The 56,840-nt window shown below is 63.4% G+C and carries 55 protein-coding genes (2 of these 55 cut by a window edge); 23 read left to right on the forward strand and 32 right to left on the reverse strand.

The genetic code is table 11. From position 1 onward, the window contains the following. The 5 genes from boxB to ACH79_RS08255 form a co-directional block, all read right to left on the reverse strand. Positions 1-1,042, reverse strand: the 5' portion of a protein-coding gene (boxB, locus tag ACH79_RS08235) for a benzoyl-CoA 2,3-epoxidase subunit BoxB (protein WP_161856271.1). 395 nt of this gene lie to the left of the window's left edge; 1,042 of the gene's 1,437 nt are visible here — the first part of the coding sequence; the start codon lies at positions 1,040-1,042; its stop codon lies beyond the left edge, outside the window. A 139-nt stretch (positions 1,043-1,181) separates the two neighbouring features. Further along, positions 1,182-2,870 carry a 2,3-epoxybenzoyl-CoA dihydrolase gene (gene boxC / locus ACH79_RS08240; RefSeq protein WP_161850569.1) on the reverse strand — a complete coding sequence of 563 codons (1,689 nt, stop codon included), beginning with the start codon at positions 2,868-2,870 and terminating at the stop codon, positions 1,182-1,184. A gap of 107 nt (positions 2,871-2,977) precedes the next feature. Further along, positions 2,978-3,490: a DUF309 domain-containing protein gene (locus ACH79_RS08245; protein WP_161850570.1), complete on the reverse strand. Its 513-nt coding sequence runs from the start codon at positions 3,488-3,490 to the stop codon at positions 2,978-2,980. A gap of 36 nt (positions 3,491-3,526) precedes the next feature. Further along, positions 3,527-4,345, reverse strand: a complete 819-nt coding sequence (locus ACH79_RS08250) for an alpha/beta fold hydrolase (protein WP_161850571.1) — start codon at positions 4,343-4,345, stop codon at positions 3,527-3,529. Between the two features lie 175 nt (positions 4,346-4,520). Then, positions 4,521-6,068, reverse strand: a complete 1,548-nt coding sequence (locus tag ACH79_RS08255; protein WP_161850572.1) for a benzoate-CoA ligase family protein — start codon at positions 6,066-6,068, stop codon at positions 4,521-4,523. A 126-nt stretch (positions 6,069-6,194) separates the two neighbouring features. Here ACH79_RS08255 and ACH79_RS08260 point away from each other — a divergent pair, with 126 nt between their 5' ends. The 3 genes from ACH79_RS08260 to ACH79_RS08270 all read left to right on the forward strand — a co-directional run bounded on the left by ACH79_RS08260 (position 6,195) and on the right by ACH79_RS08270 (position 7,872). Further along, positions 6,195-7,097: a helix-turn-helix transcriptional regulator gene (locus ACH79_RS08260; RefSeq protein ID WP_246738470.1), complete on the forward strand. Its 903-nt coding sequence runs from the start codon at positions 6,195-6,197 to the stop codon at positions 7,095-7,097. Positions 7,098-7,279: 182 nt separating this feature from the next. Continuing rightward, complete coding sequence (locus tag ACH79_RS08265; protein ID WP_161850573.1) at positions 7,280-7,639, forward strand: PilZ domain-containing protein; 360 nt, start codon at positions 7,280-7,282, stop codon at positions 7,637-7,639. Between the two features lie 5 nt (positions 7,640-7,644). Next, a complete protein-coding gene (locus ACH79_RS08270; protein ID WP_161850574.1) occupies positions 7,645-7,872 on the forward strand; it encodes a hypothetical protein in 228 nt (75 codons plus the stop codon). 100 nt (positions 7,873-7,972) lie between these two features. Here the strand turns inward: ACH79_RS08270 and ACH79_RS08275 are convergent, their stop codons facing one another. Beyond that, positions 7,973-8,461, reverse strand: a complete 489-nt coding sequence (locus ACH79_RS08275) for a GNAT family N-acetyltransferase (RefSeq protein WP_161856273.1) — start codon at positions 8,459-8,461, stop codon at positions 7,973-7,975. A 2-nt stretch (positions 8,462-8,463) separates the two neighbouring features. After that, a complete protein-coding gene (locus tag ACH79_RS08280; RefSeq protein ID WP_161850575.1) occupies positions 8,464-9,255 on the reverse strand; it encodes an IclR family transcriptional regulator C-terminal domain-containing protein in 792 nt (263 codons plus the stop codon). 97 nt (positions 9,256-9,352) lie between these two features. On the opposite strand from ACH79_RS08280, the gene ACH79_RS08285 reads away from it, so the two are divergent. Both ACH79_RS08285 and ACH79_RS08290 read left to right on the forward strand, forming a co-directional pair. Then, positions 9,353-10,711: an aromatic ring-hydroxylating dioxygenase subunit alpha gene (locus ACH79_RS08285; RefSeq protein ID WP_161850576.1), complete on the forward strand. Its 1,359-nt coding sequence runs from the start codon at positions 9,353-9,355 to the stop codon at positions 10,709-10,711. 113 nt (positions 10,712-10,824) lie between these two features. Further along, positions 10,825-12,261, forward strand: coding sequence for a glutamine synthetase family protein (locus ACH79_RS08290; protein ID WP_161850577.1), 1,437 nt, complete (start codon positions 10,825-10,827; stop codon positions 12,259-12,261). 264 nt (positions 12,262-12,525) lie between these two features. Here ACH79_RS08290 and ACH79_RS08295 read toward each other — a convergent pair whose 3' ends face one another. From ACH79_RS08295 to ACH79_RS08315, 5 genes are all read right to left on the reverse strand, one after another. Beyond that, a complete protein-coding gene (locus ACH79_RS08295) occupies positions 12,526-13,239 on the reverse strand; it encodes an ABC transporter ATP-binding protein (RefSeq protein ID WP_161850578.1) in 714 nt (237 codons plus the stop codon). Further along, positions 13,232-13,987, reverse strand: a complete 756-nt coding sequence (locus ACH79_RS08300; protein ID WP_161856274.1) for an ABC transporter ATP-binding protein — start codon at positions 13,985-13,987, stop codon at positions 13,232-13,234. Before ACH79_RS08300 ends, ACH79_RS08295 begins: the two co-directional genes overlap by 8 nt. Positions 13,988-14,015: 28 nt before the next feature. Continuing rightward, positions 14,016-14,963, reverse strand: coding sequence for a branched-chain amino acid ABC transporter permease (locus ACH79_RS08305; protein WP_161850579.1), 948 nt, complete (start codon positions 14,961-14,963; stop codon positions 14,016-14,018). Further along, a complete protein-coding gene (locus tag ACH79_RS08310) occupies positions 14,960-15,877 on the reverse strand; it encodes a branched-chain amino acid ABC transporter permease (protein WP_161850580.1) in 918 nt (305 codons plus the stop codon). The genes ACH79_RS08305 and ACH79_RS08310 overlap by 4 nt, the downstream gene beginning before the upstream one ends. A 144-nt stretch (positions 15,878-16,021) precedes the next feature. Further along, positions 16,022-17,194, reverse strand: a complete 1,173-nt coding sequence (locus tag ACH79_RS08315) for an ABC transporter substrate-binding protein (RefSeq protein WP_161850581.1) — start codon at positions 17,192-17,194, stop codon at positions 16,022-16,024. A 366-nt stretch (positions 17,195-17,560) separates the two neighbouring features. Here ACH79_RS08315 and ACH79_RS08320 point away from each other — a divergent pair, with 366 nt between their 5' ends. Continuing rightward, positions 17,561-18,097, forward strand: coding sequence for a DUF805 domain-containing protein (locus ACH79_RS08320; RefSeq protein ID WP_161850582.1), 537 nt, complete (start codon positions 17,561-17,563; stop codon positions 18,095-18,097). Positions 18,098-18,099: 2 nt separating this feature from the next. Here the strand turns inward: ACH79_RS08320 and ACH79_RS08325 are convergent, their stop codons facing one another. Together ACH79_RS08325 and ACH79_RS08330 are read right to left on the reverse strand one after the other, a co-directional pair. Then, the gene (locus ACH79_RS08325) at positions 18,100-18,984 is read right to left on the reverse strand and encodes a sigma-70 family RNA polymerase sigma factor (RefSeq protein WP_161850583.1); all 885 of its coding nucleotides are present in this window, start codon (positions 18,982-18,984) and stop codon (positions 18,100-18,102) included. Between the two features lie 20 nt (positions 18,985-19,004). Next, the gene (locus ACH79_RS08330; protein ID WP_161850584.1) at positions 19,005-19,313 is read right to left on the reverse strand and encodes a hypothetical protein; all 309 of its coding nucleotides are present in this window, start codon (positions 19,311-19,313) and stop codon (positions 19,005-19,007) included. Between the two features lie 278 nt (positions 19,314-19,591). Between ACH79_RS08330 and ACH79_RS08335 the strand changes: the two genes are divergently transcribed. Beyond that, positions 19,592-20,866: an NAD(P)/FAD-dependent oxidoreductase gene (locus tag ACH79_RS08335; protein WP_161850585.1), complete on the forward strand. Its 1,275-nt coding sequence runs from the start codon at positions 19,592-19,594 to the stop codon at positions 20,864-20,866. 5 nt (positions 20,867-20,871) lie between these two features. Here the strand turns inward: ACH79_RS08335 and ACH79_RS08340 are convergent, their stop codons facing one another. From ACH79_RS08340 to ACH79_RS08355, 4 genes are all read right to left on the reverse strand, one after another. Next, positions 20,872-22,452: a tannase/feruloyl esterase family alpha/beta hydrolase gene (locus ACH79_RS08340; protein WP_246738651.1), complete on the reverse strand. Its 1,581-nt coding sequence runs from the start codon at positions 22,450-22,452 to the stop codon at positions 20,872-20,874. A gap of 282 nt (positions 22,453-22,734) precedes the next feature. After that, positions 22,735-23,949: an ABC transporter substrate-binding protein gene (locus tag ACH79_RS08345; protein ID WP_161850586.1), complete on the reverse strand. Its 1,215-nt coding sequence runs from the start codon at positions 23,947-23,949 to the stop codon at positions 22,735-22,737. Positions 23,950-24,037: 88 nt separating this feature from the next. Further along, on the reverse strand, positions 24,038-24,322 hold the full coding sequence (locus ACH79_RS08350; RefSeq protein WP_161850587.1) for a 2Fe-2S iron-sulfur cluster-binding protein: 285 nt from the start codon (positions 24,320-24,322) through the stop codon (positions 24,038-24,040). 10 nt (positions 24,323-24,332) lie between these two features. Beyond that, a complete protein-coding gene (locus ACH79_RS08355) occupies positions 24,333-25,568 on the reverse strand; it encodes a cytochrome P450 (protein WP_161850588.1) in 1,236 nt (411 codons plus the stop codon). 80 nt (positions 25,569-25,648) lie between these two features. Between ACH79_RS08355 and ACH79_RS08360 the strand changes: the two genes are divergently transcribed. Beyond that, a complete protein-coding gene (locus ACH79_RS08360) occupies positions 25,649-26,179 on the forward strand; it encodes a MarR family winged helix-turn-helix transcriptional regulator (RefSeq protein WP_161850589.1) in 531 nt (176 codons plus the stop codon). Between the two features lie 241 nt (positions 26,180-26,420). Here ACH79_RS08360 and ACH79_RS08365 read toward each other — a convergent pair whose 3' ends face one another. Further along, a complete protein-coding gene (locus ACH79_RS08365; protein ID WP_161850590.1) occupies positions 26,421-27,632 on the reverse strand; it encodes an ABC transporter substrate-binding protein in 1,212 nt (403 codons plus the stop codon). A gap of 112 nt (positions 27,633-27,744) precedes the next feature. Here ACH79_RS08365 and ACH79_RS08370 point away from each other — a divergent pair, with 112 nt between their 5' ends. Continuing rightward, complete coding sequence (locus tag ACH79_RS08370; RefSeq protein WP_161850591.1) at positions 27,745-28,260, forward strand: MarR family winged helix-turn-helix transcriptional regulator; 516 nt, start codon at positions 27,745-27,747, stop codon at positions 28,258-28,260. Positions 28,261-28,275: 15 nt separating this feature from the next. Here ACH79_RS08370 and ACH79_RS08375 read toward each other — a convergent pair whose 3' ends face one another. Beyond that, positions 28,276-30,138, reverse strand: coding sequence for a feruloyl-CoA synthase (locus ACH79_RS08375; protein WP_161850592.1), 1,863 nt, complete (start codon positions 30,136-30,138; stop codon positions 28,276-28,278). A 233-nt stretch (positions 30,139-30,371) separates the two neighbouring features. Between ACH79_RS08375 and ACH79_RS08380 the strand changes: the two genes are divergently transcribed. Then, a complete protein-coding gene (locus tag ACH79_RS08380) occupies positions 30,372-30,800 on the forward strand; it encodes a MarR family winged helix-turn-helix transcriptional regulator (RefSeq protein ID WP_161850593.1) in 429 nt (142 codons plus the stop codon). Between the two features lie 209 nt (positions 30,801-31,009). After that, entirely contained in the window at positions 31,010-32,818 is a 1,809-nt protein-coding gene (atzF, locus tag ACH79_RS08385; protein WP_161850594.1) for an allophanate hydrolase, read from the forward strand. 91 nt (positions 32,819-32,909) lie between these two features. On the opposite strand, the gene ACH79_RS08390 is transcribed toward atzF, so the two are convergent. The 10 genes from ACH79_RS08390 to ugpB form a co-directional block, all read right to left on the reverse strand. Then, on the reverse strand, positions 32,910-33,644 hold the full coding sequence (locus ACH79_RS08390; RefSeq protein WP_161850595.1) for a GntR family transcriptional regulator: 735 nt from the start codon (positions 33,642-33,644) through the stop codon (positions 32,910-32,912). A gap of 2 nt (positions 33,645-33,646) precedes the next feature. Then, positions 33,647-34,039: an oxalurate catabolism protein HpxZ gene (gene hpxZ / locus ACH79_RS08395; RefSeq protein WP_161850596.1), complete on the reverse strand. Its 393-nt coding sequence runs from the start codon at positions 34,037-34,039 to the stop codon at positions 33,647-33,649. Positions 34,040-34,041: 2 nt separating this feature from the next. After that, positions 34,042-35,439 carry an AtzE family amidohydrolase gene (locus tag ACH79_RS08400; protein ID WP_161850597.1) on the reverse strand — a complete coding sequence of 466 codons (1,398 nt, stop codon included), beginning with the start codon at positions 35,437-35,439 and terminating at the stop codon, positions 34,042-34,044. A 7-nt stretch (positions 35,440-35,446) separates the two neighbouring features. Continuing rightward, positions 35,447-35,629, reverse strand: coding sequence for a DUF4089 domain-containing protein (locus ACH79_RS08405; protein WP_161850598.1), 183 nt, complete (start codon positions 35,627-35,629; stop codon positions 35,447-35,449). Positions 35,630-35,699: 70 nt separating this feature from the next. Further along, positions 35,700-37,535: an ABC transporter ATP-binding protein gene (locus ACH79_RS08410; RefSeq protein ID WP_161850599.1), complete on the reverse strand. Its 1,836-nt coding sequence runs from the start codon at positions 37,533-37,535 to the stop codon at positions 35,700-35,702. Between the two features lie 115 nt (positions 37,536-37,650). After that, positions 37,651-38,550 (reverse strand): ABC transporter permease, encoded by a 900-nt coding sequence (locus ACH79_RS08415; protein WP_161850600.1) that lies wholly within the window; start codon positions 38,548-38,550, stop codon positions 37,651-37,653. Positions 38,551-38,559: 9 nt separating this feature from the next. Further along, a complete protein-coding gene (locus ACH79_RS08420; protein ID WP_161850601.1) occupies positions 38,560-39,573 on the reverse strand; it encodes an ABC transporter permease in 1,014 nt (337 codons plus the stop codon). 114 nt (positions 39,574-39,687) lie between these two features. Continuing rightward, positions 39,688-41,310 carry an ABC transporter substrate-binding protein gene (locus tag ACH79_RS08425; protein ID WP_161850602.1) on the reverse strand — a complete coding sequence of 541 codons (1,623 nt, stop codon included), beginning with the start codon at positions 41,308-41,310 and terminating at the stop codon, positions 39,688-39,690. Positions 41,311-41,538: 228 nt separating this feature from the next. Further along, positions 41,539-42,492: a phosphotransferase gene (locus ACH79_RS08430; RefSeq protein WP_161850603.1), complete on the reverse strand. Its 954-nt coding sequence runs from the start codon at positions 42,490-42,492 to the stop codon at positions 41,539-41,541. A gap of 138 nt (positions 42,493-42,630) precedes the next feature. Further along, on the reverse strand, positions 42,631-43,947 hold the full coding sequence (gene ugpB / locus ACH79_RS08435; RefSeq protein WP_246738652.1) for a sn-glycerol-3-phosphate ABC transporter substrate-binding protein UgpB: 1,317 nt from the start codon (positions 43,945-43,947) through the stop codon (positions 42,631-42,633). Between the two features lie 258 nt (positions 43,948-44,205). Here ugpB and ACH79_RS08440 point away from each other — a divergent pair, with 258 nt between their 5' ends. The 4 genes from ACH79_RS08440 to ACH79_RS08455 all read left to right on the forward strand — a co-directional run bounded on the left by ACH79_RS08440 (position 44,206) and on the right by ACH79_RS08455 (position 49,023). Next, positions 44,206-44,487: a hypothetical protein gene (locus ACH79_RS08440; protein ID WP_161850605.1), complete on the forward strand. Its 282-nt coding sequence runs from the start codon at positions 44,206-44,208 to the stop codon at positions 44,485-44,487. A gap of 68 nt (positions 44,488-44,555) precedes the next feature. Beyond that, positions 44,556-46,571 (forward strand): HAMP domain-containing sensor histidine kinase, encoded by a 2,016-nt coding sequence (locus tag ACH79_RS08445; protein WP_246738653.1) that lies wholly within the window; start codon positions 44,556-44,558, stop codon positions 46,569-46,571. Beyond that, on the forward strand, positions 46,541-48,286 hold the full coding sequence (locus ACH79_RS08450; protein WP_161850606.1) for a DUF3369 domain-containing protein: 1,746 nt from the start codon (positions 46,541-46,543) through the stop codon (positions 48,284-48,286). The genes ACH79_RS08445 and ACH79_RS08450 overlap by 31 nt, the downstream gene beginning before the upstream one ends. Then, entirely contained in the window at positions 48,283-49,023 is a 741-nt protein-coding gene (locus ACH79_RS08455; RefSeq protein WP_161850607.1) for a response regulator, read from the forward strand. Before ACH79_RS08450 ends, ACH79_RS08455 begins: the two co-directional genes overlap by 4 nt. Before the next feature lie 88 nt (positions 49,024-49,111). Here ACH79_RS08455 and ACH79_RS08460 read toward each other — a convergent pair whose 3' ends face one another. Then, the gene (locus tag ACH79_RS08460; RefSeq protein ID WP_161849671.1) at positions 49,112-50,053 is read right to left on the reverse strand and encodes an IS110 family transposase; all 942 of its coding nucleotides are present in this window, start codon (positions 50,051-50,053) and stop codon (positions 49,112-49,114) included. A gap of 546 nt (positions 50,054-50,599) precedes the next feature. Between ACH79_RS08460 and ACH79_RS08465 the strand changes: the two genes are divergently transcribed. Further along, positions 50,600-51,211 carry a sigma-70 family RNA polymerase sigma factor gene (locus tag ACH79_RS08465; protein WP_161850608.1) on the forward strand — a complete coding sequence of 204 codons (612 nt, stop codon included), beginning with the start codon at positions 50,600-50,602 and terminating at the stop codon, positions 51,209-51,211. A 174-nt stretch (positions 51,212-51,385) separates the two neighbouring features. After that, positions 51,386-51,586, forward strand: a complete 201-nt coding sequence (locus tag ACH79_RS08470; protein WP_161850609.1) for a hypothetical protein — start codon at positions 51,386-51,388, stop codon at positions 51,584-51,586. 274 nt (positions 51,587-51,860) lie between these two features. Here ACH79_RS08470 and ACH79_RS08475 read toward each other — a convergent pair whose 3' ends face one another. Continuing rightward, on the reverse strand, positions 51,861-52,106 hold the full coding sequence (locus ACH79_RS08475; RefSeq protein ID WP_161850610.1) for a hypothetical protein: 246 nt from the start codon (positions 52,104-52,106) through the stop codon (positions 51,861-51,863). 33 nt (positions 52,107-52,139) lie between these two features. Between ACH79_RS08475 and ACH79_RS08480 the strand changes: the two genes are divergently transcribed. The 6 genes from ACH79_RS08480 to ACH79_RS08505 all read left to right on the forward strand — a co-directional run. After that, a complete protein-coding gene (locus tag ACH79_RS08480; RefSeq protein ID WP_161850611.1) occupies positions 52,140-52,796 on the forward strand; it encodes a hypothetical protein in 657 nt (218 codons plus the stop codon). A gap of 164 nt (positions 52,797-52,960) precedes the next feature. Next, positions 52,961-54,370, forward strand: a complete 1,410-nt coding sequence (locus tag ACH79_RS08485; protein ID WP_161850612.1) for a cytochrome ubiquinol oxidase subunit I — start codon at positions 52,961-52,963, stop codon at positions 54,368-54,370. Continuing rightward, the gene (gene cydB, locus ACH79_RS08490) at positions 54,367-55,374 is read left to right on the forward strand and encodes a cytochrome d ubiquinol oxidase subunit II (protein ID WP_161850613.1); all 1,008 of its coding nucleotides are present in this window, start codon (positions 54,367-54,369) and stop codon (positions 55,372-55,374) included. Before ACH79_RS08485 ends, cydB begins: the two co-directional genes overlap by 4 nt. Next, the gene (locus tag ACH79_RS08495; protein ID WP_161850614.1) at positions 55,371-55,502 is read left to right on the forward strand and encodes a DUF2474 domain-containing protein; all 132 of its coding nucleotides are present in this window, start codon (positions 55,371-55,373) and stop codon (positions 55,500-55,502) included. The genes cydB and ACH79_RS08495 overlap by 4 nt, the downstream gene beginning before the upstream one ends. Positions 55,503-55,659: 157 nt before the next feature. Beyond that, positions 55,660-56,259 (forward strand): L,D-transpeptidase, encoded by a 600-nt coding sequence (locus ACH79_RS08500; protein WP_161850615.1) that lies wholly within the window; start codon positions 55,660-55,662, stop codon positions 56,257-56,259. A 58-nt stretch (positions 56,260-56,317) separates the two neighbouring features. Continuing rightward, positions 56,318-56,840 carry the 5' portion of an amino acid ABC transporter substrate-binding protein gene (locus tag ACH79_RS08505; RefSeq protein WP_161850616.1) on the forward strand. It continues 518 nt past the right edge of the window, so the window shows 523 of its 1,041 coding nt (coding positions 1-523); the start codon lies at positions 56,318-56,320; its stop codon lies off the right edge, out of view.

The following is a 56,840-nucleotide window of genomic DNA, read 5'->3' on the forward strand; positions in this document are numbered from 1 at the left end:
CGCCGTCGACCAGCTTCAGCACCGGATAGGTGGCGTTCTTGAGCTGGTGGTCGTCGTCGATCTGGGTTTCCTTGTAGCGGCCCTTGATGCCGGCGTTGAAGGCATTCGCCGCGTTGGTCGAGACTTCCGAACCAAAGAGATCGAGCGACAGCGAATAGTGCAGGTTCAGCTTCTTCTGGATGGTCGGCAGGTCGATCACCCCTAACGCACGCACCTTGGCGATGTCGGTGGGATCGGTGATGCCGGCTTCCTTCATCGCCTCGCAGGTGCGCTGCACGACGCGGCTGATGCCGGTCTCGCCGACGAACATGTGATGCGCCTCTTCGGTCAGCATGAAGCGGCAGGTGCGCGACAGCGGGTCGAAGCCGGACTGCGCCAGCGAGTGCAACTGCATCTTGCCGTCGCGGTCGGTGAAGTAGGTGAACATGAAGAACGACAGCCAGTCCGGCGTCGCCTCGTTGAAGGCGCCGAGCATGCGCGGGGAATCCGCGTCGCCCGAGCGGCGGCGCAACAAATCATCGGCTTCCTCGCGGCCGTCGCGGCCGAAATATTTCTGCAGGAGATAGACCATCGCCCAGAGGTGACGGCCTTCCTCGACATTAACCTGGAACAGGTTGCGCAGGTCATAGAGCGAGGGCGCGGTCTTACCGAGATGGCGCTGCTGTTCGACGGAAGCGGGCTCGGTGTCGCCCTGGATCACGATCAGGCGGCGCAGCGTGGCGCGGTGCTCGCCCGGGACTTCCTGCCAGGCCGGCTTGCCGTAATTCTCGCCGAACGGAATGACGCGGTTCTCTTCCTGCGGCGCCAGCAAAATGCCCCAGCGGTATTCCGGCATCTTGACGTAATCGAACTTGGCCCAGCCGCGCGGATCGACCGAATAGGCGGTGCGCAGATAGACCAGCGACTGCTGAAAGCCTTCCGGCCCCATGTCGCCCCACCAGTCCATGTAGCCGGGATGCCAGCCCTCCAGCGCTTTGAGCACCTGGCGGTCTTCGCTGAGATTAACGTTGTTGGGAATCTTGGTCGAATAGTCGACGTTCATGTAATTCATAGCCGTGCTCCTTTAAGGCTCTCGTGTCCCGGGGCGTAAGTGCGAGGCGAAACGATGCGCCGCAGATCTGGGACCTGTTAAGGTTCTGCGGGCCGCGCCACCTGCGCCGAACGGCGCCCGGGACACGAAATCAAACCCGCGTCATGTCGAATTGCGCCTTCTGACCGGTGCCGTAACGGCGCAGCGCACCGTCTTCACCCACCGCGTTGGGGCGCTGGAAGATCCAGTTCTGCCACGCCGTGAGGCGCGAGAAGATTTTCGATTCCATGGTCTCTGGCCCGACGAAGCGCAAATTGGCTTCCATGCCGGTGAGGCCGTCGGGCGAAAACGACGTGCGCTCCTCCAGGAACACCCGCACCTCGTCGTCCCAATCGATATCGTCGAGCGCGAAGGTGACGAGGCCGAGTTCTTCGGCGGCCTCCGCATCGAGCGTCGTGCCGATGGTCGATTCCGCGCGCTCCAGATCGGACGGATCGGCCTGGAAGCGCGATTGCAGGCGGGTCAGGCCGTGGCTCATCGGATAAGGGCCGAAATTCAACGAGGTCAACTGGATCGCGGGCGGCTGGCGATTGTCACCCTGCCGCGAGCCGATCAGCATGTAGGAGCGGTCGGCGGCGAACACGAGTTCGGCCAGCGTGCCGGCGAAGCAGGAGCCGGGCTCGACCAGCGTCACCAGCGTGCGCGACGTGACGTCGATGCGCTTGAGCACGCGCTTCCAGTAGTGCCTGATCTCGTTGACCAGCCAGTGCGCCTTGTTGGTTTCGAGGAAGGCGTCGCAGGCGACGATGTTGGCGGGATCGCCGTGGCTCTTGAACACCAGCATCGCGATTTCAAGTTCGTTGATGCGCAAATGCAGGATCGCGTCATCAAGCTCGCGCGCCACCTGCAGCGGCCAGAACGAGGCGCCCTGCCCGATCAAGCCGTCGATATCGGCCGGTGGCGCGGCTTCCGGCGCCTTGATGGAGATGGTCGCGATCCGCGCGGCGCGGTCGATGTCGACGCTGACGAAGCCATAGCGGATGCCGGCTTCGTCGATGGTGCGGTTGAGCGGCTCGAGCGTGATGCCCTTGCCGGTGCCGTTACGCTTCGAGGCGACCGCGAACTCTTTCGCCCGCTCGGCGACCTTGGCTTCGAGCTTGCTGTTCGGCGCGATCTCGTCGACCAGCCGCCAGGCAACGGCGCGCTTGCCCTTGATGCCTTCCTCGATGGTGCAGAAGAAGTCGGCATGGTCGCGGCGCACCTTGCGCTTGTCGACCACGCGCGTCAGCCCGCCGGTGCCCGGCAGCACCGCGAGCAGCGGCACTTCCGGCAGCGCGACGGCGGCGGCGCCATCGTCGGCCATGATGATGTGATCGGTTGCGAGCGCCAGCTCGTAGCCGCCGCCGGCCGCGGTGCCGTTGACGACGGTGATGAAGCGCTGCCCGGAATTTTCAGATGAATCTTCCAGGCCGTTGCGGGTCTCGTTGGTGAATTTGCAGAAGTTGACTTTGTGCGCGTGGGTCGCGCCCGCCAGCATGCGGATGTTGGCACCGGCGCAGAACACGCGGTTCTTAGCCGATCGCATCACCACCACTTTCACTTCGGGATGCTCGAAGCGCAGCCGCTGCACGGCATCCGCCAGCTCGATGTCGACGCCGAGATCGTAGGAATTCAGCTTGAGCTGATAGCCCTCGAACAGCCCGGCGTTCTCGTCGACATCCATGGTGAGCGTCGCGACATCGCCCTCCACCGCCAGCTTCCAATGGCGATAGCGCGACGGATCGGTTTGAAAATCGATGTATTTCGCGCCGCCTGCAAGGACGCGATCTTCACCGGCCATGAGCCATCCTCTGTCGTTTTCTCAAAGTGTTGCTTGGTTCGTTGCATGCACAATAGTGCATGTTTTTTGTTTAGTCTAGCCTAGAACGCCAGAACATGCATTTTGTTTCATGTTCGGCTCGCGGCCGCAATGGTCACCCAATCGGTCTTGGCGAGCTGCGGCCGCTCCAATTTGTCCTTGATGACGGCTGCCAGGGCCGGAAAACAATCGGCAAAGCCGTCGCCGCCGGCATGGCGCAGACCCAGCGCCTCGAGCTCGCCGAGCGCCTCGCCCAGCATCCGGGCCGCGACGTGCGGCTTCTGCATGCGCAGCCGCAAGTTCGCGGTCGCGATCAGGATGCAGGCGCGGAGCAGAATCCGTTCGCGGCCGCCCTGCGGCGCTGCCGCCCACACCGCTTCCAGGATCTCCTGCGCCTCCCAGAAATAGCCGTGGTCGTTGAGCGTGATGCCGTAACGCAGCGCCGGGTGCCGTGCCGGCACGTAGCCGCCGAAGCGCGGCGGCACGAGAGCTGCGATCTGCCTCAGCGTTTCGTAGTCGGCGTTCGCCGTGCCGGGGTCGCCCGGTACGTAGGCCCAGCGCGGCAATGGAAGATGACCGGCGGCTCGGGACTGTGTCGTCATCGGGGCGCGGCCCCGGAACGCGCATGCGGAAATGCGTTACGCGGCCCGTCCCTGCGAGCCACTACCTGTGTGCAACACCGCCTTTGCGAATTCCGAAATCGCATCCAGCGTCGCCTCCGGCGCTTCGCGATGCGGCTGATGTCCCGCGCCCGGGATCACAGTCACATCGACCGGACAGTAGCACTCTTCCCTGGCGATCTCGACCTGGCGCATGGTTCCATATTGGTCGTCGACGCCCTGCAGGATCGCCACCGGTACGCGGATATAGGCGAGGTATTCAGAAATATCCCAGTTGCGGAAATCCGGATCGAGCCAGGCGCCGTTCCAGCCGTAGAAGGCATTGTCGACGTCCCGGTGCCAGCGCGACAGCCTCCCCTTCAGGTTCGTGGTCTCGTAGGCGTTGCGGATCTCGGCAATCGAGGCGACCGAAATATCCTCGACGATGAAATGCGGCGCGATCAGCGCGAGGCCCTGCACGCGGTGGTCCTGATGCGAGCCGGTATAGATCGCCGCGATCGAGGCGCCGTCGGAATGGCCGAGTAAAAGTCCGCGGCGGAAGCCGATCTTGTCGAGCAGTTTCGGCAGCACGTCGAGCGCCTCGACATGCATGTAGTCGAGCGGCCTCGGCAGTTTTACGGGCGTCGACGCGCCATAGCCTGCGCGCGAATAGGCGAACACGCCGGCGCCAGTCGCGGCCTGCAGCTTTTCGGGAAAGTCGCCCCACAGGCCGGCCGAGCCGAGGCCTTCATGCAGCATCACGATCGTTGGCGCGCTCTCAGGCGACGGGCCGATCATGCGGTATTCGAGATGCGAGGCGCCGACTGTGAGGAAGCCCGAGGGGGTAAGGGTTGTCATGTCGTGAGCTTTCCGAAAGTGATCCAGACGTCGAACTCCTCGCTTACGTCGTCCCTGCGAAAGCAGGACCCATAACCACCGGCCCCCGTCGTGACCAAAAGTCTTGCACATCGCGCGTCTATGGATAAGCCGCGGCGTATGGGTCCCTGCTTTCGCAGGGACGACGGGAGAGAGGTTACGATGCGCCATCTCGCAGCTTGAACCGCTGAATCTTACCCGTCGCCGTCTTCGGCAGGCTGTCCACCACGTCGATCCAGCGCGGATATTTCCAGGCGCCGATCTTCTGCTTGACGTGCTCCTTCAGCACTTCGTGCAGATCATCGGTTTTGGCGCCGGGCCGCAATACGACAAAGGCCTTCGGCTTCAACAATCCTTCCGGATCGGATTCGGGCACGACGGCGGCTTCGAGCACCGCCGGATGGGTGATCAGCGCGCTCTCGACCTCGAACGGCGAGACCCAGATACCGGAGACCTTGAACATATCGTCCGAGCGGCCGCAGAAGGTGTAGCGCCCGTCGGCATCGCGAATGTACTTGTCGCCGGTGCGCGTCCAGTGGCCTTCGAAGGTCGAGCGGCTCTTGGCGCGCTGGTTCCAGTAGCCCTCGCCGGCGGACGGCGCATCGACCAGCAATTCGCCGACTTCGCCGTCGGGCACCTCGGCGCCTGCTTCATTGACCAGCCGCACCTTGTAGCCAGGCACGGGACGCCCCGATGAGCCGTATTTGATGTCGCCGGGCGCGTTGGACAGAAAGATGTGCAGCAGTTCCGTCGAGCCGACGCCGTCAAGAATGTCGACGCCGAACCGAGCCTTCCAGGCATTGCCGACCGATTCCGGCAGCGCCTCGCCGGCCGAGGTGCAGATGCGCAGGCGATTGCCGGCGCCGGCATCCTTCACCGTCTCGTCGTTGAGCATCGCCGCAAACAATGTCGGCACGCCGTAGAAGATGGTCGGATTGTATTTGTTCATCAGCGCGAACATCGCCGCCGGCGTCGGCCGGTCCGTATGCAGCACCGTGGAGGCGCCGACCGACATCGGAAACGTCAGCGCATTGCCGAGGCCATAGGCGAAGAACAGTTTTGCCGCCGAGAGACAAACATCGTTCTCGCGAATGCCGAGCACCTGTTTGGCATAGGTATCGGCGGTCGCGGCGAGATTGGCATGCAAATGGCGCACGCCCTTCGGCATGCCGGTCGAGCCGGACGAATAGAGCCAGAACGCGGGCTCGTCCGGATGCGTCGCGGCGGTCGCGAACGTATCGCTCTCGCGCGCGAGTTCGTCCGACAGTTTCTTGTGGCCGTGCGCCTCCTTGCCCGACACGACGACATGTTCGAGATCAGGCATCCGAGCGATGATGTCGTTGACGACCGGTAGCAGCGTTTCGGAGACGAACAGCACGCGCGCGCGGCAATCCCCGAGAATGTAGGCGTATTGCTCCGAGGTCAGCAGCGTGTTCAACGGCACCGGCACGACGCCCGCACGGATCGCGCCGAGGAACACGCACGGGAAGTCCACCGTATCCAGCATGATCATCGCCACGCGCTCTTCGCGGCGGACGCCGAGCCGGCGCAGCATGTTGGCGACACGGCGGGTCTGCCGCTGCAGATCGCCATAGGTGAGTTCGGTGACGGTGTCGGTAAAGGCGAGCTTGGCCCCGCGCCCCTCCTCGACATTGCGGTCGAGCAGCCAGGTCACCGCATTGTACGAACCGGACGTGCCGCTCACGACGCTTCTCCCCTCAGTTTCTAAGAATTATAATTCATACAAAGACACCGGCCGCGCTTGCTGTCAATCCTCATCGGCATTATGTTTCCGAAATCCGTTCAACCGCAGGTAAAGCCGAACGAGGAAATGACCGAGGCCAGCGACCCCGAATCCGGCTTTCTCGAGCAGCTCGGCCAGCGTGTGCGCACCATGCGCGCCCTTCGCGGCATGTCGCGCAAAGTGCTCGCCAAAGTTTCCGGAATTTCCGAGCGCTACATCGCGCAGCTCGAAAGCGGCAAGGGCAATGTTTCGATCGTGCTGCTCCGGCGTGTGTCGAACGCCATGGGCGCGCATCTCGAAGACATGATTCCTTCCACCGAACCGGCGCCGGATTGGGCGATCATTCGCGATCTCCTGCGCAAGGCGACGCCGGCCCAGATCGCGCACGCCAAAGATGCGCTGGCCGGCGGCGGCCCATCGCAGCGTCGGATCAGCTTTGCCGGCATCGCGCTGATCGGCCTGCGCGGCGCCGGCAAATCCACCCTTGGCAGGATGCTGGCGAAGAAGATCGGCTGGAAATTTGTCGAGCTCAACAAGGAGGTCGAGGCGCAGAACGGATTGTCCGTCGCCGAGATCATTGCGCTCTACGGCCAGGAAGGCTTTCGCCGCATGGAGCAGGCGGCGCTGTCGCAATTGCTCGCGCGCAAGGAATTGATGGTGCTGGCGACCGGCGGCGGCATCGTCTCCGAGCCGCTCACCTTCGACCTGATCCTGTCGTCGTTCTACACCATCTGGCTCAAGGCCGAGCCGGAAGAGCACATGGCCCGCGTGCGTGGCCAGGGCGATCTGCGCCCGATGGCGGACGATCGCTCGGCGATGGCGGAATTGCGCAACATCCTGATCAGCCGCGAGCCGCTCTATGCGCGCGCGTCGGCAGTGGTCGATACCGCAGGGCTTTCCGTCGATGCGGCGGCGGCGCGGCTGAGCGATGCGGTGGCGCCGGTACTGCACGACAAGCACGCGTTCGGGCTGCGCAGCGCGGTCTCCTGATCTTTTCCGTGAAAGTGCAAGCTGCAGAGGCCTGATTTCCGGCCGCGCGGAAGGCATGCGCTCGACGGTTGCAACCCGAGCCGGGCGCCACTATTAACCACCGCACAAGTTCCATGCGAGCGGTGGCTGCAATACACTCTAAAGGAGTGTTACTAAAGCGTTAAGCGCATGGAGGACAAATCGTGCTGGAGCGCCGTCAACACCCGAGAGGCCGCGTCTATTACGGCGGAATGATCGCGTTCAACGCGCGCAACTCGACGCTTGACTGCATCGTGCGCAATTTCAGCCAGGGCGGCGCCAAAATCGAATTCGAGAATTCGGCCATCCTGCCCGACCGGATCGATTTCGAAGTCGTGCGCCGGCGGCTTTCCTGTCTGGCCCGCCCGGTCTGGCGCGATCACAACACAGCGGGCCTGATGTTCTGCGGCGAGCACGACATGAGCAGCGTCGTTCCGCTGGAATGGGCGCGCAAGCTTCGCGCCAGCGAGCGGTCCAACCGGCGGCTGAAGTCGCGCCTCAATCAGCTTCTGAACGAGTTCTAGATCGCATGAGCACGGTTGAAGGCGACGACGGCCTTCTCGCTGCGGCCAAGCCGCCGAAGGTCCGACGGCGCCGGCTGCGCGCAATATTGCTGGCGTTGATGACGCAGTACGCGATTATCGCGACGATTGTCGGCCTGTCGCTCGCGGCGATGCTGCGCTACCTGGTGACGCCGCAGATCGTCGCCAAGTTCGAAGCGATCGAAGCCGCGCTCAAGCGCTTGCCCGCGCCATAGCGCGCCTTGCCAAACCTCAGCAAGCGATGGAACGGATTGCTTCACTTCGCTCCCAATGACGGTGGAAACTCTTTACCAACCAGGCGCCATTCCGCCTAGCCTATCCAAGCTTTGCGAAAGCGGGCGCATGTTCAATGAGTCCCGCGGTGACCGGAAGTTCGTTTCGTCCAACAGGCAGCACCATCAGATGCGGTCCGGCATAGGGCGAGATGAAGCCGCTCGCCTTACCGGCGTCGAAGCCGAAACGCCGATAGAAGGCGGGATCGCCGAGGACGAAGATGCCGAGCCAGCCGGCGGCCTCGCTGCGGGCGATGCCCTGGCGGATCAACCGGCTGGCAAAACCTGTCCGCCGGTATTCGGGCAGCACCGCGACAGGGGCGAGCGCCAGCGCGGGAAACGGCGCTTTCATCCGTGAGAACATGATGTGGCCAACGACGGTTCCGTCATCGATGGCAACCAGCGAGAAAATCGCATCGCCGGCCGCGCGCAGATCGTCGACCAGTTGCGCTTCGGCCGGCTGGCCGAATGCCACTTCCTGGACGATACGGATCGCCGCAATATCCTCGGGCGTTTCAGACCGGACAATCATCTTCACACCAGCATCGATTTGACCGAGGCCGCCGTCTCCTGCAATCGCGGCAGGAAGCGTTCGACCATCTCGGCTGACGATACGCGGTCGACATGCGCGCCCATGTTGATGGCGGCGACGATCGCGCCGTCGTAGCGGCGGAGCGGCACGGAGATCGAGCGGAAGCCCGGCTCGGCCTCGCGATCGACCAGCGAATAGCCTGCCCCGCGATCTGCGATGACCGTCGTCAAGAGCAGCTTCTTGTCGGTGACGGTGAACGGCGTCAGCGGCGTGAGGTCCATCGCGTCGAGCGCTTTTGCCAGCTCCTCATCGGTCAGCCGCGACAGCAGCACGCGGCCGACCGAGGTGCAGAACGCCGGCAGGCGGTAGCCGATATCGATGCCGGCGGAGAATATCCGCGTCGGGCTGGCGCGCGCGATGAAGACGACGTCGTTGCCATCAAGGATCGCCATCGACGAGATTTCCTGCGCCTCGTTCGACAATCGATCCAGCGCCGGCTGCAGCACCGAGACGACGTGGTTGGAAGCGAGATAGCTTGATGCCAGCACCAGCACGCGCGGCATCAGGCGAAACAGCTTGCCGTCGGTGGTAACGAAGCCGGCGCGCTCCAGCGTGAAGAGGATGCGCCGCGCAGTGGCGCGCGGCAGGTCGGCGGCCTTGGCGAGGTCGCTTAGCGTCATCGGCTGCCGGCTGCCGCCGAACACCTCCAGCACGCGCAGGCCGCGGTCGAGGCTTTCGATGAAATCGGTGGCGCCGCGGTTGTCAGCGTCGCCGGCGCGCTTAAGCTTGGGCATCGCTGCCTCCATAAATCCGCTTGCCTAACGCACAGCCTACGTTAAAATCGCACAAAAGTTCAATAGGCGAACAAATCCAGCAACGGAGATTCTCGCCATGATGAGCCAGGAAGCGAACGACCTGATTACCCGCACCGGGCGCAAGGACCCCTGCGGCAAGCTGATGCGGATGTACTGGCAGCCGGCAGCGCTGGTGGATGAGCTGGTGGGACCGCGGCCGGTTCGGCCCGTTAAACTGCTCGGCGAAAACCTGGTGCTGTTTCGCGACGAAGCAGGCCGTTACGGCCTGATCGACCGCCACTGCGCGCATCGCGGCGCCGACCTCGCCTTTGGTCGTCTCGAAAATGGCGGGCTGCGCTGCGCCTTCCATGGCTGGCTGTTCGATATCTCCGGCCAATGCCTGGAGACACCCGCGGAGCCGAAGGACTCAAAGCTCTGCCAGGGCATCAGGCAGCGCTCCTATCCCGTGGTCGAGAAAAGCGGCATCCTCTGGGCCTATCTCGGTGAAGGCGAGCCGCCGGCGTTTCCGGAGATCGACTGTTTTGTCGCGCCTGACAGCCATACCTTTGCGTTCAAGGGCCACATCAATTGCAACTGGCTGCAGGCGCTGGAAGTCGGCATCGATCCGGCGCACGCCTCCTTTCTGCACCGCTTCTTTGAGGATGAGGACACGTCCGCAGCCTACGGCAAGCAGTTCCGCGGCGCATCCGCCGGAAGCGACATGCCGATGACCAAGATTTTGCGCGAATACGACAACCCGATCATCAATGTCGAGCACACCGAATACGGCCTGCGCCTGATTGCGCTACGCGAGCTGGATGAAGAGCGCACCCATGTGCGCGTCACCAACCAGCTTTTCCCGCACGGCTTCGTCATCCCGATGAGTCAGGACATGACGATCACACAGTGGCACGTGCCCATCGATGACGAGAACTGCTACTGGTACGCGATCTTCACGAGCTACACGACGCCGGTCGACAAGAAGAAGATGCGCGACCAGCGCCTCGAACTCTACGAGCTGCCGGACTACAAGTCGCGCAAGAACAAGAACAACGACTACGGCTTCGATCCGCACGAACAGGCAACCGCGACCTATACCGGCATGGGGACCGACATCAACGTCCACGACCAGTGGGCGGTGGAATCGATGGGCGCGATCCAGGACCGCACCAACGAGCATCTCGGGCAATCAGACAAGGCGATCGTGCAATATCGCCGCCTGCTGCGGCAGGAGATCGAGAAGGTTTCCGGCGGCGAAAAGCCGATGCTGTTTCTCGATGCGGCGCACGCGCGGAGCATCCAGGGCCCGGCGACGATGGACGGCATTGGCCCGACGTTAGGCTGGGAAATCTACTGGATGGAAGTCGACGTGAAGCGCCGCCGCGGCGCGCCGTGGGCGGCGCCAGTGCCGAGCGAGATCGCCGGCAAGGTTCCCCACCTCACGGCGGCGGAGTGAGATTTGTGGCACCGTCATTCCGGGATGGTCCGAAGGACCAGACCCGGAATCTCGAGATTCCGGGTTCGATGCTCCGCATCGCCCCGGAATGACGGAAGATGGGGAGTGACGCGTTGAGTTTTGTGGAACGTCACGGGCTATGGTCGAAAGAGCAGAGAGAGGCGGCGACCCGCCTCGCCCGCATCGTCGACGAGCAAAACCTCGAAGTCATCCGCCTGTCGTTCCCCGACCAGCACGGAATCCTCCGCGGCAAGACGCTGATCGCGAGCGAGGCGATCGCTTCGCTGGAAAGCGGCTGCTCCATCACCACGACGATGCTGGCCAAGGACACCTCGCACAAGACGGTGTTTCCGGTGTTCACATCAGGCGGCGGATTCGGCATGAAGGAGATGGAAGGCGCCGCCGACGTCTTGATGGTGGCAGACCCGACCACCTTTCGCGTGCTGCCGTGGGCACCGACCACCGGCTGGCTGCTCTGCGATCTCTATTTCAACGACGGCCGTCCGGTGCCGTTCGCCACACGGCATCTCTATCGCAAGGTAATCGATCAGCTCGGCGCGCGCGGCTACGATTTCGTGGCGGGCCTTGAGGTCGAATTCCATCTCTTCAAGCTCGACGATGCGCACATGGCGCCGGAGGATGCCGGCCAGCCCGGGCGGCCGCCATCGGTCAGCCTGCTGTCGCACGGCTATCAATATCTGACCGAGCAGCGCTACGACCAGATGGAGCCGGCGCTGGAAATCATCCGCCGCGACGTGCTTGCGCTCGGGCTTCCCTTGCGATCGGTCGAGGTCGAGTTCGGCCCGAGCCAGTGCGAATTCACCTTCCAGCCGACCAAGGGCCTCGTGCCCGCCGACAACATGGTGCTATTCCGCTCGGCCGTAAAACAGATCGCGCGCCGCCACGGCTATCACGCGACCTTCATGTGCCGGCCGAAACTGCCGAACGTGTTCGCTTCCGGCTGGCATCTGCATCAATCGCTGGTATCGCGCGCTGATGGCGCGAACGCGTTCATGGCCAGCGACAAGGGCGAAGCGCTGAACCCGTTCGCAAAACACTATCTCGCCGGACTGCTGGAGCATGCCCGCGCATCGACCGTGTTCACCACGCCGACCATCAACGGCTACAAGCGCTACCGCTCGTATTCGCTGGCACCGGACCGCGCGATCTGGGGCCGCGACAACAGAGGCGTCATGATCCGCGTGCTCGGCGGTCCGGGCGATGCCGCGACGCGGCTGGAAAACCGCATCGGCGAGCCTGCGGCGAACCCGTATCTCTACATGGCCTCGCAGATTCTCTCAGGGCTCGACGGCGTCGACCGCAAGCTCGATCCTGGGCCGTCCGCGGATACGCCGTACGAGACCAAGGCGGCGCTATTGCCAAAGAGTCTTCGCGAGGCGGTATTCGCGCTGCAGGACGATCCGTTCTTCCGTCAGGCACTGGGCGCAGAGTTCGTGGACTACTACGTCCACATCAAGAATGCGGAGATCGAGCGGTTTCAGGCCGAAGTGTCGGACTGGGAGCACCGCGAATATTTCGAGATGTTTTGAGCGGGGCTAGCCTCTCCGCTTGCTCCGTTTTCGAGCGCAGCGAAGCAATCCATTTCTCCGCTTGCGGCAGCATGGATTGCTTCGTCGCTTCGCTCCTCGCAATGACTGCCGATAGAGCGCCTCTCCATGCCGGAAATCGTAGGATGGGCAAAGCGACTTGTCCGCCGTAGCTCGAGAGCGAAGGCGGAAGCGTGCCCACCATCAGGCGTGCGAGGATAGATGTGGGCGCGGCGCTGACACGCCTTTGCCCACCCTACGGCGCCCTCAAATCCCGAGATACCGGTGCTGCAGATCCGGCTCGGCGATGAGTTGCTCACTCGTCCCCGTCCACACCGTGCGGCCGCGCTCGATGATGTAGTGGCGGTCAGCGATCTTGGAGAGGTTGGCGACGTTCTTGTCGATGACCAGTACGGATTGCCCACGGCCCTTAAGCATCGACAGGCAATTCCAGATTTCCTCGCGGATCAGCGGTGCGAGGCCTTCGGTGGCTTCATCGAGGATCAAGAGCTTTGGATTGGTCATCAGCGCGCGGCCGATCGCCAGCATCTGCTGCTCGCCGCCCGAGAGCGTCACGCCCATATTGTTGCCGCGCTCGGCGAGGCGCGGAAACAGCGCGTGGATCTTGTCGATGGTCCAGGGATCGGAATTGCCAGCGCGGTTTCCCGAGGCTGCGACCAGATTTTCGTACACGGTGAGATTGGGAAAGATCTGCCGTCCCTCGGGCACGAGGCCGATGCCAAGCTTTGCAATCTTGTACGACGGCAGGCTGCGCACCTGCTCGCCCGCGAAGCGGATCGTGCCGGCGCGCGCGCCCGTCATGCCCATGATGGAACGGACGGTCGTGGTCTTGCCCATGCCGTTGCGGCCCATCAGGGCGACCATTTCGCCCGATTGAACCTTCAGCGACAGGCCGAACAGCACCTGGCTGAGGCCGTAGCAGGTCTCGATCCCGTCGATTTCCAGCAATGTTTCAGCCATGACGGGTCACCGCATGCTGGTCGCCGAGATAGGCGCGCTTGACTTCCTCGTTGTTGCGAATGGCGTCGGGATCGCCGGAGGCGATGACGCGGCCATAGACCAGCACGGTGATGCGGTCAGCGAGCGCGAATACCGCTTCCATGTCGTGCTCGACCAGCACGATGGTGACTTCCTTCCGCAATTCCTTCAATAGCGCCACCATGCGCGCGGATTCGGTGACGCCGAGGCCGGCCATCGGCTCGTCGAGCAGCAGCAATTGCGGTTTGGTCGCAAGCGCGACCGCAAGCTCGAGCTCGCGCTGTTCGCCGTGGCTCAATTCGGAAACCAGCACATTGGCGCGTTGCCCGAGTCCCACTCGCGTCAGTGCGGCCTGCGCCGCGTCGCGCAGATGCTTCTCCTTGCGGGCAGCGCCCCAGAAGCGGAACGAGTGGCCGTCATGCGCCTGCGCCGCGATCGCGACATTATCTATCGCGGTAAAATCCTTCAGCAGCGACGTGATCTGGAACGATCGCGCCAACCCAAGCCGGCTGCGCTGATAGGCCGGCACCCCGGTGACGTCGCGACCGGCGAAGTGAATCGCGCCGGAATTCGGCATCAACTGCCCGGTCAACTGGCTGATCAGCGTGGTCTTGCCGGCGCCGTTGGGGCCGATGATGGCATGCAGCTCGCCCGGCAGGACGTCCAGCGACAGATTGTCGGTGGCTTTGATGCCGCCGAAGCTGCGGACCAGATTTTCAACGCGGAGCAAGGGACCAGCGAAAGAATCAGCCAAGGAACTAGTCACGGCTCAACCTCCCGAGCAGCCCCATGATGCCGCCCCGCGCGAACAGCACGAGCAGCAGCAACAGCGGGCCCATGATCAACGCCCAGTATTCGGTGAATTGCGACAGGACTTCTTCCAGCAGGAGGAACACGATGGTGCCCAGGACGGGACCAAACAGCGATCCCATGCCACCGAAGACCACCATCACCATGAGTTCGCCAGAGCGGGTCCAGTACATCCCGGCCGGGCTGATGAAGTCGGTATTGTTGGCGAGAAGTGCGCCGGCGAGGCCGCAAATGGTGCCCGAGATGACGAAGCAGACGAGACGATAGCGGTTGGCATGATAGCCGATCGCCTGCATGCGCTGTTCGTTGGAACGAACGCCCTGCACCACCATGCCGAACCGCGAGTTGACGATGCGCCAGATCAGATAGACGCCGCCGAACAGGCAGGCGAGGCAGAGGTAATAGAACTGCGTGCGGTTCGACAGATCGATCAGGCCGCCGAACGTGCTGCGCTTGTAGATGGTGAGGCCGTCGTCGCCGCCATAGCGAGAAAGACCCGAGGCGATGTAATAGGCCATCTGCGCGAAGGCCAGCGTGATCATGATGAAGTAGACGCCGCGGGTGCGCAGCGAGAGCGCCCCGATGACGAGCGCATAGAGCGCCGATGCCGCCAGCGCCACCGGCCACTGGATAAATCCGGAGCCGACGCCCTCATGAGCGAGGATGCCCACCGCATAGCCGCCGATGCCGAGATAGGCGGCATGACCAAAACTCATCATGCCGCCATAGCCCATGATGAGGTTGAGGCTGGCGGCGGCGAGTGCGAAGATGATGATGCGCGTGAACAGCGTCAGGATAAAGATGTTGCCGGTCAGCGCCGAATAAACCGGCAGCAATGTGAGGCCAAGCGCGACGAGCGCCACGACGACGTTGCGGGCGTTGATGGCAGATTTCATCGCTTGGCAGCCGGAAACAGTCCCTCCGGACGAACGACAAGGACGATCGCCATCAGGAGATAGATCAGCATCGACGACAGCGCGGGCGCGGCGGTCGAGGCGGCGGCGGAACTCAGCACGGTGCGCAACAGATCGGGCAGGAAGGCGCGGCCGAGCGTATCGATCATACCGACGAAGATCGCGGCCAGGAACGCGCCGCGGATCGAGCCGATGCCACCAATCACGATGATGACGAAGGCGAGAATCAGGATGTTCTCGCCCATGCCGATCTGCACCGTGAGGATCGGCGCCTGCATCAGCCCGGCCAGCCCGGCGAGCGCGGCGCCCAGCCCGAACACCAGCGTGAACAGCAGCTTGATGTTGATGCCGAGCGCGCCGATCATCTCGCGGTTGGAGGCGCCTGCGCGGATCAGCATGCCGATCTTGGTTCGCATCACCACGACATAAAGCATCGCGGCAACCGCCAGCGCGACCACGATGATCGACAGCCGGTAGGCCGGATAGAACACGCCGGGGACGATCTGCACCGGCACGGTCAGCCAGGCCGGCAGCGGCAGAGACAGGCCGGCCGGGCCCCAGATCAGCCGCACCGCGTCGTTGAAGAACAGTATCAGGCCGAAGGTCGCGAGCACCTGGTCGAGATGGTCGCGGCCGTAGAGATGCCGCAGCGCCACGAACTCCAGGAGAATGCCGAGCAGCAGCGTGGCGCCGAGCGCCATCAGGATGCCCAGTATGAAACTGTTGGTCCACGCCACGAAGGTCGCCGCGAAATAGGCGCCCATCATGTAGAGCGAGCCGTGCGCCAGATTGACGAAGTCCATGATGCCGAACACCAGCGTCAAGCCGGCTGCCAGCAGGAACAGCAGCAGGCCGAACTGCAAGCCGTTCAGCGATTGTTCTACGAGGACGAGCATAGATCCCTAAACTCTAGGCCTGAAAAAACAGCGGCAGCACATCTGCGCCGCCGCCATTTTCTTGTTGGGCGGATGATCGGCCGCTAAACGCCCCCGGGTCAAGCCCGAGGGCGCGCTCCGGCGATCATGCACCGGTCATGCCAATCACTTCATCGGGCACTTGTCGACGAAGCGGTCCTGGTCGTCCTTGACGATGGTCGCCACCGTCTTGAGCGAAAGCTGGCCGTCGGCGTCCTTGACCACGTCCTGCAGGTAGAAGTTCTGGATCGGGATGTGGTTCTTGCCGTATTTGAACGGCCCGCGCACGGACTTGAAGTTGGCCTTCTCCATCTCAGCCTTCATCTCGTCCTTCTTCGAGGTGTCGCCCTTCACGGCGACGACCGCGCTGTTGATCAGGTTGGCGGCATCATAGGACTGCGCGCCATAGAAGGTCGGGCGCAGCCCGGGATATTTCTTGCGATAGTCCTCGACGAACTTCTTGTTCTCGGCGTTGGGCAGATCGTTGACCCATTGCTGCGCCCCGGGCACGCCGATCGCGTTGTCCTTCTGCAGCGGCAGTGACAATTCGTCGATCGTAAACGCGGTATAGAGCGGGATCTGCCCCTTGATGCCAGCCTGGGCATATTGATTGAGGAACTGGACGCCGGCCGCGCCCGGATAGAACACGAAAATCGACTCGGCCTTGGAGTTCTTGGCCTTGGTAAGCTCCGCGGAGAAGTCGAGCTGGCTCGGCCACACCGTGTATTCCTCGCCCACGACCTGGCCCTTGAAGGTGCTCTTCACGCCGGCCAGCATGTCCTTTCCGGCGGCGTAGTTCGGGCCGATCAGGAACACTGATTTCACGCCCTTCTGGTTCATATAGGTGCCGACCGCCTGCGGGGTCTGGTCGTTCTGCCAGGAGGTCGAGAACACGTAAGGCGAACAGAGCTCGCCGGCGAGCTGCGAGGGACCGGCATTGGCCGAGATCAGGAAGGTTTTTGAATCGACCGCGGTCTTCAGCGAAGCCAGCAGCACGTTCGACCAGATATAGCCGGCGATGAAATCGACCTTGTCGGACTGGATCAGTTTTTCGGTCTTCTGTTTACCGACATCGGGCTTCTGGCCGTCGTCCTCATAGATCACCTCGACCGGCTTCCCGCCCATCTTGCGGCCGAGATGATCAAGCGCCAGCTCGAACGAGTTGCGCATGTCGTTTCCGATCACAGCGGTCGGGCCGCTGAAGGTCGAGACAAAGCCGATCTTGATGGTGTCGCCAGCAACTGCGGTCTGCGTCAGCGCCAGAATGGCCGCGCCAGCCAGCCAGAATGCCTTTTTCATAATCACTCCCCTCCTCGTTATCGAACCAGACCCGCCTTGTGACGGGCAGCGCTTGTTTCCGCGCGCCTCTTATCATGTGAGGTATTTTGTGCGCGAAATTGCCGGCCAGCGGCAAGCGTGAACCGCCGGTCCGGCTTTGGACCTTCGGCGCATGCCTAAAGCTACCTGCACCATAATTCGCGGACCGTGGGGATGGCAAGAACTATAGTTCCGGTTGCTGGGGCAACAATTGTCGCACCGCTGCGGGCGGCCGCTCGGATTTTAGGAATTTCCTAAAGCGGCCGGAAGCCAAGCTCCGCCTGCAACCTCCGCGGTTCACAGCTCCGAAAGCAATCTGTAGCCAACTGCTCCGAAGAGGATAGATCCATGCTGGGTTTCCTGTTCGGCTTCAATGCCCGCATTGGCCGCCTGCATTTTTTCTGCAGCACGCTGGTGGTCACCGTCATGATGGTCGCGGTCCATGCCGCCGCCATCGCTTACGCTTTTCAGACCACCCCCAAGGGAACGGTTCCAAGCCCGGCCTCGGGGCCGATCTTCGCCGCCGCCATCTTCTACGCGTGGCTCACTGTCACGCTGCAGTCGATGCGGTTCAGGGATATCGGATGGGATCCGGTTTGCGTGATGCCGGCGTGGATCGCGGTTGTGATCGTCGACGGGATCGTCGCCACCAAATTCCCGGCCATGTCACTGGGCCATGAGCGCGGAACGATGGTCGGTGCGCTCATTAACCTCTCGCTCATTCTTGCCTTGCTGTTTTGTCCCAGCGGAGCGCATGACAGTCCGGTGCCGACCCTTGACGAGCGGTTTCCCAATCCGCCGCCGCCCCGCCCGGTCGCGGAGACGCCGGCCGTGCCGCAAATTACGCGGCCTGCCAACGGTGGATTCGGCCGCCGCGGGCTTTAGCTTCAGATCAAATACTCCGCGCCATCGACGACGTAAGGCGCGTGGCGGAAATCCCTGATGGTTGCGACCCGGCCGGCCGACCAATCCAGCAACATGAAATATTTCGGCCCTGCATCGCGCTTGCCCGGATCGAATACCAGGATGGCGGGACGCCCTTCGACCAGGCCGGGCACCAGATGCCAGTCGTTGACCTTGGCGTAGTTGCCGAAATATCGGGACACCTCGGCCTTGCCACGCATATGGGTCTTGTTGACGAGATCGAGCTTGACGTCATCAGCAATCATGGTGCGGATCGCGTCGAAATCGCGCGCGTTGAAATGCGCGACATAGGCGCCGAGGCGCGCACGATCCGCATCCGGCAATCTCTGTTGCGGCGTATCGTCCGGCTCAGCGGCGAATTCGCGCAACTGCGCGCGGCCGCGATGCAGCGCGGCCTTGGCCGCGGGCAGGCTGCAACCCATCGCCTCGCAGATTTCCTTCAGCGAACAGCCGAGCACGTCCATCAGGATCACACTTCCGCGCTGCGCTACCGGCAGGCGCATGAACGTGCGCAAGGACGTGGCGGCGATCTGGCGGCTTTCCACGGCATCGAGCTGATCAACGATCATATCCGCCTCCTCCATCGAGCGGAGCGTCTCCTGGCGGTTGCGCCGGCGCAGGAAATCCAGCGCCGTGTTGTGCGCGATCCGGAACAGCCAGCCTTCGGGATTGCCGATGGCGCCGGCGGTAGCGTGCGCCTCCACCGCCTTGATCAGCGCGTCCTGCAGCACATCCTCGCCGTCGATGACCGAGCCCACCATGCGCGCGCAGTAACGATGCAGCCGCCGCATCGCGACAAGCAGGCGTTCGATGTCGGAGGCTGTGGACGTCTCGGGCACCACGGTCATTCTGTCTCCGGCAAGTGGGTTCAGTTCTCGCCCAGCATGCGATAATTGCCGACGATGGCGGCGCCCTTGGCGAGCGGCGGCTCGGCGCAACGCTCCCGAATGCCGTTCTGGAACGCGGCGAAGGACGCCAGCTTCGGCAAGGCGCTGGCGCCGTCATCGGCCGCACTCTCGACGACATGAATGAAGGTGTCGTCCTCCAGCCGCAGCGATAGATAGCGCAGACCCTGCGGCTGCCCCGCCTTCAGTTCCGCAAACACCGCTGCGATCAGTTCCGCGTTCCTGTCGGCCATTTCCGGCTTTGTCTTGTACCTTATCACGGTCCGTCTCATGGCTTTCTCCTTGTTGCAGCCATCCCGCCCCAAGGACGTTTGAGTTCGGGCAAAGGATGCGGTGGCAGGAATTTTTTTTGCCGTCGTTCCTGCAAACACAGGGACCCACAACCACACGATTTTGTTGTTGCGCTTCGCGCCGACCCGTTGGCTTGGCCGGGACGACAGCGATCATACGCTTTCGCTATCGCCCGATTGGCAAAGACGTCTTGGACCGCTGGCGCAAATGGCTACATAATCCAATGCGTTGAGACATCTGAAACCGGGGCCGCATTCCCATGACGACAGTGCCGAAAGAACCCCATCACGTGGTAATCGTCGGCGCCGGTTTCGGCGGGCTGGAAGCAGCCTTTGGCCTTGCCGGGGCGCCGGTCAAGATCACGCTGATCGATCGCCGCAACCATCACCTGTTCCAGCCGCTGCTCTACCAGGTCGCGACCGCCTCGCTGGCGACGTCGGAAATCGCCTGGCCGATCCGTTACCTGCTGCGCCACCGTCCCGAAGTGACGACGCTGTTCGCCAATGTGAACGGCGTCGACGCCGTCGGAAAACGCGTGCTGCTCGAAGACGGCGATACCATTGCCTACGACACGCTGGTCCTCGCTACCGGCGCCCGTCACGCCTATTTCGGCCATGACGAGTGGGAGCCGTTCGCGCCCGGCCTGAAGACGCTGGAGGATGCCACGACGCTGCGACGGCGCATCCTCGTTGCCTTCGAGCGCGCCGAGCGCGAGACCGATCCGGCGCGGCGTGCCGCGCTGCTCACCTTCGTTATCATCGGCGCCGGCCCGACCGGCGTCGAGATGGCGGGCACCATCGCCGACCTCGCCAAGGACACGCTGCCGCCGGACTTTCGCAACATCGATACCCACAAGACCCGCGTTGTCCTGGTCGAGGCCGGCCCGCGCGTGCTCGCCGGCTTCCCCGAAGATCTCTCCGCCTATGCGCAGCGCTCGCTGGAAGAGATCGGCGTCGAAGTGTTGCTGGGGCAGCCCGTTACCGAATGCGCCATCGATGGCGTCGTCTATGGCGGCAACAAGCTCGAGGCCAGAACCATCGTCTGGGCCGCCGGCGTGCGCGCCTCGCGCGCGGCCGAATGGCTGAACGCGCCCGCTGATCGCGCCTACCGCCTGAAGGTCGAGCCTGATCTGACCGTGCCCGGCCATCCCCACGTGTTTGCCATTGGCGACACCGTGACGATCGCAGGCCCCGACGGCAATCCCGTACCGGGCATTGCGCCGGCGGCCAAGCAGCAGGGGCGCTATGTGGCCGCGCTGATCAAGGCGCGCCTGAACGGCAGCACGATGCCGCCGTTCCGCTACAAGCACGCCGGCAGCCTGGCACAGATCGGCAAGAAGAAGGCCGTGATCGACTTCGGCCGCATCAAGCTGCGCGGCAACCTCGCCTGGTGGATCTGGGGCATCGCCCACATCTACTTCCTGATCGGCCTGCGCAACCGCCTCAGCGTGGCGCTGAGCTGGCTGTGGATCCACGCCCGCGACCAGCGCGCGGCGCGGCTGATCACGCAGGGGTCGAGCAAGGTCACGGGATAGGTTTGTTACGGCGCGCAGGCAAAGCTGGCAGCGCTGTTCGTCGGCCCCGATTTGTAGTGCGGCCATGCCGGCCATTGGCACAAGGGCAGCGCGCGCGTCGTCTCGAACGCCGGCGCTTTGACCTTCTGCTCGATCACCTGGAGATCGCCGGGCGCCTTGCCGTTCTCGACCCAGTCGACCAGCACCGCCAGCATGTCGACATTGGCGGGTGCGCCCGAGCCGACGTGATCGACGCCGGGCGCGGTGTAGAGGCGGGCGAACTCTGCGGTCTTTTCCTTACCGAGCGTACGCTGCACGCTTTCGAAATAGCGGATTCCCGCATAGGGACTCTGGGCGTAGTCGGCCATGTTCTCCAGGATCACGAGCTTGCCGCCGCGCGCGGCAAAGCGGCTTAGATCCGGATTGGTCGAATCCATCAACCGCGACACAAGCAGCAGACGCTCCTTGTGATCCTCGGGCTTGTAGGTCGTGACGTCGAGCTTCGGGTCGCGCGCGAAGACATATCGTATGCCGCCCGCGCCATAGATCCAGGCGATGCCGTTCGTGGGCGCCGGCGGCTGCGCCGGGGCCGCCTTGCCGAGCCACCAGGAGACCCAGCCGCCGGTCGGACCGAAGGCAGGCGTGTTTTCGCCCGAGACGCCCCAGCCCGGATAATCGTCAAGGCCGTTCTCCAGCGGGAATGAGAACTTGTAGGTCGAGTGAAGTGTCTTGATCGCGGCGATCTGCAGGTCGGTCAGGCAATGGTCGCCGTTTTGGGCCTCCGCACAGCGCAACGACTCCGGCTGGAATTTCGCCTTGCAGCCGACCGGATCCAGAACCAAAGAGTCCTCGACGCCGTCGGCCTTGTCGCAAGCAGCAAGCACCGCCTTCGCCACCAGTTCGACCTGCGCCGGGCGAATCCAGCCCTCGCCCATGGTGGCGAGGCCCGACCGCGTTCCGGCATGCTGCAACCCGACCCAGTTGATGACGGGCACGCGGGCAAAAATGCCGTCGAAATCCTCAGGATAGCGCTGCGCCATCGTCAGCGCCTCGCGTCCGCCTTCCGACGATCCCATGAAGTAGAGTTTTGTTGGCGGATTGCCGTAAGCGCGCACCATCAGCGCGACGGCGGCATCGCGCACCCGCTTGTAGGAGCGATGGGCGAAATTCTCGAACGCTTCGTCGTTGAGCGCGAATAATTGCGGCGGCTCGCCCGGCTTGGTCTCATGGCCGGAATCCGTACCATAGGTGACGAAGCCGCGCGCCAGCGGCGATGGCGCGCCGAACGGAAAGGCCGGCGGCAAGGCGAGCCCGGTAATCAGCACGCCGTTGAAGCCGCCGCCGCCATATTGCAGCGAGCGGCCGTTCCACTCGACCGGGAGATTGACCTGGAATTTGATCGGCGGCGCATTGGGATCTGATGGCGCGATCTGGCCGAGCACCTTGCAGAATTCCGGATTCGCTGGCGTGACGCGCGCCGCCGGGGTTGGCCCTCGTTCGGCGACGGCGAGTGGCGTGGGCGCGACGATCGTGGCGGAATCGATCCGGACGGCATTGTCGATCGGTTTGATCAGGTCGCCACAGGTTGCGGCGGGATCGCCGGTCATTTTTGCGGCCATCGCATCTGCGCTAACGAGCGAGGTCGCAGCGACAAGGCACGCCAGCGGCGCCCACGCGCGCGCATCGAACTTGGGACGTTGCATTATTTCCCCCCACCCTACCGTCTTGCAGCCGCATTTTCCGGGCCGTCGGGCTTACAATGGTTCGCGCGGCGCCGACGTCAATCAAAATAAGAACGAGCGGTGTCGGCATTTGATATCCGTTATGCGGCGCCCCCCCCCACCCCGGCCCTCCCCCGCATGCGCGAGAGAGGGAGGGCAGCGGAGCGTTCACTTCACCAAGGAGCAGCCACCTTCGGCGAGCGGTCGGAAGGCCTGGTCGGCGGGAATGGTCGAGACCAGCTTGTAGTAGTCGTAGGGATATTTCGACTCTTCGGGCTTCTTCACCTCGAACAGGTACATCGGGTGAATGACGCGGCCGTCCTGGCGGATGGTGACATCGCCGAACAGCTTGTCCTTGCCCTTGAACTTCTTCATCTGCGGCACCGCGTCCTTGGCGTGATCGCTGCCGGTGGCCGCCACCGCATTGAGATAGGCCAACGTCGAGGCATAGACGCCGGCCTGGTTGCCGCTCGGCATCTTGCCGTTCACGCCCGGCCGCGCCGCAAAGCGCTTTGCAAACGCGCGGGTGTCGTCGTCCGTGTCCCAGTAGAACGCCTCGAACAATTGCAGGCCCTGCCCCACTTTCAGCCCCATGCCGTGGACGTCGTTTATGAAGAGCAGGAAGGCCACCATGGTCTGCCCGCTCTGCTGGAGACCGAACTCGGCGGCCTGCTTCACGGCATTGACGGTGTCGCCACCGGCATTGGCAAGCCCGATCACCTTGGCCTTGGAATTCTGCGCCTGCAGCAACAGCGAGGCGAAGTCCGCCGTGTTGAGCGGGTGCTTGGCCGAGCCCAGCACCTTGCCGCCGTGCTTCTCGATGTAATTGGTGGCTTCGGCCTCGATGCCCTGGCCGAGGGCAAAATTCACCGTGATGAAGTACCATTCCTTGCCACCGCGCGCCATCATCGCCGCCGCGGTGGAGTTGCCGGTGGCCCAGGCGTCGTTGACCCACTGGATGGTGTTGGGCGAGCAGGCCTTGCCGGTCAGGTCGGAGCTCGCGGTCGATGACGCGAGAAACGTCATGCGGCTGTCGCGCAAGAGCGAATTGATGGTGAGGCCGACCGCCGAGTTCGGCACATCGACCACGGCATCGACGCCGTCGACGTCAAGCCATTTGCGTACGATGGCGGAGCCGACGTCGGCCTTGTTCTGGTGGTCGGCGTAGACGATTTCGACCTTGATGCCCTTGCCGCCGCCATTGAAATCTTCCGCCGCCATGCGCGCGGCTTCCACCGAGCCCATGCCGTTGGTGTCCTGGAAGATGCCCGAAATGTCGTTGAGCACGCCGACACGCACGACGTTGTCGGAAATTTCCGCGCGTGCCGTCGGCGCAAGCGCGCAAGACAAGGCAAGCGCCAGACCGAACCTGAAAGCCCTCATCGTTCTCTCCCTCTGTATCTGATCTCTGATGTTCCCGAACTTCGCCGGGTTCAAAATTCGATGCAGGCGGTGGCGGCCGGTCACGCCATCACGTCTGGCGGTCCGGCAGGCGCAGCAGCAGGCCGTCAAGGTCCGCAGCAAACTTGATCTGGCAGGACAGGCGGCTGTTGGCCCGCCGTTCGGCGGCGGCGCCGTCGAGCAGCGCGTCCTCGTCGACATAGACATGGCAGGTGGCGCACATGGCATTGCCGCCGCATTCGGCCAGAATTCCACTGACGTCCTGGCGCGTCGCGGCCTGTATGGCGCTTTCGCCATCGCTGGCCTCGATGCGTTGCGCGCGGCCGTCTGGGTGAACAAACGTGATGCTGGGCATGGGCGGTCCGTCAGGCCGGAGAAATCGTGATCGGGAGACTTTCGAGGCCGCGCAGCGTGTTGTTGTAGCGGCGCTTCACCGGCCCTGATATCTCGATCTTTCCAACCTTGCGGGCAATCGCCGCCAGCATCACCTCGCCTTCGAGGCGCGCGACAAGCTGGCCGACGCACATGTGAATGCCGGAGCCAAATCCGACATGGCCCGAAGTGCGGCGGGTGATGTCGTAACGGTCAGGGTTTTCCCAGCGCCGCGGATCGCGGTTGGCGGCGCCGAGGAACATCAGGACCTTCTCCCCTTCCCCGATGCGCTGGCCCGATAGTTCGACCTCCCGCGTCGTGGTGCGGAAGAAGGTCTGCACCGGGCTTTCGAAGCGGATTGCCTCCTCGAAGGCGTTGCGCGCCAGCGTCGGATCGCTGCGCAGCTTTGCCAGTTGATCGGGAAAGCGCGCCAGGCAATAAACGGCGGCGCCAATACCGTAGACGGTGGTATCGAGTCCCGCCGACAACAGCGAGCGCACCAATAAAGGCGCTTCCTCATGGGTGATGTCACCGGCATCGGCGCGGGCGTGAATGCAGGCGCCGAAGCCGCCGGGGGCGAGGTTTTCGCGCTGGCATTGTTCGGCGACATAGGCCTGATGCGGCGCCGAGCGCTCGATTGCTTCCTGACGCAGCTGGTTGGGCGGCCCGAAGGCGTTGAACACGAGGCTCGCATAGGGCAGCAGGTTCTCCCGCCCCTCCTGCTTTAGTCCCAACGCGTCGGGGAAAACCGACAATGGATAGGCCTCCGCAAGATCAGTGATCGCATCAAAGGTGCCGCGCGCCAGCAATTCGTCGGCCTTGGCTTCGGCCAGCGCGGTGAAATGGCTGCGCAGCGGCTTCATCGCGGTCGCCGACAGGACCTGGTTCAGCACGGCGCGGGTACGCGTATGCGCCGGGGGATCCGCCTCGAGAATGATGCTTTGCGGACGCCAGGCCTTTTCCTTGGCGAAATCGCTGAGGCCCACGCCACGGCTGGAACAGAAGGTCATGGGATCGTTGAGGACGGCGTGCACTTCCGCGTAGCGCGCCACGCCATAGACGCCCCATTTGTCGAGCCACACCACCGGCCCGGCCTCACGCAGCGCTTCGTGGATCGGGTGTGGATCCTCGAAGAACTCGGTCGAAAACGGGTCCACGTCGAGATGGGGCACGCCGGCCGGCGCACCACGTTCCGGGGTGACAGATCCGGTCCGGGAGGTCGCGCTCATGTGGGTCTCCTGCATAATGTTCTTGCAGAGCGGTATGCGCTGTCTCTATGTCTGGAACGCTGAAGCGGCTTCGGAAGAGCATGAGCAGAAACAGACAGGCGCGCGTCCCTCGCGCGGGCGCGGCAAGCAGGAGCGGACGGGCCGAACAGGTGCTCGACCTCGACCGCTACGTTCCGGCGCTCATCACCTTCATTGCCAACAAATTGTCGCGCAGTGCGACCGTCGTCTATCAGAAGCGCTTTGGGGTCAACGTCACGGAATGGCGGATCCTGTCGCTGCTGGCGATCGAGCCAGAAATTTCGGCGGCGCGGATCTGCCATGTGATCGGCTTCGACAAGGGGCCGGTCAGCCGGACCCTGGCCGGCATGGAGGAGCGTGGGCTGGTCAGCATCCGGGCCGACCGGGAGGACGGGCGCACCCATTCGATCTCGCTGACCGCGAAGGGATATACCACCCACGATCAAGTCATCGCAGTCGCGCTCGAACGTGAGCGCCGCCTGCTTTCCTGCTTGAGCAAACCGGAGCGCGAGACCCTGATCGCGCTGCTGCTGCGGGTGCACGGCAATCTCGACGCCGTGAAAGGCGCCGGCGAAGTCGATACGCGGAGCTGAACGGCGCGTATTAGCCACGCCGCGACCACCCCACTGCATACGCGACATCGCATTGCGTCGAGACGATCCGACACGCCCGAACATCCGTTTCTCCCTGTGCGGCCCGGCACTCTGTGCTCTGCGGTCGGCCGCATTGTGAAAACACGGTCGCACAAATTAGTTGCCTTGGCAACATATACGACAAGCCTCGACGGTCGATTTTTAGGCGGCGGCCGGTTCCTGCCGGCCGCCGTCGGTCAGATCATCTCTTGACCAGCGGGCAGTTGCCTTCGCTCTCAGGCCGAAACGCTTGATCGCCGGGAATGGTTGCAACGACCTTCAAGAGATCCCACTTCGACGTGGACTCGTCGGGCTTCTTCACCTCGAGCAGAAACAGCGGATGGATCTTGCGTCCATCAGCGCGGATGGTTCCCTTGCCGAACAGCGGGTCGTCGGTCGGCATTGCCTTCATTGCCGCAACCACCGCCTTGCCATCCACGGCGCCGCCGGCCTTGTCGACGGCTTTCAGGTAATGCAGCACGGATGCGTAGACGCCGGCCTGCATGTCGTTCGGATGATTCTTCTGCGGATGACGTTCGGCGAAGCGCTTGGCAAAGGCGCGCGTGCCGTCGTTCAAATCCCAGTAGAACGGATTCATGATCTGCGCGCCCTGCGCGGCCTTCAGCCCGAGCGCGGGAATGCCGTTCATGCCGAGGATCAGGCCGACCAGCCGCTGTTTCTGCGTCAGCCCGAACTCCGCCGCCTGCTTGATCGAAGTGATGGTGTCGTCGCCGGCATTCGCCACACCAACGATATCGGCGCCCGAGGCCTGCGCCTGCAGCAGGAACGAGGCGTAATCGGCGGTGCCGAGCGGATGGCGCACGGCGCCGAGAACTTCGCCGCCGGATGCCTTGACGCCTTCCATGGCCTGCTTTTCCAGATCATGGCCGAAGGCGTAATCGGCGGTCAGGAAGAACCATTTCTTGCCGCCCTGGGCTACCACGGCTTTGCCGAGGCCGCGGCCATAGGCGTAGGTATCGTAGGTCCAGTGCACGGTATTCGGCGTGCACTTCTCGCCGGTGAGCAGCGCGGTGCCGGCGCCGGAGCCGATGAAGACCTTGTTCTTCTGCTCGCTCATGGCGGCGACCGCCAGCGCAATCGCCGAGTTCGGCAGGTCGAAGATGGCGTCGATGCTCTCGGTGTCGTACCAGCGCCGCGCGATGCCGACGCCGACGTCGGTCTTGTTCTGGTGATCGGCGGTAATGACGTCGACCGGCTTGCCGGCAGCCTTGCCGCCATAGTCCTCCACCGCCATCTGCGCGGCGATTACCGAGCCTATGCCCTGATAGGTCGAGAACACGCCCGACTGGTCGTTGAGCACGCCGATGCGGACGCGTTCCTGGCCGTGTGCCGGACTGACGAGCAGTGCGCCGAGCGCGGCAACGAATATCCCTTCGCGAAAAAACTGTCGCATGCATTCCCTCCTGTGCGGAAAAGGCGGCCTTCGCGACCACTTCTAAATTGCTTATAACTTATAAGCATTTTGAGGATTGTCAATTCACGTAATGCCGTGCGAGCTATTGCCTATGGCGAGAATCGGAAGAGTTTCGACGCGCAAGACCAACGGGGGAGCCAGGCCGGCTGAACCGGACCCGGGGCGCGAACTCGATCTGACCGCGCTGCAGCGCACCCCCGGTTTCATGATCCGTATTCTGCAGTTGCAGAATTTCGAGGCGTTTTACCCCTATTTCGAATCGCTAAAGCTTTCGCCGCTCGAATACGCCATTCTCGTCGCCGTCCGCGACAACAAGACGGTGACGCAGAGCGAGCTTGCCGCCGTGCTGAAAATGCAATTGCCCAACCTCGTGAAGATCCTGTCGCGGATGGAGGAGACCGGAGTTCTCAAGCGCAAGCGGTCGGCGCGGGACCGGCGGGCGGTCGAGCTCAGCCTCAGCGCGGCGGGCGAGCGGCGCGCCGACGAAGCCAGCCGGCTCGGCGAGAGTTTTAACGCGCAGACGCTTTCCGCGCTCAGCAAATCAGAACAATCCGCCTTTCTCCAGATGCTGGTGCGGCTGGTGGACGCGCACAAGAACGGGTTTTGAGGGCTCGAACTCATCTCAACCGGCACAGCCGATCCATTCGGCCGAGGTATCATCGTCCAGCGTTGCCACCGCGCTTGCGCGCCGCGTCAGCACCGCGCGCTGGTTGATGTAGCCCTTGTCGGTGATTTCGCCGCCATCAACCGACGGCGGCTCAGCCAGCAGCAGCGCCCGCGTCGCGTGCCCTGACGAGTTGCCGCTCTGCGCCTTCAGCTTCGCAAGGCCCTGTGCGACGGCGGTACGAACCTTGTCGTGGCCGATCACGTCCCTCACATCGGCATTGTCTGATAGGCCGGCATGCGCCCGGCAGGCTGCGGTGTTCGGGAATACCAGGAAGCGAACCTCGTCGCCGCCGTGGCCGGTGACCACGATATCCTGCGCCAGCGGCGCCAGCGCTGCGATGCCCGCAACGCGCAAGGTGCCGACGCTGACCCAAGTGCCGGAATCGAGTTTGAAATCTTCGGCGACACGGCCGTCGAAGAACAATCCGAGTTCGGGACGCGCCGGATCGGCAAAAGTCACGGCGTCGCCGATCAGATAGAAGCCCTCCGCATCGAACGCCTGTGCGGTCAGTTCGGGCGCCTTCCAGTAGCCGGGCGTGACGTTCGGGCCGCGCACCCGCACCTCAAGCTTGTCGCCCGAGGGCACCAGCTTCAGCTCGGTGCCGGGGATCGGCACGCCGATATTGCCGGAACGTTTTGCCTGGAAATGGCAATCGGTGGCGAGCGGCGAGGTCTCGGTCGAACCCCAGGCCGACACCATCGGCAGCGCGCGGCCGACCGTCTTGATCGAAAGCTCTTCCAGCGCATCCCAGAGATTCTGCGGCAAGGCAGCCCCGGCATAGAAGGCGAATTTCACTTCGCTGAAGAATTTCGTCCGCAACGCCTCGTCGCCTCGCAGCGCCGCGATCAGCATGTCGAAACCGCGCGGCACGTTGAAGTAAACCGTCGGCATCACGCTGCGCAGATTGGCGAGCGATGTTGCGAACAATCCGGGCGCCGGCTTGCCGCCGTCGACATAGAGCGTGCCGCCATTGCGCAGCACGAGATTGAAATTGTGGTTGGCGCCGAAGGTATGGCTCCAGGGCAGCCAGTCGAGGATCACGAGTTCCTCGCCGCTACTCTCCAGAAAAGTCCAGGTTTGCGCCTTGGCCTGCTGGCTCGAGGTCAGCATGCGCTGGGTGTTGATCACGGCCTTTGGCGTGCCGGTCGAGCCCGAAGTGAACAGGAACTTTGCAATCGTATCCGGCGTAATCGCGGCAAAGGCCTTTTCGACATCGGGCGTCTCCGGCGTTGCCGCGATGGCGCGGAAGGAGATCGCGTTATCATCGTCTGCACTGCCACTGACGATGGTGGCCGAATGCAGCGGCGTGATCGCAGCCAGCGCCGCTGCGAAAGGTTTTGTCGCGGATACATAGATCGCGCCCGGCCCGAGCAGTGTGATCATGCTCTTGAGCTTGTCGAAATCTCGGGACATCAACGAATAGGCTGGCGAGATCGCGGCCGAGGGCACGCCGACATGCTGGGCCGCAAGTGCAAACAGCGCATGCTCAACGCTGTTGTCGGACAGGATCACCAGCGGACGCTCGGCGCTCAGGCCTTGCGCGAGAATCCACGCAGCGGCGGAGCGCACCTTCTTCAGGGCATCCTTGTAGGTGACCGTCGTCCAGGGCGCATCGGGGCTGGTGCGGTCGGCAAGAAAAATCCGGTCTGGCGCCTGCCGCGCCCAATGCTCCAGCCAGTCACCGATGCAACGCGCGCTGTCCCGCAGCGGCGTCGTGGATTTCAGGATGATGCTGCCATCGGCCCGGCGATCGCTGGCGATCGCGGGCGTCGCGAAAAGCTTCTGGGAATCGGCACCGCTGTTGGCGGCGATAGTCATGGGCTTCCTCCTGCAGCCTCGAACGGGCTGGCTTGACGCTAATGTTGAGCACAACAATTGTTGTCGTCAACAACAATCTTCCCCTTGCTCTCGCGAAGCGCTAAAAGGGAAGGATGACGAGGAACAGTCAGGCACCCAGAATTGCCAAGTCACGAACTGCCAAGCCGCGCGCCGGTATCGGGCCACGCCCCGGCCGCACGCGAAATGGAAACGGCAGCGCGCACAACGATCTCATGAATGGCGAGATCGGCCTCGATGCGCTGGCCGGTCACGCCGGCTATGCGGTGCGCCGCTTCCAGATCTGGATTTTTCAGGACTTCATTCGCACGCTCGGCGCCGTCGACATCCGCCCGACGCAGTATTCGGTGATGACGGTGATCGGCGCCAACCCGGGCCTGAGCCAGATGGCGGTGGCAAAACGGCTCGGGATCGAGCGGGCCAGGCTGGTGCACCTGCTGGACAGCCTCGAACATCGCAATCTCGTCAGCCGGATCAAATCGGCCACCGACCGGCGCTCCCATGCGCTGCACCTGACCGCGCGGGGCCGGACGGCGCTGGCGCAATTCAAGCGGCTCGCCGCCGAGCACGAGCGCCATGTGGCCGAGAAGATCGGCAAGGAGAACCGGGAGCGGCTGCTGCAGATTCTGTCTGCGTTCACGTGATCGCGGCCAGCGCCTCGACCAAGGCCGCGTTCGCCTAAATTTTAAGCATGCATCACTTCAGCCATGCCCGCCGAGTGAGCCAAACTACATAATAAGCATCTGATACTACGTATTTATCCTTCAGGATCGACTTGACGGAGCCATTGTACACAATGGCACATCGCTTGCTTCACTCCCGGTAACTATTGCTCGCTGGAGTTTTGCTCGCCATGGGGTCCGACACGCCTGAAACCATTGCCGACATCGTCGCCGCGCATCGCGCCGGCGCCATGACCCCGGCGCAAACCATTGCCCGCTCCTATCAGCGCATCCGCGCCCATAACGATCCCGCCGTTTTCATCAGCCTGCGCGACGAGCAGGATGCGCGCAAGGAGGCCGAGGCGCTGGCGAGCAAGGACGCCGCAGCGCTACCGCTGTTCGGCGTCCCCGTCGCGGTGAAAGACAATATCGATGCGCTGGGCTTAGCGACCACGGCGGCCTGCCCGGCCTTCTCCTATACGCCGGCGCAGGATTCGACGGCGGTGGCAAAGCTGCGCGCGGCCGGCGCCATCGTCATCGGCAAGACCAATCTCGATCAGTTCGCGACCGGTCTCGTCGGTGTCCGCTCGCCCTACGGCATTCCCGTCAATCCGATCCGCGCCGATCTCGTTCCGGGCGGATCGAGTTCGGGCTCGGCGGTGGCCGTGTCCGCTGGCCTCGTGCCGCTGGCGCTCGGCACCGATACCGCGGGCAGCGGCCGAGTGCCGGCGATGCTGAACAACATCGTTGGCCTGAAGCCGAGCCTCGGGCTGATCTCCAATGCCGGACTGGTGCCGGCGTGCCGCACGCTGGACTGTATTTCGGTGTTCTCACTTACCGTTGACGACGCGATGACCGCTCTTTCGGCGATGGCCGGACCTGACGGCGCCGATCCGTTCTCGCGCGACCGGCCGCTTGCGCCGATGTCGGCATTTCCAGGCACGCTCCGGCTCGGGGTGCCGCGCAACGGCCAATTGATCTTCTTCGGCGACCGCGCCGCCGAGAAAGCCTATAACGAGGCGCTCAAGCGCTGGACACAACTCGGCGCCACGCTGGTCGAATTCGACCTCGAACCGTTTTATGAGACCGCACGGCTGCTGTATGAGGGCCCCTGGGTCGCCGAGCGTTATCTCGTGATCCGCGATCTGCTGTCGTCCTCGCCCGATGCGATCCATCCGGTGACACGCGAGATCACCGCGGCCGGGGCGCAGCTGACCGCCGCCGACACGTTTGCTTCGCTCTATCGCCTGCAGGCGCTGCGGCGCGCGGCCGAACGAACGTTTGCCCATTTCGACGCGATGGTGCTGCCGACGGCGCCGACCGCCTATTCGACCGCGCAGGTGCTGGCCAACCCGGTCGAGCTCAACTCCAGGCTCGGCACCTACACCAATTTTGTGAATTTGCTCGACCTCTGCGGCCTTGCACTGCCGGCCGCGATGCGGGGCGACGGCATTCCGTTCGGCATCACGCTGCTGGCGCCTGCCGGGCGCGACGCCCAGCTTGCCAGCATCGGGCGGGTGTTTCACGCCGACACCAAACTGGCGATGGGCGCCAAGGGCGTGATGCAGCCCACGCTCGCCGCATTGCCGGCCGGCGCGAGCGGCGATGAAATCGCGATCGCCGTGGTCGGCGCGCATCTCTCGGGCATGGCGCTCAACGGCGAACTGCAGGCGCTCGGCGCCCGCCTGCTCGAAGCGACCACAACCGCGCCGGATTACAAACTCTACGCGCTCGACACGGTGCCGCCGAAGCCCGGCATGCTGCGCGTAGATGCGGGCGAGGGACATTCGATCAAGCTGGAGCTATGGGCATTGTCGGCGGCAGCCTTCGGCAAATTCGTCGCCGCGATTCCGCCGCCGCTCGGGATCGGCACGATACGGCTGGCCGACGGCAGGGGCGTGAAGGGTTTTGTGGTGGAGCCCGTGGCGATCGACGGCGCGCGTGATATTTCCGCTTACGGCGGCTGGCGCGCGTTCATGGCTGACAAGGCGGCGGTTTAGCCGTCATTGCGAGCGAAGCGAAGCAATCCATCTCTCCACACCGCGGAAAGATGGATTGCTTCGTCGCTTCGCTCCTCGCAATGACGGAGGCCTACACCGACACCGCGTAAATCTCATACTCCCCGCGCACCAACTCGATGTGCGCCCGCATCGCGGCCGCAGCGCCCGCCTTGTCGCCGCGCATGATCGCGACGACGACGCGGTCGTGCTCGGCGTGCGATTTTGCCAGACGCCCGAGATTGCGGAACTGGGCGCGGCGAAACGGCTGCACCCGCACCCGGGTCGCCAGCGTCATCTCGGCGATGTAGCCGTTCTGCGAGCCGGCATAGATCGCGTTGTGGAAGCGCTCGTTGACCGCGTGAAAGCGCTCGGGATTGCCGGCGTGGCTAAGCACGCGCAATTCCTCATGGATCGCTTCCAGCTTCTGGCGCTCCCCCGGCGGCATCCGTTCGGCGGCCAGCCCCGCGCACAGTGCTTCCAGCTCCGCCATCGCCTCGAACATTTCGGTCAGACGGTCGAGCGACGGCTGCGCCACCACGGCGCCGCGATGGGCGCGCGCCTCGACCAGGCCGCTCGCCACCAATTGCCGCAGCGCCTCGCGCACCGGCGTGCGCGACACCGAAAAGCGCCGCGCGATGTCGGTCTCGTCGAGCGCCGATCCCGGCGGCAGCACGCCGCGCACGATCTCGTCGGCGAGCTGCAGCCGCAGTTCTTCCGCCCGTGTGGTCTTGTCCCGCAAGGGCGAGGGCCGATCGACGCGCCGGACCGCTGTCTCCGGCTGGGCGCCGGCGTGCGGTCCACGTGCCGGAAGATCATCAAGGCTCATCGCTATTGCCCCTTCGGCTCGTCGATGACGCTGACATGCGCCGCGACGATCTTCCACCCGTCGGAAAACCGTATCCAGGTCTGCATCTGCCGCCCCACTTTGCCCGGCGTGCTTTCGCGGTAGAACAGCGTCGAGGCGACCGCGGTATCGCGGCCATAGGTCGTGATCACGGTCTTGTCGGTCCGCCGCATCAGCCCGACCGGCGAGCGCGCGGCGCGGAACGCCATGATGGCATCGTAGCCGTAGAGATTTTCACCGATGCCGTAGCGCAGCGTGCGGGGATCGTTGCGGAACAGCTCGTCGAGCACCGCCACGTCGTTCGACACCAGCGCCTTTTCATAGCGCTGGAACTGCGCGGTCACCTCGGCCAGCACGTCGGGAAGATCGATGTCCATCGTTACAATCCTCTCGGGATCGGCGCGGTGGCGACGCCGGCGCGCTCCAGCGCCTGCGCAACGCGCAGCGCGATATCTTCTCGCCAGGGAGCGGCGATGATCTGCACGCCAATCGGCATCGGCACCAGCGGAATTGGCACCGCGACCACGGGCAGGCCGATGAACGAAATCGGCTGGGTATGGATGCCAATATTGGCGCGCACCGGCAGTTCGACGCCATCGAGCTCGAAGTTCACCTGCCCAAGCTTCGGCGCGATGCAGGGCGTGGCCGGCGCAATGATCACATCCACCGACTTGAACAGCTCCAGCACTTTTGCACGATACCAGCGGCGGAATTTTTGCGCGCGGTCGACCAGGGGCGCCGGCACCATCGCGCCCGCGATCAGGCGGTCGCGCACCGCCGGATCGAAATCGTTCGGCCGCTTGCGCAACCGGTCGAGATGCAACGAAGCTCCCTCGGTGGTGGTGATCACGTAAGCCGCGGCGCGGGCGCGCGCGGCTTCGGGAATTTCAACCGTTTGCGTCGCGTTCAGGGCCTTGGCGACGCGCGCCACGGCCTCGATGGCTTCCGGAAAGACGTTCTTCTGAAAGTATCCGCCGGCCAACGCTACCCGCAGGCCGTCGATGCCCTGGGCCAGCAGCGGCGTTACCGGCTCGACCGGCCGCGTCGTGCATGCCGCATCGTCGGCATCCGCTCCCTGCATCGCGTCATAGGCCAGCGCGAGATCGCCGACGCTGCGCGCCAACGGGCCGAGATGATCCAAGCTGGCGACAAAGGGAAACGAGCGGGCGCGTGACAGCCGGCCGTAAGTCGGCTTCAGGCCGAAGATGCCGCAGAACGATGACGGCACGCGGATCGAGCCGTTGGTATCCGACCCCAGGGCGATCGGAACGAGGCCGCCGCCGACCGCGCTGCCCGAGCCGCCGGAGGAACCGCCGGTCATCCGCGTCGGATCATGCGGATTGCGCGACGGGCCGTCATGCACGTTCTCGCCGGTGAAATCATAGGCGTATTCACCCATGTTGAGTGCGCCAACCAGCACAGCACCCTGCGCCTCCATGCGTTCAATCAGGGTGGCATCGCGCGTCGAGGGTGCAAGATCGCGGTTGATCTTCGATCCGGCGCGGGTGGCAAGACCTTTCACGTTGAACAGGTTCTTCACCGCGAACGGCACACCAGCCAGCGGCCCGACTTTTTGGCCAGCGGCGATGGCGGCATCGACCGCGCGGGCTTTTGCGCGCGCACGCTCGGCCGTGACGTCCGTGAACGAGTTCAGCACGGAATCATGTTTGGCGATCCGCGCCAGCGCCGCTTCGGTCGCATCGAGCGCGGAAAGCTTGCCGTCCGTTACGGCCTGCGCGATTTGTTGGGCCGACAGCCCGTCGGTGTTTGCGGTCATGGCGCTATCAGGCGGTGTAGACACTGGCCGGCTCGGTTTCATCAGGCAGCGGGAATTCGTCGACCAGCCGCGCCAGCCTCAGCGACACTTCGAGATTGGCGCGCACCGCCGGCCGCCAGGTCTCTTCGACCGGCAGGGCCAGCGCTTTCGCAACGGCATTGATGTAATCGTCCAGGGGTTCGGCAGCCATTTCGCTCGCACTCTCTTACTTGGCATGATCTATTCGGAAAACCGGTGTCCACTTTTCCGGATCATGCTGTCTAGTGAACCGGCAACGGCGGATGCGGGATCGCCGTCAGCAATTCCTTGGTGTAGGCATCCTTGGGATCGCCGAGCACGCGTTCGGACGAGCCCTGCTCGACGATTCGTCCCGCACGCATCACGATGACACGATCGCATAGCAAACGCACCACATTCAGATCATGCGACACGAATAAATAGCTCATGCCCATGGATTGCTTGAGATCCTGCAGCAGATTGAGCACGACGGCCTGCACAGAAACATCGAGCGCCGCTGTCGGCTCGTCGAGGATCACAAGTTTGGGATGCAGCGCAATCGCCCGCGCGATGCCGACGCGGGCCTTCTGGCCGCCGGATAATTGGTGCGGGAAACGATCGAGCAGATCGACGGGAAGGCCGACCAGACCGGCAAGCTTCTCGCAGCGTGCGCGCAGCGCGTCGCGCCCCCTGATGTCGCCAAGCTGCATAATGGGATCGGCCATCGCCCGCGCCGCGGTAAAGCGCGGGTTGAGGCTGTCGGTCGGGTCCTGGAACACCATCTGGATGCTCTTGCGCAGCGGCAGTCGCGCAAAGGCTTGCGGCATGATGGCGCCGATCTCTTCGCCGTCGAACACGATGCGGCCGGAGGTCTGGTCGAGAAGCCGCATCACCATCATCGAGGTGGTCGACTTGCCGCAGCCGGATTCGCCGACGAGACCTACGCTCTCGCCATGACCGACCGTAAAGCTGATGCCGTCGACGGCGCGGAATATTTCCGCCTGCACCGGCGGCTTGCGGGAGAACAATTTTGAGAGCACCGCGCTCGCGCCCTGGCGCGGATACTCCTTGACGAGCTTTTCGACGACGAGAAGGGGCTTTGCTTCCCCCCTCTCCCCGCCTGCGGGGTCGCGACGAGCGGAGCTCGCTCTTAGAGGGTCGGGGTGAGGGGCTGTTTCCGCAAGCGCGACTCGTGGAGAGAGCCCCTCACCCGCCGCGCTATGCGCGTCGGCCTCTCCCCGCGCGCGGGGAGAGGCTGCGGAGAATGCCGCGCCGTCCTCTTCCGGCAGCAGATCGCGCAACGACACGCCGATCCTTGGCGTCGCGCGCATCAGCTTTTTCGTGTAGGCGTGCTCGGGCTTGGCAAAAATATCCGCCGACTTCGCCGTCTCCACCACCCGGCCCTTTTCCATCACCACCACCCGGTCGCAATAGGCGGCGGCGAGGCCGAGATCGTGCGTGATCAGGATCGTCGACATGTGCCGGCGTTTTGTAAGCTCCACGATCAGATCCATCACCGCCTTCTGCGTGGTGACGTCCAGTCCCGTCGTCGGCTCGTCCGCGATCAGAAGCTGCGGATTGCAGGCCAGCGCCAGCGCGATCACGACGCGCTGGCACATGCCCCCCGATAGTTCGAACGGATAGGCGTGATAACGCTCGCGGGGACGGGCGATCTTAACCTGCTCCAGCGCCTCGATCGCCTTCTCGCCGCGGTCGCTGGCGGCGCTCTGCACATGCTGGCGGAGCACGTCCTCGATCTGGTCGCCAACCTTCCGGATCGGATTCAGCGCCGCGCGCGGGTTCTGAAAGATCATCGAGATTTCACGGCCGCGCAAATCGCGCATCTCGTTTTCGCTCGCGGCCTTGACGTCGATGCCGGAGAACATCACCGAGCCCTCGGCGATCTTGCCGGCGCGGTCGAGGATGCGCATGACAGCATAAGAAGTTACCGACTTGCCGGAGCCGGATTCGCCGACGATGCCGAGCGTCTCGCCCTTGGCGACAGAAATGTTGACGTGCTGCACCGCTTTCACGATGCCGCGCCGGGTGGTGAATTCAACGGTGAGGTCGTGGACTTCGAGCAACGGCTGGGCCGTCATGATGACCTCCGCAAAAATCTCGAAAACAACCCCATGCAAAGTAGAACGATCAGCACTTCTGTCGCATTTCCTCCCCCCATGCGGGGGCAGAGACGCGCAAAGCTTGAATCAGCCATCACGTCCTCCGCTGCGGATCAACGATGTCGCGCAGGCCGTCGCCGAGCAGGTTGAAGCAGAACACCGCGATCATCAGCGCAAGCCCCGGGAACAGCGCGATCCACCATTCGCCCGAGACCATGAAGGTGGCGCCTTCGGCGACCATGATGCCCCATTCCGCCGTCGGCGGCCGCACGCCGAGCCCGATGAAGGAGAGGCCGGCGGCGTTGAGGATCGCATAGCCCATGGTCAGCGACATCTGCACGATCATGATCGGCATGATGTTGGGCAGGATGTGCACCAGCAGAATGCGCAGTTCCCCATTGCCGGACAGCCGCGCCGCCTGCACGAAGCCGGCGTTGCGGCGGACATTTGCCTCGGCGCGGGCGACGCGCGCATAGAGCGGAAAATTCACGATCGCGGTGGCGATGATGATGTTCTGCACAGTGTTGCCGAGCGCTGCCACGATGCCCATCGCCAGCACGAACAGCGGAAACGCCATGATGGTATCAGCGATGCGACCGACGATGCGGTCGGTCCAGCCGCCGAAATAGCCGGCGGCGATGCCGGCGAGCCCGCCCATCAGGAACACCAGCGCCACGGAGGCAACCGCGATGAACGTATCGAGCCGTGTGGCGACGATGACGCGGCTGAAGATGTCGCGGCCCAATTGATCGGTGCCGAACCAGTGCGCCGCCGAGGGCGGTTTCAGCGCCGCTGATGTATCGCTGGCGAGTGGATCGTAGGGCACGATGTAGGGCCCGAAGATCGCGGCGAACAGGATGATCACCAAAAGGCCGAAGGCAAAGGCGGTGACGCGGTTCTCGCCCAGCACATAGCGGGTGTGTTCGAAGATCGCAGCAAGCCCCGAAGTACGGGCGGGACCGGAGGGTTCAACGGCAGGCAGAACGGCACTCATCTTCCAACCTCACCCTTCCAGCCGCACGCGCGGATCGATTACGCCATAGAGAATGTCGATGAAGAGATTGAGCAGCACGTACATGACCGCCATGGTCAGCACGAAACCCTGCACCGGCGCGAAATCAGACGAAATCAACGCTTCCACCGCGTAGGAGCCGATGCCGGGCCAGGCAAAGACCTTCTCGACCAGCACGTTGGCGCCCAGCAGGAAGGAGAACACCATGCTGAGCGTGGTGATGACCGGCAGCATCGCGTTGCGGAACGCGTAGGTGACGATCACCGTCGAGGGCGAGAGCCCGCTGGCGCGCGCGGTGCGGACAAAGTCGGAGGCCAGCACCGCCAGCATCGAGGCGCGCGTCATGCGGGCGATCGGCGCCAGCGAGAAGATCGCCAGCGTCGCCGCCGGCAGAATCAACTGGCTCAGCGCCGAACGAAACGTCTCGAACTCGCGCGCGATCAGGGCGTCGATCAGATAAAGGCCGGTCACGGTCGGCGGCGCGCTGTAGAACACATCTAACCGCCCGAGCGGCGCCGGCGACCAGCCGAGCCTGAAATAGAAGAGATAGACCAGCACGAGCCCCGTAAAGAACACCGGCAGCGACACGCCGGCCGTCGTGGTGACGCGGCAGAGGTGGTCGATCCAGGAGCCCGGCCGGGTCGCGGCCAGCACGCCGAGCGGGATAGCGATTGAGATCGAGACGATGAGGCCAAGCAGCGTCAGCTCGGCGGAGGCCGGCAGGCGGTTACGGATTTCGGTCGCGACCGGCTGGCCCGTCGTCAGCGACGTGCCGAAATCGCCATGCGCGAGATCGTTGGTGTAGCGGAAGAACTGCTCGATCAGCGGCTTGTCGAAACCGAGTTTCTTGCGGATCTGCTCGATCGCTTCCTTGCTCGCCGCCGGCCCGGCGAAATAGGCGGCGGGATCGCCGGGGAGCGCGCGGGTCAGGAGAAAGGTGACGATCACGACCCCGATCAGCGAGGGAATCGCGAACATCAGCCGCTTGCCGATCATGGTCAGCATGGGGCGCGCTCCGCGCTTGCGAATGGCGAATAGCGAATGGCGAGTAGATAATTGCCGTTGTGTGAAGCCATCCGCTGCCCCCTATTCGCTACTCGTCACTCACCATTCGCCCACTTACGCCTTCACCAGCGCGCGGTAATCGAGGCGGCGGTGGAACCAGTATTGATAACCGGATACGTTCTTCTGCATCGCGACATTGACGTAGGGCTGGTACAGCGGGATGCGCGGGATGTCCTTGAAGGCGAGGTCCACGAAGCCTTTTACGTCGGCGTCGTACTTCGCGGTGTTGCCGATCGCCGCAGCGTCGACGGCGCCGGCGATGTACTCGTCCATCGCCTTGGACTGGTAGCTCATGGTGTTGAAGATCGAATTCTTGCCGTCGTAGCACCAGATGAAGAAGTATTCGGGATAGTCGAGCCAGCCGGAGAACACGTTGGTATAGAGCGGCAGCACTTTCTTGTTCAGTTCGGTACGCCAGTTGGCGCCGGGAATCTTGTTGATAGTGGTCTTGATGCCGATCTGGGCGAGAGACTCCTGCACCAGCACGCAGAGCGGCTCGTTGACGCCGGCAAAGCCGAGGTCGAACGACAGCGTCGTCTCGAAACCGTTGGGGTGGCCGGCCTCGGCCAGCAGCGCCTTGGCCTTCGCAATGTCGGTGACGTATTTGGTCGGCTGCGGCCACGCCACCTCGGTGGCCTTATCCGCAGGCGCGCCAAACATCGGCTTGGCGAGGCCGAACAGCACGGCATCCATGATCTTCTGATAGGGGATAGCGCAGGCGACCGCCTCGCGAACCCTGGGGTTGTCGAACGGCGCGATCTTGACGTTCATGCCGATATACTGGACGCCGTTGGAATACGGCACCGAGACGATGTTGAGCTTGCCGCTGTCCTTCAGCTCGACGAAATCCTTGTTCGGCAGATCATAGGAGATGTCGGCATCGCCGCGCTCCAGCAGCGCGCGGCGGTTACCGGCCTGCGGCACCATGCGCCAGATGACGCGCTTGACCTTGGGCAAGGGACCGCCGGCCCACTCGTCGTTGCGCTCCATGACGACTTCGGTGCCCGCCGTCCATTTCGTCACCTTGTAGGCGCCGGAGCCCGCGGTCTGCTGCTTGGTGTATTCGAGGCCCCACGGATCCTTCTCGGTCGCGTTCTTCTTCACCAGTTCGGAATTGACGATGCAGGGCACGATGACGGCAAGATCGGGAAGAGTGAGACGGTCCTTCTTGGCGAAATCGATCCGCACTGTGTTGTCGTCGACGACAACGAACTGCTCGGTCTTGGTCAGCGAGCCCGCGCCCATCTGGAACGTGGGGAAGCCGCCGACGCTGACCGCGCGATCGAGCGACCATTTGACATCCTTGGCGGTGACGGGCGCGCCGTCGTGGAATTTGGCGTTCTTCTTCAGCTTGAAGGTCACCGACATGTCGCCGACCTTCATGTCCTCGGCGAGTTCGGGCTTGAACTTGTCGCGGTCGTAATACGGCACGCCGCCGGGACCGCTTTTCATCTCGTGGCTGATCAGGCGGTCGTAGCAATTCCACGACACCTCGTAGCCGGGCACGTTGGTGCCCACGCCATGAATGTCGAGATTGTTGGGGCCGCTTTCCGAGACGATCAGCAGCGTTTCCGACCGCGCTTGCGCCTTGGCGGAAGACCAGATCGCCGGCGCCGGCGTGAGCGCGCCGGCAGCCGCCAGCCCCGACACGGATTTGAGGAAATCGCGACGCTTCATGGGTGATGCTCCAAACGCCTGAGGGAAAACGGCCTGGAGATGGAATCGCAAGGTTTGTGCCAACCGTTAAAGAAAGCTTTCTCCCGCCCTAACCGATTGATGCGGCTTGAAATTCAAAAAGAAATGGGCGCCACACCGAGGTGCGACATCCCGTCGAATTGCATACAAAGCGGCAGATTTGCTCATAAAGTATGCAAGAATTTTGAGCGCTCCATTGCTGGGCGACGGTCAGATCGGCCAGAGCAGATCCTGCAATTCCCTGAGATTGGCGGCCTTCTGCTGCCAACCCTCGATGCAGAAGTGCCTGACCGGATCGCTGGCCCGGTGCAGCAGCATCAGCGCCATCAATCGCCGCTTCAGATCGGGCGTGACATCCGCGGCCGAATATCCGAAGCCGGCGAACAGGCTCTGCACTCGTCGCGGCACGCCTGCGGTCATGAAGGCGCTTGGACCTAGCAGGTCGTATTCGGCCCTCCCCGTCATCACGTCGCCGAAATCGAACAGTCCCGCGAGTTGCCAACCCGAACCGCCGCGGCTCAATAAAAAGTTCTCCGGGATGTATTCGCCGGTCAGGATCACCGGCGGCCCGTTCAGCGCGGTCAATGTGGCTGCATCGCCAAGCAGGTCGTCGAGGCCATCCAGAAATTTCTGCGGCAATCCGAGCCGCGCGTGCCGGGCGCGGCATCCTTCGATCTGCCGGCGCATGAAAGCGTCCCAGCCAGGCTCGATCTGCGCAAGCGGTCCGACAGGGGCGCGCTGCACCTCGGCGATGGTCTCGCCGATCTCAGCCAGCACGCGCTCCTTGTCCGCTTCCGGCAGCGAGGGCCAGACATCCGCGCCCAACGCGCCGGTTAGCCGCGTGATGACGAGATATGGCCAGCCGTCGCGCTCCCCTTCGACGACGATTTCGGGGATTGCGATACGAAGCCGCCCCTGAAGCTGCGCCAGCGCGCCCTGTTCCGAGACGAACTGGGCGCGAAGAAACGGCGGGAAGATCTTCAGGATGAGGTTTTCGTCGAGGGCAAGGACGAGATTGGTGCCGGTGGAGAACACATGCGGCGCGGCGCACGCCAAGCCATTGCTGCGGGCGATATCGCGCGCGATCGGCAGCCATTGCGCCGGATCGGCGCGCCAGGTGCGGAACGGTTCGTAGTCGGGGAATGCCGGCAGGGATGCAGTCATGGTGATGCTGAACTTTGTCTGACGTCATTGCGAGCGCAGCGTGTAGCCCGGATGGAGCGCAAGCGAAATCCGGGGCCCGGGCAGCGGCCGCAAGATGAATCCCGGGTTGCGCTGCGCTTCACCCGGGCTACGTGACAACTACTGCTCCGGGTTTGCGCGTTCGAACTGGCGCAGCAGGCGGTTGCCGCGCTCAACGGCGAGATCGAGCGCCGCCTGCGCGGACTGCTTGCCGCTGAAAACCTGCTCGAGTTCTTCGTCGATCACGCTGCGGATCAGCACAAAGGAGCCAAGCCGGATCCCTTTCGAGTTCTCGGTCGGCGATTTCAAGGTCATCTGCTCGATTCCGATCGCCGCACCGGGGTCGCGATCGTAGAAGCCTTGCGCGCGGGTGAGGTCGAAGGCGGCGCGGGTGATCGGCAGATAGCCGGTGTGCTGGTGCCAGGCGGCCTGCACCTCGGGCTTCGAAAGATAGGCGAAGAAGCGCGCGACGCCGGCATATTCGGCGCGCGGCCGGTCGCGCAGCACCCATAGCGTGGCGCCGCCGATGATGGAGTTTTGCGGGGCGCCGGCGATTTCGGGCCGGTGCGGAATCATGCCGTAGCCGACCTCGAATTTGGAATTGGCCTTGATGTCCGCGCGCGTTCCGGACGAGCCGATGAAGATGGCGCATTCGCCCTTCTGGAAGCGCGGCTCGGCCGATTGCCCGCGGCCGCTATAGTCGAAAGCCTTCGTCGCCTGCCATTCCGCCAATTGCGCGATGTGCCGCACCACGTCCGAATTGTTGAAGGTCAATTCGGCATCGAGACCGCCAAAGCCATTGCCCTTGCTGGCCAGCGGCAGATTGTGGAATGCGGAAAAATTCTCGACATGGACCCAGGAGGGCCAGGATGTGGTGAGCCCGCACGCCGCGCCCGCCGCGCGCAGGCGCTTCGCCGCTGCGCCGACCTCGGCCCAGGTCTTCGGCGCCACCTCGGGATCGAGGCCCGCGGCGCGGAACTGATCCTTGTTGTAGTAAAGGATCGGCGTCGAGACGTTGAACGGAAACGAGAGCATGTTGCCCGCGACGTCCGAATAATAGCCGGTCACTACAGGCAGATACGCCTCCGGCGAGAACGGCTCCGACTGGTCGCGCATCAGTTCGAACACCGGATAGATCGCGCCCTTGGCCGCCATCATGGTGGCGGTGGCGATCTCGTTGACCTGGACGATGGCGGGCTGGCTTCGCGAGCGGAAGGCGAAGATGGCCGCCGTCACCGTCTCGGTGTAGTTGCCCTTGTAGGTCGGCACGATCCGGTAATCGGACTGTGACGCATTGAAATCGGCCGCGAGCTTTTCCAGTTGCTTGCCGAGTTCCCCCGACATCGCGTGCCACCACATGATCTCGGTGGCGGCCTGGGCCGGAGACGCCAGCGCCAAGGCGGCGAGCGCTGCGAATTGCAAGAATCTCAGGACCAGTTTCACCGGTGATTACCCCGCTCTGCCGCGCCAGCGACGTGCCTGTTCGCCGTCCTCATAGTTCCCTGCGACGGCGGATTCAATCCGCCGACCTCACCGCAACGCACAATTCAAGATTGTAACCAAATTCTCAGGATAACCCCAGGCTAGCCTCAGCCGGCCGCGCCACCAATAGCCAACCATCGACAAATTCTGCTAAAATTACGTTGAACCTTTTTTCCCCGCTGCAGACTCCTTCTCTAAGGGGATTTGTCGCCCGTGTACCGCCGCGCCAACCTTTCGCGGGTCTTCGTGCTTGTTGTCGCGCTGTTGCTTACGGCGGTCTCAACGGGCGCGCTTGCGCGCGAGTCCGGCATCGCCGGTCCCTGGGGCGAGGTATGTCGTATCGACGGGTTCCAGTCTCGTCTGTCCGGCGCGGAAAACGGAACCCTCGAGCGGACCCGCACCGGCGCACCCGATCTGAACCGTACCAACGTTGCATTGATCGGGACGATGGCGCCGCTATTGGTCGGGCCCCTTCGCAACATGGAGCGAATTTGATCGGCGCACCGCAACAGCCGCGAACATCGGAACGGCCGGCGAGCTTCGCCGCGCGCGGCCGGTTTCACGTGGTCCAGTGGCTACGCGCGGTGCCGATCCGCTGGCGCATTCTGTCGATCGCAGCCTTGAACTCCGCCGTCGTCGTGGTGCTTGCGGTCCTGATCTGGAACGGCGCCAACGTCCTGGGTTCGGCCTGGGACGATGTCCGGCAGGTGCGGGAGTCCGACAAGATCCTGGCGCATCTGGAGAGCGAAACCAGCCGGCTGCAGAACCTGATCCATCGCTACATCAACCAGCCGAGCCCCGAGCTGTTCGCCGAGATCCTGCTGCTGCGCGAGGCTGTGCTCGGCACGCTCACCACGCGCGCATCGAACGACCGGATTCTTTCGGGATCGGTCGAGCGGCTCGAACAGGTCACCGACCGCTTCCTCAATGGCTTCGGCGAATTGCGCGCCGTACAGGCCACCATCACCAAGACCTATGAGCAGCAGGTGCTGGGACCGGCCAGGGAAATGGCCGGGCTCTATTCGATCATCGAGGGTGCCACTGGGCATCGCGACGCGCAGATCTGGCCGTCGCTTGGAAAATCGCGCGAAGCATTTACGGCGCTATTGGTCGCCGCCAACGCCTATTACCTGTCGCCGGGCTCGGCCACCGCCGAAGACGCCCGCAGGAATACCGAGACGATCGAGAAGACCATCCCCGCGATGGCCGACCTCGCCGACAACGATCTGCAGCGCATGGCGCTGACGCGGCTGCAGGCCCGGACGGTGGCATTGCGCGAGGGCATGGCCAAACTGACCGAGCAACTCGCTGTCAGGACCGAGCTGTTGCGCAATACCATCGACGCCAGCCAGGCCGACGCCATCGCCGTCATCGACGAGTTGTCGGTCAAGATGCGCCAGCGCGAGCAAAAGGCGCAGGAGACATTCGACAAGACGTTGTCGGCCATCTCGCGCCGGGTGCTGTCGATCGCGGTGATGTTCCTCGGCATCATCCTGTCCGCCGGCGTGCTGATCGCGCTCTCGATCCGCCTGCCGCTGCAGCAGATCCTGGCGGCGATGCATGCGATCACGTCAGGTAATTACGATCGCCGCGTGCAGGGCACCACCGCCAAGGACGAGGTCGGCGCGATGGCGCGGGCGGTCGACGTCTTCCGCGAAAACGCCATCGCCAAGCGCAAGACCGAGGACGAGCTGCGCGCCTCGAAGGAGAGAGCCGAGAGCGCACTGCTCGAGCTCAACACCGCACAGCAGAACCTGATCGACGCCGAACGGCTGGCGGCGCTCGGTGGGCTGGTGGCCGGCGTCGCCCACGAAGTGAACAACCCGATCGGCATCAGCCTGACGGTGGCGTCGAGCTTTGCGCGGCGGGCTGATACGTTCGAGGCCGAATTGCGCAGCGGGCCGCTGCGGCGTTCCAAGCTTGACGACTTCGTCAAGAGCTCGCGCGATGCCGCAGGGCAATTGGTGGCGAACCTGCACCGCGCCGCCGAGCTGATCCAGTCGTTCAAGCAGGTGGCGGTGGACCGCTCGCATGCCGAGCGACGGCAATTCAACCTGAGCGAGGCCACCGACCAGATCGTCGCGAGCCTGCGGCCGGTATTGAAGAAGGCCGCGATCACGCTGTCGGTCGACGTGCCGGAAGGGCTCGTCATCGACGGCTATCCCGGTTCCTACGGCCAGATATTAACCAATCTTTTCCTCAACGCCGCCAACCATGCCTTTGCCGACGGCCGCTCCGGCGCGATCTCGATCTCGGCGCGGGCGCGCGGCAGCGACGATGTCGAGATCATCTTTGCCGACAACGGGGCCGGAATGACGCCGGACGTGCAAAGGCAGGCATTCGACCCCTTCTTTACGACGCGCCGCAACGAAGGCGGCACCGGACTGGGCTTGCATATCGTCTATAATCTTGTCACTCAACAGCTCGGCGGCCGGATGATGCTGGAGTCAAGGCTGGGACAAGGCACCACATTCCGCATTATCATGCCTAAAGTCGCCAAGGGCGGATCCACGAGTACAGACCAGACAGCAGCCGACGGAACTTCGCAATGGCCGAACAGGACGATGTCCTCCACCTGATCGACGATACCGGGGCCGCTCCGGAGGACTCGTCCGCCCGCAAATGGAAGATCGCCGTCATCGACGACGATGCCGCCGTGCATGAGGGCACCCGCTTTGCGCTGAGCGACTACAGCCTCAACGGCGCGACGCTGGAAATCCTCTCCGCCTATTCCGCGGCCGAAGGCCGCACCTTGATGCGTGACAATCCCGACGTCGCCGCCGTGCTGCTCGATGTCATCATGGAGACCGACGTCGCGGGGCTCGAGCTCGTGGAATACATCCGCAACGAGATCAAGAACGAAACCGTGCGCATCATCCTGCGCACCGGCCAGCCGGGACAGGCGCCCGAGCGCCGCGTCATCGTCCAGTACGACATCAACGACTACAAGGCCAAGACCGAGCTGACGGCCGACAAGCTGTTCACCTCGCTGACCGCGGCGCTGCGCAGCTACCAGCAGCTCGAACGCATGGTGCAGACGCGCCGCGGGCTTGAAATCATCATCGATGCCGCCTCGACGCTCTACGACTTCAAATCGATGCAGCGGCTGGCCGAAGGCGTGCTGACGCAGCTCGCCTCGCTGCTCAATGTCGATTGCGCCGGCATCCTGGTGCTGCGCGACGACGGCGTTGCGGGGAGCGAATTCTCGGTGCTGGCCGGCTCGGGCTGCTATAGCCGCTTCATCGGCACCACCAGCTCCAAGGCACTCGACCCGGATTTGCGGCAGATGGTGGAAGCCGCCTTCCAGCGCCGCAAGAACGAATTCGCCGACCACCGCAGCGTGCTTTATTTGCGCACCGGCTCTGGCCGCGAGGTGGTGGTGCTGCTGCAGGCCGAGCGCCAATTGTCCGACACCGACCGCGCGCTGGTCGAGATTTTCTCCAGCCGGCTGTCGATCGCGTTCGACAACGTGATCCTCTACCGGCAACTGCATGAGGCCAATACCCAGCTCGAAGACCGCGTCGCCCAGCGCACCCGCGCGCTGATGCAGGCCAACCGCAGGCTCTCGGCGCAGTGGCTGCGGCTGCAGCGCGCCAACGGCTTCAAGAACGAAATTCTCGGCACCGTCGCGCATGATCTGAAGAATCCGCTCGGCGTGATCCTCGGCCGCACCGAGATGCTGACCGAGCTGATCGGCGCCGGCTCGCCCAAGGAGAACGTCACCGCGCAGGTCGAGCACATCAGGGACGCCACCAAGCGCCTGACCACGATGGTCGACCACCTGATTTCGGATGCGATGGCGGACGCCTTCGACATCACCATCCGCCGCGAACCGGTCGATATCGCCGCCCTCGTGTCCGAGGTCACCGAATCTAACCTGCCTTCGGCCGTCAACAAGCAGCAGGCCATCACGGTGTCGGCGCCGCCTAACATCGTCACCATGTGCGATACCGACCGGATCCGCGAGGCGATCGACAACCTCGTCAGCAACGCCATCAAATATTCGCCGATCGGCGGCAAGATCATGGTGACCGTCACCCATGAGAGCGGCGACACGGTGATCCGGATCGCCGACCAGGGTGCCGGCCTTTCGCCGGAGGATCTCGGCCGGCTATTTGGGCGTTTTCAGCGTTTATCGGCCAAGCCGACGGCCGGGGAAAGTTCGACCGGCCTCGGCCTGTCGATCGTCAAACGTATCATCGACATGCATGGCGGCCATGTGACCGCGGAAAGCGCCGGCCCCGGACAGGGATCGACGTTTACGGTTACACTGCCCGCGACAGAGACGACATGACCCAGAGCCCGCACATCTTCATCGTCGACGACGAGGCACCGGCCCGCGAGATGGTCGGCGATTACCTCAAGATGCACGGATTTGGCGTCACGCTGTGCGACGGCGGCAAGAGCCTGCGCAAGGAGATCGAGTCCAACACACCCGATCTCGTGGTGCTCGACCTCAACATGCCCGAGGAAGACGGGCTCTCGATCATCCGCGACCTCAAGAGCCGCATCAACGTCCCCGTCATCATGCTGACGGCGACCGCAAGCCCGATCGACCGCGTCGTCGGCCTCGAACTCGGCGCCGACGACTACATTGCAAAGCCCTGCGAGCTGCGCGAACTGATGGCGCGCATCCGCTCGGTGCTTCGCCGCAGCACGCCGGCGAAGACGGCTGCCGCGCCCGAGGCTGCTCCGGCAAAGGCGGAGAAAGAGCAATTGGTGCGGTTCGGCACCAAATGGCTCGACCTCGAAGCGCAGGCGCTGCGCGACGACGAAGGCAACGAGCATCCGCTGACGGCGTCCGAATTCGGCCTGTTGAAAGTGTTCGCGGCGAACCCGAAGCGCGTGCTGTCGCGCGAGCGGCTTTTGGAATTGGCCAATGCGCGCGACGCCGAAGCATTCGACCGCGCTGTCGACCTGCGCATCATGCGCATCCGCCGCAAGATCGAGATCGATCCGACCAAGCCCGCCGTGATCCGCACGATTCGTGGTGGCGGCTATCTGTTCTCGCCGACGGGAGAGAAGGGTTAGCGCTCTGCGCTCCCTCGCCCCGCTCTTGCGGGGTCGAGACAAGCGAAGCTTGCTCTTAGAGGGTTGGGGTGAGCGACTATCTGGTTTGTCAAGTTGCATTGGCATACGCGGTTCGCGCGTCGCGAGCTTTTGCGTTGAGCCTGACGAGGAGCTTGCGGGCAAGGGCAATGCGAACGACCATTTTCTCCTTGCCGGCCTTGAGCAGCCTGTCGCGGAACTCGGCAAGGCTTTTGTCGTAGCGGGCGGCGATGGCCGCGACGAGGAAGAGGATCGAGCGGACGCCGGCGCGACCACCGCGGGTGGGTCGCTTGCCCTTTCGCTTACCGCTGTCATTGGCGATCGGGGCAAGGCCGGCAAGCTTGGCAATGGCTTTGTTGGAGAGCGTGCCAATTTCCGGTAGTTCGGCATGAAGGCGCGCAACGGTCCGCCCGGCGACGCCCTTCATCTCGCGCCAGGTCTCGGCGAGCTTTGCCCACAGCGGATCGTCATCGATCATGGAGGCGATTTCCCCCTCGAGCGAGCGGGATTGGCGCTTGAGCAGGGCGATCACTTCGTCGAGGCTGGCCAGCATCTCGGGGTTATCGAGCAGGCTTGCGCGACGCTGCTTCTGCACGGTGAGATCGTCGGTGACCTGCCGGAGCCTTGCCACAAGCGCCTTCAGGCGCTGCTGGGCTTGGCTTGGCAAGGGGGTCGGAGCCAGGTTCTTGGCATGGGCGAAGCGGGCAATGACGGAGGAATCGATCCGGTCGGTCTTTTCCAGAATGCCCATCGCCTCGGCGTAGCGGCGGACGTTGCGTGGATTGGTCAGCGCGCAGCTGATGCCTTTTTCCCACAGCTCGACGAATGCCCGTCGCTCGTACCCGCCACTGGCCTCCATCACCACCAGCGTGACGGCATGTTCACGGCAGAACGCGGCCAGTTCCGCAATGCCTGCCGTATCGTTATTGAAGCTCGCAAGCCGATGCCCGGGCTCGATGCAGACATCGAGCTTGGCTTTCGAAACGTCCACTCCACAAATTGTGTTCTTCACGGTAACCTGCCTTGTCCATGCGATCGGAGCTCAAGCGACTGTTCGGTCGTGCGTGACATGGCGAAGATCCCAAAGCTCACCCACGGTTGTAGCCGGAGGGGGAACGGGCGACATCGCCACGCGTCTTGGCCGGTGGCCACCGGCCAAGACGCTAAGTCGCTTCCATCGCACAAATCTTGGCCGTGCAGATACAAGGGGCTTCTCTCCGGGAGTGCTGCGGCCCGTTGATGGACCTGTACCCCCTCACCCGGATTGCACCGGACGATGCTTCGCATCGCCGAGGCAATCCGACCTCTCCCCGCAAGCGGGGCGAGGTAGAAGCCCACCGATTGCCGTGGAACAAATCCGCATCTGAAATCCTCCAATTTTCCGCACATTGAAGATATTGGCGTTTTTGGCCCGAATGTTTCGTGGCTGGCCCCGCGACGAAACAATTCTCTCCGGCACGAAACCATTTTCCCCTTGTGGAGCAGACATCCCGAAACCGAGCCTCATTAACAATCCTCCCAACGAACGCCGCAGGGCGTGGGGAATTGGGAGCCTGTCATGTCGAACGTCATCGCCATCAACGCCGCAGCCAAGAAGTCGATTGCCGCCGCCCGCGCGACATCCGACGAGATGCTGTTGCAGAGTATTGCCAAGGGCGACCGCACGTCGATGCATGTGCTTTACTCCCGTCATAACGTCCGGGTTTACCGCTTCGTGCTGCGCATGGTGCGCGACACCACCATGGCGGAAGACCTGGTCAGCCAGGTGTTTCTCGACGTGTGGCGGACCGCCGCCCAGTTCGAGGGTCGCTCGCAGGTTTCGACCTGGCTGCTGTCCATCGCCCGCTTCAAGGCGCTGACCGCACTGCGCCAGCGCAAGCATGAGGACATCGAGCAGGAAGACGTGCTCGAGATCGCCGATGAGGCCGATACGCCGGAAGCCTCGCTCGACCGCAGCAACACCAGCGCGATCCTGCGCGCCTGCGTCGCCAAGCTGTCGCCTGCGCATCGCGAGATCATCAACCTGGTCTATTACCACGAGAAGTCGGTGGAAGAGGCCGGCGCGATCATCGGCATTCCCCAGAGCACGGTGAAGACCCGGATGTTCTATGCCCGCAAACAATTGGCCGAGTTGCTTAAGGGCGCCGGCGTCGACAGCCTCGCGGCATAAAACACCGCCATTTCAATTAGTTAGATCAGCATCGGGAACGAGAAAACGAGTTGGTTTCGACGGACAAAGATTACCTCCGACGAAACAAATGAAACAAAACACGACATCACCCGGAAAAACTCACCCCCTATACCGGTCATCAATGCAACGCCAACGCCGAACAGGAGAGCGAACATGCTGAAGCCGTCCTTCCGCTTTTTCATCGTCCCGCTCGGCGCCGTCGCAACCCTGGCCACGCTTTCGGCTCAGAACGTTACGCCCCGCGTCCAGCGCGACAGCGGTTCGACGTTCGTGCGCGAACAGGTGGTGGATTGCGGCACCAAGAGTCCCAAGGAGGTCTGCGTGATCTCCTACGACAGCGAGACCCCCCGCTGAATTTCTCACGTCCCAAGTTCTAGCCTTCCAAGCTCTAAACCTCCCAAGTAACCTCCAACGACCCGGTCGGGATGCCCCCCAGCCGGGTCGCTCTGTATTTGGTGACCCCGACCTCGTGAGTGTGACACGAAAAAGACGCACGTCTGACCGCAAAAGTCGATCGTGAATGGCCGGCACAATCTATTTGATCCGCACGTTTTGCCGCTTGACGTGACCACGCCGGTCGTGGTGCTTGCCGCCGGCGATGGATGCGGCAAACGAGAATGAGGTCAGGCTACGCAAGGGCACGTCGCTCAATGAGCGGCTGGTTCTCGCAGGCATTGCCGTGGTTTTGTGCTTGATCGCCTTGCCCGGCCTTGCTCACCTCGCAAACGACCATTGGCTTGGCATCGCCGCTCTGTTTGCATTGCTGTTCGGAAGCCTCCTGCTGGGCGCGGCCCTGCTTGATCGCAACGTCGTCTGGATCATTACACCAGGCGCAATCCTGATCGGCGAACAGCGTCCATTCGGGAAGTTGCACCGAAGATTGATCAGGGATGACGAAATATCGGGGATGCGCCTCCGAAAGAGCATCGGCAAATCAGTGGAGTTCAGCCTCGTATTCGAGACCGAAGCGGGAGATACGCTCGCCTCACCTCCGCTGCCTGATATCACCCAGGTGCAAAAAACCACTTTGCAGATTGCCTGGCTGCTTCAGTTGCCTGCTCCCGAACTAGCCGAGAACCCGTTCGACGCCGCCAATCCCAGGATACGACTAGGTAAGCCGATCAGTTCCAAACGCGTCCGGGCATACAGGGCTCTTCTCGTGCTGCTCGCCTGCTCGCTGAGCCTTCCATTCATCTATGCGCTCTGGAGCGGCAAACTGTCCGCCCTTGGAATCGCCGTCTGGTCTCTCGGCGCGATCATGGCCTTCGTGCTGATCAGATATCTCTATCGGACCAGTGCATTCTGGATTGTCCACAACGGCGCCATCAGGTTTGAACGGCTGTCCTTAAGGGGTACGACAGAGGCGGACACGGTCGGCGGTGACGATGTCGAGCGCATCGATGTCGAAAGCGGCGGCCGAAGGGGCAGCCACTACGTCATCGCGATCCGGCTCCGCACCGGGAGAAAGATCCGCAGTCCAGTGCTGGTCGGCAAGGACCAGACCCGTGCGGTGCAGGCCGAGATCGTCCGAAGACTGGGACTGAATTCATCGGATGGACGATAGGCTTGCAGACCTGTTCTACGCGGCACGCAGGCATACACGCCGGTATAGTATGATCGTCGCATCGGGCGTGGTAAGGTAGACGCGTGGTCGGACGCAATTTTCGAAAACTGTAGTTCCGTTTTTGAAAATGTCGCGGCCCGACGAAACTGCGACAGGTGGTGCCGATGTTCGAAGGCTGGGATGCGGTCGTGTTGGCCCGGGCGCAGTTTGCTTTCACGATGTCGTTCCACATCATATTCCCGGCCTTCTCGATCGGGCTTGCCAGTTATCTCGCTGTGCTCGAAGCGCTGTGGCTTTGGACCGGGCGCGAAGTCTTCATCAACCTGTTCAATTACTGGCTGAAGATCTTTGCGGTCGCCTTCGGCATGGGCGTGGTGTCGGGCATCGTGATGTCCTACCAGTTCGGCACCAACTGGTCGGCATTTTCCGACAAGGTCGGACCGGTGATCGGGCCGCTGATGGCCTATGAGGTTTTGACGGCATTCTTCCTCGAAGCCGGCTTCCTCGGCGTGATGCTGTTCGGGTTGAAACGCGTCGGTCCCAAACTGCATTTTATGGCGACGCTGATGGTCGCGATCGGCACGCTGATTTCGGCGTTCTGGATTCTATCCGCCAATTCCTGGATGCAGACGCCGACCGGACATGCCGTCAATGAGGCAGGACAGTTCGTTGCCGCCGACTGGCTGAAGGTGATCTTCAACCCGTCATTCCCCTACCGTCTCGTGCACATGGTGCTGGCGGCGTATCTGACCACGGCGCTGGTGGTCGGCGCGGTCGGCGCCTGGCACCTGTTGCGCGACCGCCACCTCGCCGGCCCGCGCGTGATGTTTTCGATGGCGATGTGGATGGCCACGTTGGTTGCGCCGATCCAGATCCTCGCCGGCGACCAGCACGGCCTCAACACGCTGGAGCATCAGCCGGTGAAGATCATGGCGATGGAAGGCCATTTCCACAGCCACAAGGACGGCGCGCCCTTGATCCTGTTCGGCCTGCCCAACCAGACGGCCGGCAGGGTCGACTATGCAATCGAAGTACCGAAGCTGGGCTCGCTGATCCTCAAGCACTCGCCTGACGCGCCGATGGCCGGCCTCGACACCGTGCCGCGCGAAAACTGGCCGCCGGTGGCGATCACGTTCTGGTCGTTCCGGATCATGGTCGGCATGGGATTGCTCATGCTGGCACTCGGCCTGTTCAGCTTGTTGATGCGCGTGCAAGGCAAGCTCTACGATTCCCGGCTACTGCACATGTTTGCGGTCGCGATGGCTCCCGCGGGCTTCATCGCCGTGCTCGCGGGCTGGATCACCACCGAAGTCGGACGCCAGCCGTTCACGGTTTACGGACTGTTGCGGACGGTTGACTCCGCCTCGCCGCTGGCGGCGCCCGCGGTCGCCTCCTCGCTGATCGCCTTCATCATCGTCTATTTCGTCGTGTTCACAGCCGGCATGATCTACCTGTTCCGCCTGATGGCGGCCCCGCCGCATCCGGGCGAACAGGGGCCGTCGTCCGAGGCCCCGACCCGCACCGCCGGCATCACGCCCGCCGCGGGCGCCGTTGCCGAGGGAGCCGCCCAATGATTCCGATCGACCTCGCCATCGTCTGGGCCTTCATCATCGCCTTTGCCGTGTTCGTCTATGTCGTGATGGACGGCTTCGATCTCGGCCTCGGCATCCTGTTTCCGCTATTCCCCGAGAAACGGGATCGCGACGTCATCATGAACAGTGTCGCCCCGGTGTGGGACGGCAACGAAACCTGGCTGGTGCTCGGCGGCGGCGGCCTGATGGCGGCGTTTCCGCTCGCCTATGCCGTGCTGATGCCGGCGCTCTATACGCCGATGATCGTGATGCTGCTCGGCCTCGTGTTCCGCGGCGTCGCCTTCGAATTCCGCTGGCGCACGACCAAGGAACGCAACAAGTGGGACATCGCGTTTTTCGGCGGATCGATCCTGGCGACGCTGGCGCAAGGCATCGCGCTCGGCGCTATCCTGCAGGGCGTGCATGTCGAGGGACGGCACTACGCCGGCGGCTGGTGGGACTGGCTGACGCCGTTCAGCATTCTGACCGGCGTGTCGCTGGTGATCGGCTATGCGCTGCTCGGCGCGACATGGCTGGTGATGAAGACCGAAGGCGAATTGCGCGACCGCGCCTATCATCTGAGCTGGATATTCCTGCTGGCGATGTTGGGGGCCATCGGTGCAGTCAGCATCGCAACGCCGTTCCTCCATGTGCAGTACACGCACCGCTGGTTCGCCTGGCCTAATATCCTCTTTACCGCGCCGGTGCCGATCGCGGTGGCCGCAGTCACCGTGTTGCTGCTGCGCAGTCTCGCCAACAAATATGACTACCAGCCGTTCTTCCTGACGCTGGCGTTGTTCACGCTGTCCTATGCCGGGCTTGGCATCAGCATGTATCCCTACATCGTGCCGCAGAGCATCACGATCTGGCAGGCGGCGGCGCCCGCGAACAGCCAGATCTTCATGCTGTTCGGCGTCGCCGGGCTGATACCACTGATCCTCGGCTATACCGCCTGGGCCTATTGGGTATTCCGCGGCAAGGTCAAACCCGAGAGCGGCTACCATTGACCCAGATCAAGCCAAGCCAGCGTCCTCTCTCGCATCGTCTGCTCTGGTTCGCCGCGCTCTGGCTTGGCGGCGTCGGCACCGTGACGCTGATCTCGTTTTGCCTGCGGCTGTGGATCGCGCCGAAATAAGGCGGCCCGAGGTCCCATGAATATGGCGACCTACGGAAATTCAAGATATTTCAGTGGGATGTCCGTTGCATTCGCTCTAAACTTGCCATCAAGCTAGCCCTGAGATTTGATGGTTTCGATGATTTGGCCAACGCGGCCGTTAGGAGAATTCTGCGCGATGACAAAATTTCGGCACCTGATCTGGATGCTGATCGCTACTAGCGGTCTGATCCTCTCGGCCTCGCAGAGCCAGGCACAATTGCGCCAGCCCGATGTCGGCGACCAGCCGGGGTTTGTTCCGGATGAGAACGTCGAACTGGACCCGCAGTTCAGGAAGACCGCAGTGTTCTACCGCACCAACGAAGCGCCGGGCACCATCATCGTGGTCACGGCCGAGCGGCATCTCTATCTGATCCAGGGCAACGGCCGTGCGCTGCGCTACGGCATCGGCGTCGGCCGCGAGGGATTCCAGTGGCAGGGCCTCGTGAACATCACGCGCAAGGCGGAGTGGCCGGACTGGACGCCGCCGCCGGAGATGATCGCGCGCCAGCCCTATCTGCCGCGCTTCATGGCGGGCGGGCCCGGCAATCCCCTCGGTGCGCGCGCGATGTATCTCGGCACCACCGTTTACCGCATTCACGGCACCAACCGGCCCGACACGATCGGCACCGCCGTGTCTTCGGGCTGCTTCCGGCTCGTCAACGCCGACGTCACCGATCTCTATGAGCGTGTGCCGGTCGGCACCAAGGTGATTATCCGGCAGAAGCCCGAGCTTTAATTCCTCCGCTGTCTCTCCAGACGATCTATTTCCTCCCTGAAAATTGGCGAGTTGAACAATGCTACGGACATTTCGAGGCGGCCTGCTCATCGGGCTGGCGGTCGCAATCGCGGTCGCGGCCGCTGCAATCACGTATGAGCGTTACGACACCAAGACGCTGAAGCGGACGATCAAGCGCGGCGAAGTGCTGTGCGGCGTCAACAAGGGCCTGCCCGGCTTCTCGATCCCCGACGACAAGGGCGACTGGACCGGCTTCGACGTCGATTTCTGCCGCGCGGTGGCCGCGGCAATCTTCGACGATCCCAAGAAGGCGAAATTCATGCCGCTCGACGCCAGCGAGCGCTTCAAGGAGTTGCAGAGCCGCAAGGTCGACATCCTCGCGCGCAACACGACCTGGAGCATGTCGCGCGAGAGCAACTACGCGCTCTATTTCCCGGCGGTCGCCTATTATGACGGCCAGGGCTTCATGCTGCCGCGCTCGCGCAACATCGATTCCGCGCTGGACCTCAACAACAGCAAGGTCTGCGTGCAGGAAGGGACGACGACGGTGCTCAACGTCGCCGACCATTTCCGCGCCAACA

Origin of the sequence: Bradyrhizobium sp. CCBAU 051011 (assembly GCF_009930815.1) — a bacterium.
Classification (GTDB): Bacteria; Pseudomonadota; Alphaproteobacteria; order Rhizobiales; family Xanthobacteraceae; genus Bradyrhizobium.

Coding starts and splice junctions, on each gene's coding strand:
- ACH79_RS08420 (WP_161850601.1), bottom strand. CDS start 39,573: ATGCTGACCATGATCGGCAAGCGGCTGATGTTCGCGATTCCCTCGCTG.
- ACH79_RS08250 (WP_161850571.1), bottom strand. CDS start 4,345: ATGACAACCCTTACCCCCTCGGGCTTCCTCACAGTCGGCGCCTCGCAT.
- ACH79_RS08365 (WP_161850590.1), bottom strand. CDS start 27,632: ATGCGACAGTTTTTTCGCGAAGGGATATTCGTTGCCGCGCTCGGCGCA.
- ACH79_RS08430 (WP_161850603.1), bottom strand. CDS start 42,492: ATGACTGCATCCCTGCCGGCATTCCCCGACTACGAACCGTTCCGCACC.
- ACH79_RS08325 (WP_161850583.1), bottom strand. CDS start 18,984: ATGACCGTGGTGCCCGAGACGTCCACAGCCTCCGACATCGAACGCCTG.
- ACH79_RS08285 (WP_161850576.1), top strand. CDS start 9,353: ATGATGAGCCAGGAAGCGAACGACCTGATTACCCGCACCGGGCGCAAG.
- ACH79_RS08380 (WP_161850593.1), top strand. CDS start 30,372: ATGAATGGCGAGATCGGCCTCGATGCGCTGGCCGGTCACGCCGGCTAT.
- ACH79_RS08340 (WP_246738651.1), bottom strand. CDS start 22,452: ATGACCGGCGATCCCGCCGCAACCTGTGGCGACCTGATCAAACCGATC.
- ACH79_RS08405 (WP_161850598.1), bottom strand. CDS start 35,629: ATGGCTGCCGAACCCCTGGACGATTACATCAATGCCGTTGCGAAAGCG.
- ACH79_RS08330 (WP_161850584.1), bottom strand. CDS start 19,313: ATGAGACGGACCGTGATAAGGTACAAGACAAAGCCGGAAATGGCCGAC.
- ACH79_RS08480 (WP_161850611.1), top strand. CDS start 52,140: ATGCGCCTCCGAAAGAGCATCGGCAAATCAGTGGAGTTCAGCCTCGTA.
- boxC (WP_161850569.1), bottom strand. CDS start 2,870: ATGGCCGGTGAAGATCGCGTCCTTGCAGGCGGCGCGAAATACATCGAT.
- ACH79_RS08310 (WP_161850580.1), bottom strand. CDS start 15,877: ATGCTCGTCCTCGTAGAACAATCGCTGAACGGCTTGCAGTTCGGCCTG.
- ACH79_RS08275 (WP_161856273.1), bottom strand. CDS start 8,461: ATGATTGTCCGGTCTGAAACGCCCGAGGATATTGCGGCGATCCGTATC.
- ACH79_RS08375 (WP_161850592.1), bottom strand. CDS start 30,138: ATGACTATCGCCGCCAACAGCGGTGCCGATTCCCAGAAGCTTTTCGCG.
- ACH79_RS08425 (WP_161850602.1), bottom strand. CDS start 41,310: ATGAAGCGTCGCGATTTCCTCAAATCCGTGTCGGGGCTGGCGGCTGCC.
- cydB (WP_161850613.1), top strand. CDS start 54,367: ATGATTCCGATCGACCTCGCCATCGTCTGGGCCTTCATCATCGCCTTT.
- ACH79_RS08450 (WP_161850606.1), top strand. CDS start 46,541: ATGGCCGAACAGGACGATGTCCTCCACCTGATCGACGATACCGGGGCC.
- ACH79_RS08465 (WP_161850608.1), top strand. CDS start 50,600: ATGTCGAACGTCATCGCCATCAACGCCGCAGCCAAGAAGTCGATTGCC.
- ACH79_RS08260 (WP_246738470.1), top strand. CDS start 6,195: ATGACCGAGGCCAGCGACCCCGAATCCGGCTTTCTCGAGCAGCTCGGC.
- ACH79_RS08370 (WP_161850591.1), top strand. CDS start 27,745: ATGGCGAGAATCGGAAGAGTTTCGACGCGCAAGACCAACGGGGGAGCC.
- ACH79_RS08315 (WP_161850581.1), bottom strand. CDS start 17,194: ATGAAAAAGGCATTCTGGCTGGCTGGCGCGGCCATTCTGGCGCTGACG.
- ACH79_RS08305 (WP_161850579.1), bottom strand. CDS start 14,963: ATGAAATCTGCCATCAACGCCCGCAACGTCGTCGTGGCGCTCGTCGCG.
- ACH79_RS08345 (WP_161850586.1), bottom strand. CDS start 23,949: ATGAGGGCTTTCAGGTTCGGTCTGGCGCTTGCCTTGTCTTGCGCGCTT.
- ACH79_RS08455 (WP_161850607.1), top strand. CDS start 48,283: ATGACCCAGAGCCCGCACATCTTCATCGTCGACGACGAGGCACCGGCC.
- atzF (WP_161850594.1), top strand. CDS start 31,010: ATGGGGTCCGACACGCCTGAAACCATTGCCGACATCGTCGCCGCGCAT.
- ACH79_RS08355 (WP_161850588.1), bottom strand. CDS start 25,568: ATGAGCGCGACCTCCCGGACCGGATCTGTCACCCCGGAACGTGGTGCG.
- hpxZ (WP_161850596.1), bottom strand. CDS start 34,039: ATGGACATCGATCTTCCCGACGTGCTGGCCGAGGTGACCGCGCAGTTC.
- ACH79_RS08470 (WP_161850609.1), top strand. CDS start 51,386: ATGCTGAAGCCGTCCTTCCGCTTTTTCATCGTCCCGCTCGGCGCCGTC.
- ACH79_RS08500 (WP_161850615.1), top strand. CDS start 55,660: ATGACAAAATTTCGGCACCTGATCTGGATGCTGATCGCTACTAGCGGT.
- ACH79_RS08280 (WP_161850575.1), bottom strand. CDS start 9,255: ATGCCCAAGCTTAAGCGCGCCGGCGACGCTGACAACCGCGGCGCCACC.
- ACH79_RS08410 (WP_161850599.1), bottom strand. CDS start 37,535: ATGACGGCCCAGCCGTTGCTCGAAGTCCACGACCTCACCGTTGAATTC.
- ACH79_RS08245 (WP_161850570.1), bottom strand. CDS start 3,490: ATGACGACACAGTCCCGAGCCGCCGGTCATCTTCCATTGCCGCGCTGG.
- ACH79_RS08390 (WP_161850595.1), bottom strand. CDS start 33,644: ATGAGCCTTGATGATCTTCCGGCACGTGGACCGCACGCCGGCGCCCAG.
- ACH79_RS08295 (WP_161850578.1), bottom strand. CDS start 13,239: ATGGCTGAAACATTGCTGGAAATCGACGGGATCGAGACCTGCTACGGC.
- ACH79_RS08485 (WP_161850612.1), top strand. CDS start 52,961: ATGTTCGAAGGCTGGGATGCGGTCGTGTTGGCCCGGGCGCAGTTTGCT.
- ACH79_RS08400 (WP_161850597.1), bottom strand. CDS start 35,439: ATGACCGCAAACACCGACGGGCTGTCGGCCCAACAAATCGCGCAGGCC.
- ACH79_RS08360 (WP_161850589.1), top strand. CDS start 25,649: ATGAGCAGAAACAGACAGGCGCGCGTCCCTCGCGCGGGCGCGGCAAGC.
- ACH79_RS08350 (WP_161850587.1), bottom strand. CDS start 24,322: ATGCCCAGCATCACGTTTGTTCACCCAGACGGCCGCGCGCAACGCATC.
- ACH79_RS08415 (WP_161850600.1), bottom strand. CDS start 38,550: ATGAGTGCCGTTCTGCCTGCCGTTGAACCCTCCGGTCCCGCCCGTACT.
- ACH79_RS08320 (WP_161850582.1), top strand. CDS start 17,561: ATGCTGGGTTTCCTGTTCGGCTTCAATGCCCGCATTGGCCGCCTGCAT.
- ACH79_RS08270 (WP_161850574.1), top strand. CDS start 7,645: ATGAGCACGGTTGAAGGCGACGACGGCCTTCTCGCTGCGGCCAAGCCG.
- ACH79_RS08335 (WP_161850585.1), top strand. CDS start 19,592: ATGACGACAGTGCCGAAAGAACCCCATCACGTGGTAATCGTCGGCGCC.